This window comes from Roseovarius sp. A-2 (assembly GCF_002072155.1).
Lineage (GTDB): Bacteria > Pseudomonadota > Alphaproteobacteria > Rhodobacterales > Rhodobacteraceae > Roseovarius.
In genome coordinates this window covers 55691-97173 of the sequence record NZ_BDIY01000014.1, presented here as the reverse complement: position 1 = coordinate 97173, position 41483 = coordinate 55691, and the positions used below count along the sequence as shown (strand labels likewise).

The window sequence follows — 41483 nt, the reverse complement described above, 5'->3', positions numbered from 1 at the left end:
AGTAGACTGTATCATGGTGAGGGGACGTACCTTGGAAACTGAGTTTTCTGGCTTCGACAACCAAAAAATACCTGCTTTCAAAAGCTTACGCTACCTTCACCACACCCCCATGAATTATTCGGGTTAAAATTGATGCCCGTCGAACGGTCGCAGCTTTCCGCGCTTTGTTTGCGCACTTGGGACATTCTCTTCAACGAGGGAGGCGACCGGGACAAGTTGGGACGTGGTTGGATTTGGGAGGATCAGGTCGAACCCTGCATCACGCAGAACCATGTTTTTCGGGCGACACCCTTTCGCCATGAGAAGGGGTGGTCGATATTCCTTTCTCAGTGGGGAAACAGCTATGGCCGCGACTATTTCGAAGCGGGCGGCAAGCAGACAACTAATCTGGCTTCGATCAACAAGTCTGTCCTGAAGGCGTTGCCGGTCCCGATTTGCTCTCCCGCCGAACAAGCCGAAATCGTCCGCATACTCGACTCCCGTCTCGAAGCCGCTGACATGCTCGAAGCCGAGATCGACGCCGCCCTCACCCGCGCCGACGCCCTGCGCCAATCCATCCTGAAAAAAGCCTTCTCCGGCCACCTCGTCCCCCAAGACCCCGGTGATGAGCCCGCCACCACCCTGCTGGCCCGCATCAAGGCCGAGCGCGGGAAAACCAATAGACCAACACGAAAGAAAACCCCTGCATGAGCACTTTTGACAGCACCAAACTTCCTTTGCCCCAAGTTCTGTCCGATGTGACCACCGGCGTCATCCAATTGCCGGATTTCCAGCGTGGCTGGGTCTGGGATGATGAACATGTCAAATCCCTACTGGTCAGCATTGCCCGGTCCTTTCCTGTGGGCGCGGTGATGATGCTGGACACAGGGGGCGAAGTCAGGTTTCAGGTCCGCCCAGTTGAAAACGTGACCTTCAAAGATGGGGTGCCTGAGCCCGAACGCCTGATCCTTGACGGTCAGCAGCGACTGACCTCGTTGACGCAGGTTCTGGCGCTCAACAAACCGGTGCAGACGTTCAATGAAAAGGGCAAGGCGATCAGCCGTCACTATTATATCGACATCGCCACCGCCCTTGAAGACGACCGTCTGGAAGAGGCATTCATCTCTGTCCCGGCGGACCGGAAGATAAAGACGAATTTCGACCGTGACGTGGTGCTGGACCTGTCCACGCGGGAGCTCGAGATTGAAAACTTCCACTTTCCCTGCTCTGAAATCCTGAAGTCGAGTCCTTGGGAGTACGCTCTGATCCAGCAGACACCAGAACGAATCCAGGACTTCATGGCCTTCCGGGAAAAGGTTATCGACTCCTTCAAAGACTATCAGCTTCCCGCGATCACGTTGGGCAAGGCGACGTCGAAAGAGGCAGTCTGCTTGGTGTTTGAAAAAGTGAATACTGGCGGCGTGCCGCTGTCAGTCTTCGAACTGGTGACCGCAACTTTCGCCGCCGATGGGTTTAACCTGCGGGATGACTGGTTCGGCAGCAAAGAGCGGGACGTCGAAGGACGTTTTACCCGTTTGAACAAGGAGCCGATCCTGAAGGGAATTGCGGCGGCGGATTTCCTACAGGCAATCTCCATCCTGAAAAGCTCTGCCATGCGAAAGGCGGATATCGCTGCAGGGAAGAAGGGAAAAGCCATTGCTGCCGTCAGTGCAAAACGTGCAACCGTTCTTTCGCTGACGCTGGAGGATTATCAAAAGTGGGCACCAGAGGTCGAAGAGGGCTTCATGCTTGTCGCGAAATTTATGCGCAAACAATGCTTCTTCAGTGGTCGAGAACTCCCCTATCGCACGCAACTTGTACCTCTCGCTGCCGTCATGTCACAGATCCAGGAACGCTGGTTGGAACCGCGTGTTTATGACCGCCTTTCGCGTTGGTTCTGGTGCGGCGTCCTGGGCGAATTGTATGGCGGGGCAGTGGAAACCCGGATCGCCAATGACTTCGAGGAACTGATGCCTTGGATCACGAGCGATGAGCCTGATGACGTTTATGAAAATCTGAATGGTTTTCCCCGCACGATCAGCGAGGCCGCCTTTCAGGAGAGCCGTTTGGATACGCTTAGGTCCAGAAACAGCGCAGCCTACAAGGGGCTCAACGTGCTCGTTCTGCGACAGGGCGCATATGACTTCTTTTGGAAAGCGTCGATACAGGAACTGGATCACGAGGACATTGCGCTCGACATCCATCATATCTTTCCGCGCGCTTGGTGCGAAGATCAGGGGATCAAGGAAAGCGTCTACAACTCGATCGTCAACAAGACACCGATCTCTTACAAGGCCAACAGAATGATTGGGCGCAAGGCGCCGTCGACGTATCTGAACGACCTGCAGAACCACAAGCAAGTTTCCCTGTCTGATGAGCAGATGAATACCATCTTGCTCAGCCACTATATTCCTGTCGACATGCTACGCGCCGATGACTTCGGCGCCTTCTACGAAGGGCGCAAGGGCAAGCTGATCGAGATTGTCGAGAACGTCATGGGGAAATCAGCCCAACGAGATCAATCGGGCGCAAATTACGAGGCTGAGGCATGAACACCGCCCCCATCGTCTCCAAGGTATGGAGTTTCTGCACCACATTGCGCGACGACGGCGTCGGCTATGGCGACTACCTGGAGCAGCTGACCTACCTCATCTTCCTCAAGATGGCGGACGAATACGCCAAGCCCCCCTACAGCCGCGATGTGGGCATTCCTGCGGGGTTCGACTGGGCCAGCCTGACCTCGCGCCGCGGGGCCGAGCTTGAGGCGCATTACGTCACCCTGTTGCGCAAGCTTGGCGAGCAGAAAGGCATGCTCGGCCAGATCTTTACAAAGGCCCAGAACAAGATCACCGACCCGGCCAAACTGTTTCGCCTGATCGACATGGTGGACAGCACGAAATGGGTGATGCTGGGCGCCGACGTCAAAGGCGATATCTATGAGGGGCTGCTGGAGCGGAACGCCGAGGATACAAAATCAGGCGCGGGCCAGTATTTCACCCCCCGCGCCCTGATCCGAGCGATGGTGGAATGTATCCGCCCCGAACCCGGCAAAACTATTGCCGATCCGGCCTGCGGCACGGGCGGTTTTTTCCTTGCCGCGCATGACTTCCTGACAGACCCGGATAATCAGGCGCTCGACAAGGACCAGAAGGCTTTCCTGAAACACTCAACCTTTTTCGGCAACGAGATCGTCGCTGGAACACGGCGCCTCTGCCTGATGAACATGTTCTTGCACGGGATTGGGGAAATGACCGGCGATACGCTGGTTTCACCCGCCGACGCTTTGATATCGCCGCCGCCTGAGACCTTCGACTACGTTCTGGCCAACCCGCCCTTCGGCAAGAAAAGTTCCATGAGCTTCACCAATGCGGAAGGGGAACAGGAATCGGATGACCTGACTTACAATCGGCAGGATTTCTGGGCGACGACATCAAACAAGCAGCTCAATTTCGTCCAGCACATCCGGACCATGCTGAAGACGACAGGACGCGCCGCGGTGGTCGTACCGGATAATGTGTTATTCGAGGGCGGTGCGGGTGAAACGATCCGACGGAAGCTGTTGCAGACCACCGATCTGCATACGATCCTGCGCCTGCCGACCGGCATTTTCTACGCGCAAGGCGTGAAAGCGAACGTAATTTTCTTCGACAACCGGCCGGCCAGCCCGGCCCCACAGACCTCGAAGGTATGGTACTACGACTACCGCACCAACGTGCATCATACGTTGAAGCAAAAGCCGCTGACCTACGCCCACCTTCAGGATTTCATCGACTGCTACAATCCCGCAAACCGGCATGATCGCGAACCGACCTGGAGCGAGGATACCCCGGACGGACGCTGGCGCGCATTTGATCGGGAAGACTTGCTGGCACGTGACAAGGCGAGCCTGGATCTTTTCTGGCTGCGTGATGCGTCCATGACGAACCTCGAAGACCTCCCCGAACCTGAAATTCTGGCAGCCGAGATCATGGAGAACTTACGCTCTGCAATTGGAAATTTTGAATTGGTCGAGGGCCGGTTGACCGATTGAAGCGGTATGCAAGAGCTATTGCCTGCATGGGGCGAATGGCTGGTCCGTTGCTGTTGCCACGCAACGAATTCGCCAACAGACTGCTTGTGAGCATGCGAATGCCAGTCTTTGCAAATCAACAGGTTCTTGGTCGCGATCGGCCCGTAGCGGTCACTCAACGCTATCGAAAAATGCTGCGTTTGCAGCCCGCATTGCCGCCATTCGCTGCAAACGCAGTGCAAGCATTCTGGGGAAACAGTGTAAGAAAGGCTCGAAAAGTCGCACAGAGTTCGGACTATGACTTCCGCAAAATGATGTTAGAACTTCGCTATGCCGAACGTTAATCCGGATATCCTCGTATGGGCACGTGAAACTGCCGGACTGTCTCTCGAAGAGGCAGTGGAGAAGCTTGGGATAAACGCGGCGCGAGGCGTCGAACCCTTTGAGCGACTGGAGCAAATGGAGACGGGAGAGATGGCTCCGACACGCCCAATGCTTGTCAAAATGTCCAAGCAGTACCGGCGACCTCTGCTGTCTTTCTATCTTTCCGCACCACCTCGCCAAGGAGACAGGGGGCAGGATTTCAGGACACTCCCGGCGGCTTTTGCAATGACCGATAACGCTCTGGTAGACGCTGTCGTCCGTGACATCCGCGCCAGACAGTCTCTCGTCCGCGCGACACTTGAGGAGGAGGACGAAGCCGACACGCTACCTTTTATTGGCACTGCACGCACGACCGAACAGCCGAGCGCACTGGCGAAACGGATCTCTGAAACGACACAGTTCGACCTCAGAGCATACAGGAGCCGCCGGACTATGGCTGATGCGGTCGCTTATCTGCGATCCCAGATTGAAGCGGCCGGAATATTCGTTCTCTTTGTGGACAATCTGGGCAGCCACCATACGGAAGTACCGGTTGATGTGTTTCGCGGTTTTGCCCTGGCAGATGATGTCGCGCCATTCGTCGCTGTGAACGCAAACGACTCCAAAGGTGCGCAATCTTTCACGATGATCCATGAACTGGCGCACCTGTGGCTGGGTCTCACAGGTGTGAGCGGTCGCGATAGCGAACGTGATATCGAGAAGTTCTGCAATGATGTCGCTGGGGAGTTTCTCCTGCCGTCCCTCGAACTCCAGCAACTGGATATCGGTGAAAGTACGGGCATCGCTGACGCCGTGCAGATTATCGGTGCATTTGCGCAGGCCCGCAAAGTCAGCGGCACCATGGTCGCGTACAAGCTGCACAGAAGTGGTGCCTTCGGCTTCGCGTTCTACCAGGGCATAGCAGGAACCTTCCGTCAGAACTTTCTCAACCAGCGTGGACGGGATCGTGAGCTGGCGCGGGAGGCCGGGTCTGGTCCAACATATCCGGTTATTCGCCGACATCGGGCAGGTCCGGCACTCGTTCAACTGGTTGATCGGATGCTCGGTGCCGGTGCGCTGACCTCCACCAAGGCCGGAAAAGTTCTGGGCGTAAGTGCCAAGAATGTTCAGAGCGTGTTGCAGGCTGGTGGCCCGAGACTGTCGGCTTAATCCGGGTGGCTATACTTTATCTCCTCGATGCGAACACGCTGATTGATGCCAATCGGGACTACTATGGCATTGGCCAAGTTGACGAATACTGGGAGTGGCTGGTCCACTTTGGAGAGCAGGGCCGCATCAAGATACCGGTGGAAGTCTACGAAGAGCTGAAAGCGGGGTCGGACGCCCTCTCCGCTTGGGCGAAACAGGGTGAAACCGAGACGGCGCTGAAGTTCGTGGAGGAAGTCGATATCGACCTTGTAAGACGGGTGACCGAAGAGGGCTATGCCGCCGATCTGACGGACATCGAGATTGAGGAAATCGGACGTGATCCTTTCCTCATAGCCTATGCTCTCGCCGACCCCGCAAGCCGCGTCATTGTGACAAGCGAACGCTCCAAGCCACGGGCGCAAAGGAAAAACCGAAAGGTGCCAGACGTATGCGTCCAGTTCGGCATTCGTCCATGCAACGCCTTCACTTTTGGTCGCGAGCTGGGTTTCCGCACAGACTGGCGAGACCACCTTTGAACTCCTATCAGGACTTATCTTCCCCAGCGAGCCTCAAGGGACGCCGCTGATATGGCATCAACCCATCTTCCTCATAAGCAGCGATCATGCGCTGTCGGTGCAACTCGTTGCCAGCGATCATCTCTTGGGCCTTTTTCTCAATCTCGGGAGGAAGATCTGTTGCCATGATTTGGCGGTATTGCTCTTCGACCTGTTCCCCAACCCCATCGAAAGAGAAGTCGCTGTGGTAGCCCTTCTTGAAGACATAGTTCAGGAGCCGTGCCGACGCGGGTGGAAGTCGTTTTCCCAAAAGATGCTGACGAAACAACCATAAGATCAAATCGGCGACCTGAATTCCGGCGCTGTCGTCCGAAGCGGAAACTTCGAAAGTAGACCCGGCTACCTTCTGAAACACGATGGTTTCACCGGGCCGGTGGATAGGCTCATCCGAAGCGTTTGAGAACATCTTATGCCACTCTGCGAGCGATCCTTCGAACTGAGACTGCCGGTCATGGACAATCTTTTTAAGGGGCCGTCGCCACCGTTTCGAGAAACCTTCCAGCCCATCGAGAAGATTTCCAAAGGCAACCATGTTGGGCATGTGGCCATTCTTGGCCTGCCGTCCAGCAATGAAGATATCAAGGGCCTCTGGATGATCGCGCGACCAGGTTAGTGTCTCGGTTACGACTTCGCGTGAGCGCGCGTCTGGCAAAGTTGGAACCTCCGCCAAAAGGTCTTCGCAGATTCCAGGGATTTTCTGGCGGGCGGTTTTTTCGTTTCGCGCCATGAGCATCTCCCAGAAATCGCGAGCAATCTGCTCAGTGATCAGGGTCGCAACCTTGAAGCATAGGATCATCTTCAAGGGTTTGATGTTGTACGCGGACCACGATGCCGCCGGGTTCTCCCCGGAATCGAAGAAAACATCGTAGACTTTGGTTGCCAGCAGGTATCGTTTCTCCACACGGGATACGAAGAAGCGGGCATCTATCTTCTTTAGCAGGCGCAAGATGTCGTCCGCAGCATTCTCGATTGGCCCCATCCCGACTACTGATGCATGCAGCGCCGGAACGCCCGCACGCATGGAAATCGACTGGAGTTGCTTACCGTGCAGAACGTCGAAGTTCGTTTTTGTGACCAATGCACCCGTGAAAAAGTCAGGCTGATTGGGGTCAAAGATATTTTTTCCAGTGTTGCCGGTCTCATCTACAAACGCAAACATTCAAAACTGCCTCTTTCCGGTTCAATTGCTTTCTTAACGTAGACGGTTCCTTTAACAAAAACAGATGTGTGACAACGATGGACAGGTCCGCTTATAAAGGCTGTGCTGACGGGTTTACGCTCGCAGCGAATGTCAGCATCCCGCCCATTTTTGCGAGGCTGTGTTCGCAAGGTCCGATAACACAACAGTCCATGGAGGGCGGCACTCGAGGCGTCAGGATGCCAAGTAGAGATCAGATGAGGCAATGACGTATTCAGGCCGGGGCCGCTCTGTAGCGACCCCGGCTCCGTTATCTGACTCAGTTCTCGTGGCAGGCTTGAAAGCCTTCGATCGCAGCCGAGAGCAGGCTCGCGATTGTTTCCAGCGTTGCGCCATCACGCGTTACGCGCCAGCGCAGTCCGTAGGGGTCTATCGGACGCAGGCGCGCATGGGTGGCTTCGCCGTCAAGGCGTTCGACCTCTACGCGGCGGCATACTTGTCGATGCATGCCACGGCAGGCTGCGAGGCGCGCGGCATCAGTGGCGGCTGGGTCCAGCATGTCGTGATACGTGGACATGCTGGGCGAGAAGGTCTCCGCCGCGGCATGTGCGCGAAAGTCGATCAGGTCGAGCCATTGGGCGGCGCGGCGCGTGAGGGCGCGCGCCTGGGCAAGCGTCGCCGTTTGCGTTTTGCACATCATGCCGCCTCCCGTATGCCGACAATACCGGCGAGGTGAAGCGCCTCGAGTGCGCGCACTCCGCGGCCCAGTGCCTCCGCGCAGCGCCGCGCGATATCCGCCCGGGGATCATCCGGGTGGATGGCTGCAAAGCGCCGGGCCTCGACGCTCTTGATGTCGGTGGTGAATTCGAGACGCAGCAGGCGATTGAGCTCATGAAGCTCGCCACGGCGGGCGGCCAGGTCGTTGCCAGCTTTCGCTGCCTCGACGACGGCGCGGGCCCGTGCGGCCCATTTGCGTCCGCCAAGGAGCTCGGCCGAGGCGACCAGGCTGTCACCCTCTTTACGCAGCCAGCGCATGAAATCGCTGGCCTTGTTCATGTGCCGGAGCAGGGCACGGATATCGGGAATGTGTTTCATGGGATCACCTTTCCTGGTGGAATGCGCGGGCCCGCCATGGGCCGCGTCAGAAGATCCCTGCTCCGGTCAAATGATTTCGTTTCCAGCGTCCGCGTCATCACCGGCACGAGGTTGCTCGGCGCGGCCTCATCAAGAGGGCCGCGCCCGACACACCCCTGCCGGTGCTGGCGCGCAAACTCAGTCTGAAGGGCCAGATTTCGGGGTCCGAAATCTACTTCGGAAAAAGTCTATACCTGCCAGTGCCTTACAGACACTGGCAAAACTTTCGCCGACGCGTGGCAGTAAAATTCGCCGATTTGGCATAACTACGCCCGCAACGACAACAAACAAAGCCGATCACCGCGCCCTACGCGCATTTGCTGTGGCCGCAGCTTGCGCAGGTCCTGCAGCCTTCGATCATGCGCATGTCGTAGCTACCGCAGGCGGGGCAGGCGGGGCCTTTGGGAGGGGCGAGGTTCGTCACCTGTGCCGTGGGGTCGGACGTGAGACCGAGGCCCTCGCCCGCGAGAAAGCCGATCTGCACCATGTGCCGTTCCAGCACCCCGCCGATAGCGGCAAGGATCGAGGGGATGTACTTGCCATTCATCCACGCGCCGCCGCGCGGATCGAATACCGCCTTCAGCTCCTCGACCACAAAGCTCACATCGCCGCCGCGCCGGAACACCGCCGAGATCATTCGCGTCAGCGCCACGGTCCAGGCATAATGTTCCATGTTCTTGGAGTTGATGAACACCTCGAAGGGCCGCCGGTGGCCGTTCAGCAGGATATCGTTGACCGTCACGTAGATCGCATGGTTGCTGTCGGGCCACTTGAGCTTGTAGGTCGCGCCTTCGAGCTCGGTGGGCCGGTCGAGCGGGTCGGACATGTAGATCACCTCGCCGCCCTCGCCCGGCATCGCGCCCTCTCCGGGCACCTTGTCGGCGCTCTCTCTCACGCTTAGAACCGAGCCCGTCACGTCATTGGGCCGGTAGGTGGTGCAACCCTTGCAGCCGGTCTCGTAGGCCTGCATGTAGACATTCTTGAACGCCTCGAATGAAATATCCTCAGGGCAGTTGATGGTTTTCGAGATGCTGCTATCGACCCATTTCTGCGCAGCCGCCTGCATCTTGACGTGAGCCTCGGGGGCGAGGGTCTGCGCGTTCACGAAATGATCGGGCAATGGGGCGTCACCCATCCGGTCTCGCCACATCTGCACGGCGTAATCGACCACCTCTTCCTCGCTGCGCGAGCCGTCCTTTTGCAGCACCTTGCGGGTGTAGGAATAGGCAAAGACCGGCTCGATCCCGCTGCTGACATTCCCGGCATAGAGGCTGATCGTGCCGGTGGGGGCGATTGAGGTCAGCAAAGCGTTGCGGATACCGTGCTCGGCCACCGCCGCGCGCACGTCCTCGTCCATCGCTCGCATCGTGCCCGAGGCCAGAAACGCATCGCGGTCAAAGAGCGGGAAAGCGCCCTTCTCTTTCGCCAGATCGGTGCTTGCCAGATAGGCCGCCCGGGCAATCGCGCGTAGCCAGCTTTCGGTCTGTGCAACGGCATCCTCGGCCCCGTAGCGTAGCCCGCACATCAGCAGCGCGTCGGCCAGCCCGGTCACCCCCAGCCCGATGCGCCGCTTGGCCCGCGCCTCGCGCGCCTGCGCCTCGAGCGGAAAGTTCGACGCATCCACGACGTTGTCCATCATCCGCACCGCCAGCCCGACGAGGCGCGCAAGCTCCTCCTCGTCGACCGACGCGTCATCCCCGAACGGATCGCGCACCAGCCGCGCCAGGTTGATCGAGCCCAGAAGGCAGGCGCCATAGGGCGGCAAGGGCTGTTCGCCGCAAGGATTGGTTGCCGCAATCTCCTCGCAATAGGCGAGGTTGTTGGCCTGGTTGATCCGGTCGATGAAGATCACCCCCGGTTCGGCATAATCATAGGTGGCCTGCATGATCCGGTTCCAAAGGTCACGTGCCTGCAAGGTATGATAGACCCGACCGCCGAACTGCAACTCCCACGGCCCATCGGCCTTGACCGCCTCCATGAAGGCGTCAGTCACCAGAACGCTCAGGTTGAACATCCGCAGCCGCGCGGCGTCGGACTTGGCGGCGATGAAATCCTCGATATCGGGGTGGTCGCAGCGCATGGTAGCCATCATCGCCCCGCGCCGCGAGCCCGCCGACATGATCGTGCGGCACATCGCGTCCCAGACATCCATGAAGCTGAGCGGCCCGCTGGCATCCGCCGACACGCCCTTGACCACCGCGCCCTTGGGCCGGATCGTCGAGAAATCATAGCCGATCCCGCCGCCCTGCTGCATGGTCAGCGCGGCCTCGCGCAAGTTCTCGAATATGCCGCCCATGTCGTCGGGGATGGTGCCCATCACGAAACAGTTGAACAGCGTCACCTTGCGCCCCGTGCCCACCCCGGCGGTGATCCGGCCCGCAGGCAGGAATTTGAAATCCTCCAGCGCGTCGTAGAACCGCTCTTCCCATATCTCAGGCTCGGCCTCGACTTCTGCCAGAGAGCGCGCGATGCGCCGCCATGTGTCCTCGACACTGGCATCGCCACCGTCTTCGGTGATGTAGCGGTATTTCATAGTCCAGATCTGTTCCGCGATGGGGGCGGCAAAACGAGTCATGAGCGGCGATTCCCTTGCGTCTGAGACAGACCGACACAATAGCCCCCCGCCTTGAGATTTCCACCATCTCTTGCCTCGCCCGGTGAGACCGCTACGATATATGGAAAACTAGAGGATTCGCGCGTGGCCCTGCATCTCATCAAACTCAGCGTCGGCACCAAATCGGTCGAAGGGCTGATGGAATGGCAACAAACCCCGCGTGCCAAGGCCCCAGACGGACATCCCTGCCATGTCACCCGGATGTGGCCCAAGCGCGAGGCGGAACTGCTAGACGGCGGCTCGATCTACTGGGTAATCCAGGGCCTTGTGCAATGCCGTCAGCGCATTCTGCGGCTGGACGAGGTGACGGGCGGCGACGGTATCCGCCGCTGCGCCATCGTGCTCGATCCGGTGCTGGTCCGCACCACCACGGCGCAACGCCGCCCATTTCAGGGCTGGCGTTATCTGCCGGGGGTGGATGCGCCCGCAGATATCGGCCCGGCGCGCGCGGGCGATGACAGCCTGCCGCCGGAACTCTCGGCGGCTTTGGCCGATATCGGGGTGCTGTAACGGCTGACAGGACGGGCCGCGCCCACACGATCACAGCAGCGACAGGAGCCGCTCCGGCGGGCGTCCGATCACCGCCTGATCGCTTGTCACACCAATGGGCCGCTCGATCAGGATGGGATTTTCGGTCATCGCCGCGATCAGAGTCTCGGGGTCACTGTCACGGGTCAGGCCAAGGTCCTTGAAGCGCGCCTCGCCGGACCGCATCATCTCGATGGGTGCCACCTCAAGCCGCGCCAGAACATCGCGCAATTCGGCCTCGGTCGGTGCATCCTCAAGGTAGCGCCGCACGTTCACCTCGGCCCCGCGCTCTTCGAGCAGCTTCAGCCCGGCGCGCGATTTGGAACAGCGCGGATTGTGCCAATAGGTGATCACAGCCAGTCCTCCCGCTTCGTCCCCACGGCCTCGGCCACGGTGGCAAATCCATCGCGCTCCAGCGCCGCATCCAGGCCCCTGGCGATATCAGAGACGAGCGACAGCCCCTCGTAAACCAGCGCCGAGTAAAGCTGCACGGCATGTGCCCCGGCGCGGATCTTGGCATAGGCGTCCTCGGCAGAGCCCACACCGCCCACGCCGATGAGCGGCATCTCACCGCCGGTAAGATGTGACAGCCGCGCCAGCACACGGGTCGATTTCTCGAACAGCGGCCGGCCGGACAGCCCCCCCGCCTGATCGCGCGCCGCGCTTCGCAGCCCGTCGCGATCCAGCGTGGTGTTGGTGGCGATGATGCCGCTGATACCGCTCGCACGCGCCACATCGGCAATGTCAGACAATTCCGTCTCGCTCAAATCCGGTGCAATCTTGAGGAAAACCGGGATCGGGCGCGGCAGCCAGTCGCGCGCCTCCATGACACCTTTCAAAAGGCTCATGAGCGCCTCGGCCCCTTGCAGGTCGCGCAGCTTTTCGGTGTTGGGACTGCTGACATTGACCGTCGCGAAATCCAGATGCGCGCCGCAATGCGCCAGCACCCGGGCGAAATCCTCGGCCCGGTCGGGGCTGTCCTTGTTGGCCCCCAGATTGAGCCCGATCACCGCATCGCGCGGGCGGTTGGCCAGCCGCGTGGCGGCGGCCTCCATTCCTTCGTTATTGAACCCGAAACGGTTGATCACGCCCCGGTCTTCACTCAGCCGAAACAGGCGCGGGCGCGGGTTGCCGGGCTGCGGGCGCGGTGTGATCGCCCCCACCTCGATGAACCCGAACCCGGCGCGGCTCAGCGGGCCAAGCGCCTCGGCGTTCTTGTCGAACCCGGCGGCAAGGCCCACCGGATTGGGCAGGCGCAACCCCGCCAGATCGGTCCTGAGCCGCGCGCTCGTGACCGGGCCGGGCGTCGGGGTCAGCCCCAGGCGCAGTGCCCGCAGCGCCAGACCATGCGCGGTTTCGGGGTCACAGCGATGCAGCAGTCCGAGGCCGACACGCTCCAGCGGTTTCATTCGAGCCCCGCCGGGAACTGATGCACGCCATTTTCCAGCGGTAGCGGCTGCGCCCAGGCCACATCCGACAGGCGCAATTCGCGGTAGAGATGCGGAAAGAGCGCGCCACCGCGCGACGGCTCCCATCTGAGGGCCTCGCCCAGACGGTCGCTCTCGATGGCCAGCAGCATCAGCCCGTCCTCGCCCGCGAAATGTTTGGCAGCCGTCTCGGCGGCCTGCTCGGCGGTCGAGAAATGCACATAGCCATCGGCGAGGTCGACCGGCGCACCGGCGCTTTCGCCCTTGGCACGCAGATCGGCCCATTCGGGGCCACGCAATATCTTGTAAATCAGCATATCCGGGTGATGCCGCGCCCGACGCTTGCCGTCAAGCGATGCTTGAGGCGCAGGGCCGGATCGGCTAGCAAGATGGTCCAGGCAAGACGAGGGCAGGCATGGCGTTTACCATAGCAATCGACGGACCGGCAGCGGCGGGCAAGGGCACCATCGGGCGGGCGCTCAGCCGCCATTTCGGCTTTGCGCATCTTGATACCGGGCTGCTCTACCGGGCCACCGGGCGTCGGGTGCTCACCGGCCTCGATCCGGTCGAGGCGGCGCAAAACCTGCGCGCCGAGGATCTGCAGGCAGACGACCTGCGCACGCCCGATGTCAGCCAAGCTGCCAGCCGGGTCGCGGCAATCCCCGAGGTGCGCCAGGCGCTCCTGGATTTTCAGCGCGCCTTCGCGCGGCGCGCGGGCGGTGCTGTGCTCGATGGGCGCGATATCGGCACGGTGATCTGCCCCGAGGCGGAGGTAAAGCTTTTCGTCACTGCCTCGGACGCCGAGCGCGCCCGGCGGCGGCACAAGGAACTGAGCGAAAGCGGGCACGCGGCCACGCTCGACGAGGTCATGGACGACCTGCGCCAGCGTGACGCCCGCGACAGTGCCCGCGCGGCGGCCCCGCTGAAACCGGCGCAAGATGCGCTCAGGCTCGACACCTCCGAGATGACCATAGATCAGGCCGTCGCGGCGGCCGTGGCCGAGGTGGAACGGGCAAAAGCCCGCCTTGGAGCGCTTTAGACGCTTGATTTACGCCCCTGCCCCCGCTATACGCGGCGCGTCAACAAGGCGGAAACCGCCACGAAGCATTGAGATCGAGCAGGGTCGGCACCACCGGCCCTCTTTGTTTTGTGACCCGCCTGACCAATGAAACCCCCAAAGACCGGCGGAGACAACCGCGCGGCCGGAAAACCGATCAAAGGAAACCAGAGACCACATGGCTCAAAACGTATCTATGGAGGACTTCGAAGCCCTCCTTGAAGAAAGCTTCGAAATGGACACGCCCGACGAGGGCACGGTTGTCAAAGGCAAGGTCATCGCCATCGAGGCGGGACAAGCCATCATCGACGTCGGCTACAAGATGGAAGGCCGCGTTGATCTGAAAGAATTCGCGAATCCCGGCGAGCAGCCCGACATTTCAGTCGGCGACGAGGTCGAGGTCTTCCTGCGCTCCGCAGAGAACTCCCGCGGCGAAGCCGTGGTCAGCCGCGAGATGGCCCGCCGCGAAGAAGCGTGGGACCGTCTCGAAAAGGCCTATGCCGACGAAGAGCGCGTCGAAGGCGCGATCTTCGGCCGCGTCAAGGGTGGCTTTACCGTCGACTTGGGCGGTGCCGTGGCCTTCCTGCCCGGCTCTCAGGTCGATGTGCGCCCGGTGCGTGACGCGGGCCCGCTCATGGGTCTCAAGCAGCCCTTCCAGATCCTCAAGATGGATCGCCGCCGTGGCAATATCGTCGTGTCGCGCCGCGCCATCCTGGAGGAAAGCCGCGCCGAACAGCGCGCCGAGGTCATCGCCAACCTGACCGAGGGGCAGACCGTGGACGGCGTCGTCAAGAACATCACCGAATACGGGGCCTTCGTGGATCTCGGCGGTGTCGACGGCCTGCTGCACGTCACCGACATGGCCTGGCGCCGCGTCAATCACCCGTCGGAAATCCTGTCGATCGGCGAGACCGTCAAGGTTCAGGTCATCAAGATCAACAAGGAAACCCATCGCATCAGCCTCGGCATGAAGCAGCTGCAGGAAGATCCGTGGGATCTGGTGGCCGCCAAGTACCCGCTCGATTCGGTGCATACCGGCCGCGTGACGAACATCACCGATTACGGTGCCTTCGTGGAGCTGGAACCGGGTGTCGAAGGTCTCGTTCACGTCTCGGAAATGTCCTGGACCAAGAAGAACGTGCATCCCGGCAAGATCGTCTCCACCTCGCAAGAGGTCGAAGTCATGGTGCTGGAAATCGACAGCGCCAAGCGCCGTGTCAGCCTTGGCCTCAAGCAGACCATGCGCAACCCGTGGGAAGTCTTTGCCGAGACCCATCCCGCCGGCACCGAGGTCGAGGGCGAGGTCAAGAACATCACCGAATTCGGTCTGTTCATCGGCCTCGAAGGCGAAATCGACGGCATGGTCCATCTCAGCGATCTGAGCTGGGACGAGCGTGGCGAGGATGCGATCCAGAACTACAAGAAAGGCGATGTGGTTCAGGCGGTGGTGTCCGAGGTCGATATCGAGAAGGAGCGCATCTCGCTCTCCATCAAGGCGCTCGGCGGTGACAAGTTCGCCGATGCCGTGGGTGGCGTGAAGCGCGGCTCGATCATCACCGTCCAAGTGACGGCGATCGAGGATGGCGGCATCGAGGTGGAATACGAGGGCATGAAGTCCTTCATCCGCCGCTCCGATCTCAGCCGCGACCGTGCCGAACAGCGCCCCGAGCGGTTCTCGGTCGGCGATAAGGTCGACGCCCGCGTCACCAACGTGGACAGCAAGACCCGCCGTCTGGGTCTGTCGATCAAGGCCCGCGAGATCGCCGAAGAGAAAGAGGCCGTCCAGCAGTACGGCTCGTCCGACTCCGGTGCATCGCTTGGCGACATCCTCGGCGCGGCGCTCAAGGGCGACAAGTAAGCGCCTTACGCCGTTGATATTATCAATGCGGCCCCGTCTGTTCGACGGGGCCGTTTTGCGTTTGGCGGACACCGGCAGGGGGGCTTCTGGCCTTGAGCCGACCTTGGTTCGACAGACCCGGCGCGGAACAAGGCCGGAGGCCGCCGCGCCATCGCCAAGCCGCCCCCACGGACTGGCGATTTGTCTAAGTCCGCGCGCCAATCAGAGTTATTCGGATTTGGCAGACATAAAGTGCCCTGAAACAGCGTAAGATCACCAGTCCGCGGCCTGGCAATGGCGCGGCTCACAGCAACGGCAGCTTCAGGCCACTCACTCCCGCCTAACCGGGGTCCGTCCTACCGCGCCGCGCGGCAGGATCACCGGATCATGAGGACCGTTGATCGCCGAGGTCGCCTTGAGAAACACCACCGGGGCCTCGGGCGGCTCCACCCCAAGTTCGGCGGCATGATAGGTATAGTTCAGCCCGATGCACACGAGCTTGCCGACCTGCCCGACCGGCATCCAGAACGGCGGGCCGTTCCTGCCCGGTCGCGCCATATCTCGCGAACCGCCTGTCCCGTCTCCTGTCCCGCTGGCTCTGGCGTGCAGCAAAGACCGCATGCGGCGCTTCGCGAGGGGCTGGTCACGCGCCGCGCCGGGCCTATCATCAACATATGGTCCTGCACGTCACCCCAAAGGGGCTCTTTTGCCCTGCCGGCGATTTTCACATCGACCCGTGGCGCCCCGTGGCGCGGGCGCTGATCACGCATGGCCACGCCGATCACGCCCGCGATGGGCACGGTGCCTATCTCGCCACCGATCTCGCCGCCCCGGTGATGCGCCACCGGCTGGGAGAGATCACGCTCGACACCATCCGCTACGGCGAGGCGCGGCAGATCGGCGATGCGCGCGTCTCGTTCCACCCGGCGGGCCACGTCCCAGGCTCGGCGCAGATCCGGGTCGAGGTGGGCGGCGAGGTCTGGGTCGTCTCGGGCGATTACAAGCTTGAGGCCGACCCGCTCTCGACCCCGTTCGAAACGGTGCGCTGCCATCATTTCATCTCCGAATGCACCTTCGGCCTGCCGGTCTTCGACTGGCCCGACGCCGCGGAGGTGGCCCGCGAGATCAACACGTGGTGGTCAAGAAACGCTGCCGAAGGACGGTTTTCGCTGCTCGGGGCCTACGCGCTCGGCAAGGCGCAGCGCGTGCTGATGATGCTCGATCCGACGATTGGCCCGATCCTGACCCATGGCGCGATCGAGGCCACCAACGCGGTGATGCGCGCTCAGGGGCTGCCCCTGCCCGAGACCCACCACGTCACCCCCGAGACCGACCTGTGCGCGCGGCAAGGCGCGCTGGTCCTCGCCCCTCCCGGCGCGCTTGCGGGGCCATGGGCGCGGCGGTTTCGCCCCACCTCCACCGCGCTGGCAAGCGGCTGGATGCGGCTGCGCGGCGTGCGCCGCAGGCGCGCGGCGGATCGCGGTTTCGTGCTGTCGGATCACGCCGACTGGGCCGGTCTCAACCGCGCCATTGCCGAGACCGGGGCCGAGACCATCCACGTCACCCACGGCTATACCGATATTTTCGCCCGCTGGCTGACCGAGCAGGGCTATGATGCCCGCGTGCTGCGCACCGAGTTCACCGGCGAAACCCTGGATGAGGCAGGCGAGACATGAAAGACTTCGCCGCGCTCTTCGCCACGCTCGATCAGACCACGCGCACCAATACCAAGGTGACGGCGCTGGCCGACTATTTCCGCACCGCGCCCGAGGCTGATCGCCTCTGGACCATCGCGCTCTTCTCCGGCCGCCGCCCGAAACGCGCGATCACCACCACCCGGTTGCGCGAATGGGCCGCCGAGCGCGCGGGCATTCCGCTCTGGCTGTTCGAGGAAAGCTACGCAATCGTCGGTGATCTGGCCGAGACCATCGCGCTCGTGCTGCCGCCGCCCTCCACCACCCACAACGCCAGCCTCGCCGCGTGGGTCGACCACCTGCGCGCCTTGAAAGACGCCGAAGACGCCACCCGCAAGGAGCAGGTGTTGGCCGCGTGGGAGGGGCTGACGCCGCTGGGACGACTGGTCTTCAACAAGCTGCTGACCGGCGGCTTCCGCATCGGCATCAGCCGCAAGCTGATGACCCGCGCCCTCGCTCAGGCACTGGACCGCGACGAGGCGGATCTCGCGCATCGGCTGATGGGCGACTGGACCCCCGACAGCACCACATGGGCCGACCTGATCGAGAGCCATGACCCCACCGATACCCTCTCGCGACCCTATCCCTTCTGCCTCGCCCACGGGCTGGAGGACGGGCCCGAGAGCCTCGGGCCACCCGCCGACTGGCTCGCGGAATGGAAATGGGACGGAATCCGCGGACAGGTGATCGTGCGCGGCGGGCAGATCTTCATTTGGTCGCGCGGTGAGGAGTTGATGACCGACCGTTTCCCGGATCTCGCCCCCCTGCGCGATCTGTTGCCCGACGGCACCGTGATCGACGGCGAGTTGCTGGCCCATGACGGCGACGCCCCCTTGCCCTTCGCCGCGCTGCAAAAGCGGATCACCCGCAAGACCGTGCCGAAAAATCTGCTGACCGAGGCCCCGGTGATTCTGATGGCCTATGACCTTTTGGAAGAGGGCGGCCGCGACCTGCGTGCCACCCCCTTTGCCGCGCGCCGCGCGCGGCTGGAAACCCTGTTGAGCGCCCTGCCCCACACCGCCCCCCTGCGCCCCTCACCGCCGATCCCCTTCACCACGTGGGACGACCTGAGCACCACCCGCGCCAGTGCCCGCGCCCACCGCGCCGAGGGGCTGATGCTCAAGCGTCGCAGCGGCCCCTATCACGCGGGCCGCAAAAAGGGCGACTGGTGGAAATGGAAACTCGATCCGCTGACCCTCGACGCGGTGATGATCTACGCCCAGCAAGGCCACGGACGCCGCGCCAATCTCTTCACCGATTTCACCTTCGCGGTCTGGGACGGCGAAACGCTCGTGCCCTTCACCAAGGCCTATTCCGGCCTCACCGATGCCGAGTTCCGCCAGATCACCGCCTGGGTGCGCCGCAACACGACAGAACGGTTTGGCCCGGTCCGGCAGGTCCGCCCCGAACACGTGTTCGAGATCGCCTTCGAGGGCATCCAGGCCAGCCCGCGCCACAAATCCGGCGTGGCGCTACGCTTTCCCCGCATGGCCCGCTGGCGGCAGGACAAACCGACCCATGAGGCCAACACCCTGACTGACCTGCGCGCCATGCTGGCGCAATACGGCTAGCTCAGGAACATCCGCCATCCAGCAGCATCCGATGGCCCCGAATGCCGATCACAACCGGGTTTTTCAAAAATTTCTGACATGTTCAAATCCTCCCCCTGGACGGTTAAGGATAAGGGGATTGGCAGAATCCGGAACAGTTTTTTCGCCTGATCCGGCCTGCGTGCATATACTTCGCCCGCCCTGCGCGCTACCTCTGCGCAGAACCGATATTTAGGAGCGCCTCATGACCGACACCGTCCTCCGCGATGCCAATGCCCCCTCCGGCGACAAGAACCTCGGCAATCTGCCGGAATGGGATCTGAGCGATCTCTACACCGGCGAGGACGCGCCGGAACTCGCACGCGATCTCGACTGGCTGCAAACCGCCTGCGCCGAGTTCGCCGCTGATTACGAGGGCAAGCTCGACACACTCGACGCCGCCGGGTTGCTCGACTGTCTGCACCGCGACGAGGCGATCAGCCGGACGGCGGGGCGGATCATGTCCTTTGCCGGGCTGCGCTATTACCAGCTGACCACCGATGGTGGACGGGCGAAATTCCTCTCCGACTGTCAGGAAAAGGTCACCAGTTTCACCACGCCGCTGGTGTTCTTCTCGCTCGAACTCAACCGTCTGGACGAGGCCGCGCTCAAGGCGCTGTATGCCGAGAACGCCGATCTCACGCGCTACGCCCCCGTGATCCGCCGCATCCGCGCGATGAAACCGCATCAGCTCTCGGATGAGCTTGAGAAATTCCTGCATGATCTGGGCGTCGTCGGCGATGCCTGGGAGCGGCTCTTTGACGAGACCATCGCCGGGCTCACCTTCACCGTGGACGGCGAGGAGATGGGCATCGAAGGCACGCTCAACCTGCTGACCGAGCAGGACCGGGATCAGCGTGAGGCCGCCGCGCGCGAACTGGCGCGGGTGTTCGGCGAGAATATCCGCACCTTCTCCCGCGTCCACAACACCGCCGCCAAGGAAAAAGAGGTCATCGACCGCTGGCGCAAAATGCCGACACCGCAGACCGGGCGTCACCTCAGCAACGATGTCGAGGCCGAGGTGGTCGAGGCACTGCGCGACGCGGTCGTCGCGGCCTATCCCAAGCTCTCGCACCGCTATTACGAGCTCAAACGCAAATGGCTGGGGCTGGAGCGCATGCAGGTCTGGGACCGCAACGCGCCCCTGCCAATGGAGGAGACCCGCATCGTCGATTGGGATGACGCCCGCGCGACGGTGATGAACGCCTATGCCGCGTTCGATCCACGCATGGCCGACCTGGCACAGCCGTTTTTCGAAAAGGGCTGGATCGACGCAGACGTGAAGCAGGGCAAGGCGCCCGGTGCCTTCGCCCATCCCACGGTGACCGATGTGCACCCTTACGTGATGCTCAATTATCTCGGCAAACCGCGCGACGTGATGACGCTGGCGCATGAACTGGGCCACGGCGTGCATCAGGTGCTGGCCGCAGAGCAGGGCGAGCTTTTGTCCTCGACCCCGCTGACGCTGGCGGAAACGGCTTCTGTCTTCGGCGAGATGCTGACCTTCCGCCGGATGCTCGACGGTGCCAAGGACAAGGCCGAACGCAAGGTGCTTCTGGCAGGCAAGGTCGAGGACATGATCAACACGGTCGTCCGCCAGATCGCGTTCTACGATTTCGAATGCAAGCTGCACGCCGCCCGCCGCGAGGGCGAGTTGACGCCCGACGATATCAACGCGCTGTGGATGTCGGTGCAGGCAGAGAGCCTCGGGCCGGCGTTCGATTTCATGGACGGGTACGAGACCTTCTGGGCCTATATCCCGCATTTCGTGCATTCGCCGTTTTACGTCTACGCCTATGCATTCGGTGACGGGCTGGTGAACGCGCTCTACGCGGTCTATGAGGAAAACCCTGAGGGTTTTCAGGAAAAGTATTTCGAGATGCTCAAGGCGGGCGGCTCGAAACACCACAAGGATCTGCTCGCGCCCTTCGGCCTCGACGCCTCCGACCCCGCGTTCTGGGACAAGGGCCTGTCGATGATCTCGGGGCTGATCGACGAACTGGAGGCGATGGAGGACTGAGCGACCTGCCATAGCTCGACCGAGCGTGACGGCGGAATTTTCAAAAAATTCCGGCCCGATTTCTTTTGAAGAAATCGGATCCCCGCGTCTCATCACCGCTGCGGGCTTCGCAGCTCATACCGACGCGATACAGCCGGGCCTCACTTCAACTGGCTGTCCTTCGATCCACGCCGGTTGATGCCACCGCGCGGCTGATTCTGCGCTTGCAGATCAGCTGCGCAGTCGATGCACAGCTTCACCCCGGGGATGGCGTTTCGGCGCGCCTCGGGGATCGGTTCCTCGCAGTCAGCGCAATGGGTCAGGCTCTTGCCCTGCGGCTGCGCCCGGGCCTTGAGCCGCGCCAGTTCATCGGAAATCGAGGCTTCAATCTGTTCGCTCACCGCGCCATCGCGCGCCCATCCACCGGCCATGGTCGTCTCCTGTCTCTCAGTGCTCAGTCTAGGCGCGCCACGCGCCCCGCGTCAAACAGCACTCAGGGTTCCACATGGCGCGCGGCGGGTAGCGCCAGCGCCATGTCGCGCACAAAGGCGGTGCCGACATCCCCCGCCTGCGCCAAGATGCCGTTGAGCATGCGGATCGCGGCGGGCGAGGTGACGGGAACAAAATGGTTATACCCCTCGCCATCGGCCAGACTGGTGAAATCCACAACCTGCACATCGCCGCGCCGCACCTCCCCGGCATCGTCGATCACCCCGAGGCGCGGCTTGCGCCCGGTGATGAAGCCCGACAGCGTGAGCGCACGGTCTGCCTTGGTGATAAAGATAAGGAAAGGCTGCGGTAATGTCCCTATGGCTTCGGCCTGCCGATCAAAGAGATCGGGGTCGATATCGGGTGACATCAGCACCACGCCGCTGATCCTGTCGAGCAGATGGCGGTCGCCGCGCAGGGCGATCTGGCGCAGCGCCTCCATCACCAGTTGCGACCCCATCGAATGCGCGAGGATAAAGACCTTTTCGCCCGGACGCCCCGTCAGATCCCGCAGCAGCGTCTCAAGATCGTCGCGCGCATAAAGCACGCTGTCGCGGTCATATATATAGCCGCGCGGATCGCCCGCCGAGGGCCAGGCGAACAACAGTCCCGGCATCGACACATTGAAATCCGCCCGGATCTGCGCCAACCGATACATCGACTCCGAGAGGGTGTTGTTGTAGCCATGCACGAACACAAGCGTCTCGCGCCCCTTGGTGCGCGCGCGCATGTCGCGGCGTAGTGCCTCCGGCCCGTCATGAACCAGCGTTCCGGTGACCACGAAATCTGTTGCGGCATCGGGCGGGCCCTCGGGCCATTCGATGCGTCCGGTCTCATGGGTCGGCGGGATCGAGATATCAGCACGGAAATAATGCATCGCCTCAGATCGCTTCAGGCCAAAGATCGGTCCGGTCCGGTCGAGTTCGCGGCCCGTCACCACAAAAACCGGCTGAATCTCTGCTTGCGGATGCGGGGCCGCGCGCTCTGCGGTGACGCGCGGCGCGCAGGCGGCTAGCAACAGCAGGACGATCGAGGCACCAAGCCGGGCCCATCGGTCAATCGTGCAGCCCCCGGTCGCGCGCATCGCCATCGTTCCCCACCCCCGCCTGAGCGCAAAAGATAGGCGATGCCGAGCCCGCTGCCAAGGGCGGTCAGACCGAGCTCAGCATGCCCTTTTCCTGCGCCAGATCGCGCATCCGCTTTTGCAGCTTCTCGAAGGCGCGCACCTCGATCTGCCTGATCCGCTCACGGCTGACGTCATATTGCGCGCTCAGATCCTCCAGCGTGATCGTCTCGTCGCTCAAGCGACGCTGCGTGAGGATGTCGCGCTCACGCTCGTTTAGGACATCCATCGCCAGCCTCAGCAATTCGCGCCGAGCCGACAACTCGTCCTGTTCCTCATAGGCGGTGGCTTGGTCGGCGTCCTCGTCCTCGAGCCAGTCCTGCCATTGCATCGTGCCCTCGCCGTCAGAGCCGACGGTGGCGTTGAGCGAGGCATCGGACCCGGCCATGCGCCGGTTCATCGAAATCACCTCGTCCTCGGTCACGCCGAGATCGGTGGCGATCTTCTTGACGGTATCAGGGCGCAGGTCGCCATCCTCAAGCGCGCCGATACGGGCTTTGGCCTTGCGCAGGTTGAAAAACAGCTTTTTCTGCGCCGAGGTGGTGCCAAGCTTCACCAAGCTCCAAGACCGCAGGATATACTCTTGGATCGAGGCCCGGATCCACCACATCGCATAGGTCGCCAAACGAAAGCCACGCTCCGGATCGAACCGCTTGACGGCCTGCATGAGGCCGACATTGGCCTCGGAAATCACCTCGGCCTGCGGCAGCCCGTAGCCGCGATAGCCCATGGCTATCTTGGCCGCGAGGCGCAGGTGGCTGGTGACCATCTTATGCGCGGCCTCGGTGTCTTGTTCCTCGACCCACCGCTTGGCCAGCATGTATTCCTCTTCCGGTTCGAGCAGCGGAAACTTGCGGATCTCCTGCATGTAGCGATTCAATCCGCCTTCCGGTGTCGGCGCTGGCAGATTCGCGTAATTGCCCATGCCGTTGTCCCTCCTGATGTTTAGATCGTTAACATTGACCTAGGACCATCACCGCATCCTTTCAAGATGCCATGGTTCATATATCTTAACGGACAACTATGTGGTTTCCGTCGCGGTTCCGCCAATATGTCAGAATTTCACGTGATCTTGCGCCTTTGTCACGCAGCCCCCCTCAGCGCTGCGATCAACGACGCCATATCCGGCGGCAGGTGCGATTCGAACCGCAAGGCCGCGCCGCTGACCGGATGATCGAAGCCGAGAGTAGCGGCATGCAGCGCCTGACGGGCAAACCCGTTCGCGGCCTCGATGGCGCGCGGAGAGAGCGCCTTTTGCGACAGTTTGCGCCGCCCGCCATAGACCGGATCACCAATGAGTCCGTGTCCGACATGCGCCAGATGCACTCTGATCTGATGGGTGCGTCCGGTCTCCAACCGACATTCCAGCAGCGCGGCCGCCGGGGGGTGGCCGAACCGCTCCAACACCTGCGCGCGTGTGACCGCGTGGCGGCCCCCTTCAAACGTCACCGCCTGCCGCTGCCGGTCGGTCTTGTGCCGAGCAAGCCCGGTGGCGATGCGCAGCACATTTCCCGCCTCGAAGGACGCGCCCCGCACGCCCCGCAGGCGTGGATCGCTGGCCTCGGGCACGCCATTCACCACCGCGAGATAGGCACGCTCGGCGCTATGCGCCTCGAACTGCGCGGCCAGCCCCTGATGGGCGGCGTCGGACTTGGCCACCACCAGCAATCCGCTGGTATCCTTGTCGATCCGGTGCACGATGCCGGGCCGCCGCGCGCCGCCCACCCCCGACAGGCTGTCGCCGCAATGATGCAATAGCGCGTTGACCAGAGTGCCCGCCGGGCTGCCGGGGGCGGGATGCACCACCATGCCGGCGGGCTTGTCGATCACGATCAGGTCGTCATCCTCATGCACCACGGTCAGCGCGATCTCCTCGGCCCCGATATGGCTCTCACGCGGGTCCGGCACATCGATCTCGATCAGGTCACCCGCAGCCACCCGCGCCTTGGCCGCAACGATCACCGCGCCGTTCACGCGCACCGCCCCGTCGCCAAGCAGTCGCGCCAGCCGGGTACGCGACAGCGCCGCCGCCTCTGGCACATCACGCGAAAGCGCCTTATCAAGGCGGGATGGCGGATCGTCCCCGATCCGGAACACGAGCGGGTCTTGCCCCATGGATGATAGCCCCCCGCCGGTCAGCCCGGCGACATTGAAATTTCTCGCGCGACTGGTCACGGTGCTGACCGCCACGATGATTGTCGGCGTTGTAGTCATCGTTGCATTGCTTGTCATCCGCTTCTCGGGCGAGGACCGCAGGCAGCCCCTCACCCTGCCCGACAACATCACCCTGCCCGAAGGCGCAAGCGCCCAGGCGGTCACCTTTGGCGAGGACTGGTTGGCATTGGTCACCCGGGATGACCGCATCCTGATCTATGACCGGACGAGCGGCGAATTACGGCAGAGCATCGCGATTGAGTAGGATGGTGTTCATGACCCGCACGCATTGGCTTGTCCTGGTCTCCGGCATCTGGGCCGCGCTCTATGCGGCATCCTTTCTTCTGGCCGCACACACCGCCCCCGAGGGCGACGGGTTCACGCGCGGAATGAACCGGCTGACGGTGTTTGTGCAGTATCAGGTCGGCGCGGGGCTTTTGGCGATCGTGATCTGGGCGATGGGCCAGCGGCTGCGCCACCGCTGGCAGCGCTGGCTGGCACGGGTGCCGGGATGCCTGGCGCTCGGGCTGGTGCTGCTGGTGATCGGCGTGATCACCTTTGCCACGCTCACACAGCATTAACCCGGCACCCGCCCGCCCCGTCGATTCCGAGATCCGGCCCGTTGGGTATAAGTGTAGCATAACGACTTGTCTGGTCTGAACCTGCCGCCGTCAGTCAGGCGCTTTCGAGCGGCGCGGGCGCGGTCTCGTGCTGACCAAGGCAGGGCGCATCGCGCTCGATCATGCCGAGGCGATCTTTCGCACGGCGGTGGATCTCAGCGCCTCGCTGCGCGACCGCAAGACGGGCCGCCTTGCGCTGCGGGTGGGGCCCCTGGCCACGCTGTCGCGCAACTTCCAGATCCAACTCCTGTGCCCGCTGATCAGGCCGCGCGATGTCGAGGTGGTGCTGCGCCCGGACGCGCGATCCGATCTGTTGCGCGGGATCGACGCGCAGCCGGTCAACCTGATCGGCACCACCGCGCGCCTCAAAGGATCGCCCCGCGACCTGCCCTCCCTGCGCGCCGGATTCGACACGCGCGTCTCGGGATCACCGGGAGTTTCCTCGCGGTGACGCTGGAGCAACGCTTTCCCAATCCGCTGCTGGCCTAACTTTTGCCCTGAGCGGTGCCCGCGCTCAGGCTTTCGCGCGGCCCAGAACCAAACGTTCGGGCACGGGATGCGCCGCATGCGCGGCAAGCATCGCCGCCGCGCGCGTGGCCAGCGCCTCACCGGGGGCCACCACGCGCCGCGTCGCCAGATCGACATGCAGCAGCAGCGTCTCGATTGTGGCCGCCGGGGTATCGTCGCCATCCCACAGCCGGTGCAACAAATGCAGCTTGCGCCCGTCCCCGGCCAGAAGCTGCGTGGTCATGGTGACGCGCCGACCGATCTGGATCTCGGCGAGATAGCGGATATCCGTCTCGACCGTGAAATAACTCAGCCCCCCCGCGATATAGGCGGCATCGGCGCCCAGCATCTCCATCAGCCGGTCCGAGGCGCGGGTGCCGAGATCGAGATAGGCGGCCTCGTTCATGTGACCGTTGTAATCGGCAAAACTGCTCGGCACCTGCACCTCAAGCGTCATCGGCAGGCCATCCGCCCCGGTCTCGGCGCGCGGCAGCGTCGCCTCATGGCCGAGGATGACACCGCCCGCCCCGGTCTGCGTGCGCTTGAGCGCGCGCAGCATGGCGACGAGATTGTCATCGCGCAGCCGCTCCAGTTCGCGGATGCTGAGATGGCCGGATTGCGCGTCCGACTGGCTCGCGATCAGTTCGACCAGTGCCTCGTCATAGTCCGGCACATCCGTCAGTCGGGTCCAGGGCAGGCTAAGGCAGGGGCCGAACTGATCGAGGAAATGGCGCATCCCCGCCTCGCCCCCGGCGATGCGATAGGTCTCGAAAAGCCCCATCTGCGCCCAGCGCAGGCCAAACCCCATGCGGATCGCCTCGTCGATTTCCTCGGTGGTGGCGATACCGTCCTTGACCAGCCAAAGCGCCTCACGCCAGACCGCCTCGAGAAACCGGTCGGCGATATGAGCGTCGATCTCGCGGCGCAGGTGCAACGGGTAGAACCCGACCGAGGTCAGCGTCTGTTTCGCCCGGTCGATCAGATCGGGGGAATTCCTGTCGGTCGTCACCAGCTCGATCAGCGGTAGGAGGTAGACCGGGTTGAACGGATGCGTGACGACGATCTGCCCGGGCCGCGTGGCGCAGCCCTGCAATTCGGACGGCTTGAACCCCGAGGTGGACGAGCCGATGATCGCGTCGGGGTCGCACCACTCCTGCAAGGTCTGGAATACCTTGCGCTTGAGCGGCAGGCGTTCGGGCACGCTCTCCTGAATCCACTGCGCGCCCTCCACCGCTTTGGACATGGAGCCGTGGAAGCTCAACCGCCCCTCCTCGGGCAGTGCCGCATCATACAGTCCGGGCAGCGCGTGGCGCGCGTTGGCCAGCACCTCGCCCACCTTGCGCTCGGCCTCCGGGTCGGGATCGAACACCGCCACGTCCCAGCCATTGAGCAGGAAGCGCGCGGCCCAGCCGCCGCCGATCACGCCACCGCCGATGATCGCGGCGCGGCTCATTTCGGTGCCCGCTTGACCAGACCGAGCGCATCGCGCACCTTCTGCGGGCCCATGACCCGCGCACCCATGCGTTCGACAATACCCACCGCGCGCTCCACGAGTTGCGCGTTGGTGGCCAGCACGCCCTTGTCGAGCCAGAGATTATCCTCCAGCCCGACACGCACATGCCCACCCGCCAGCACTGCCGCCGCCGCATAGGCCATCTGGTTGCGCCCCAGCGAGAAGGCCGAAAAGTTCCAGTCCGAAGGCACATTATTGACCATCGCCATAAAGGTGTTGAGGTCGTTTGGCGCGCCCCAGGGCACGCCCATGCACAGCTGCACCAGCGCCGGAGCCTCCAGCACACCCTCCTTCACAAGTTCCTTGGCGAACCACAGATGCCCCGTGTCGAAGGCCTCGATCTCGGGCTTCACGCCCAGTTCGGTCATCCTCCGGCCCATGGCACGCAGCATGCCGGGCGTGTTGGTCATCACGTAATCGGCCTCTGCGAAATTCATCGTTCCGCAATCCAGCGTGCAGATCTCGGGCAGGCAGTCGGCGACATGCGCCACCCGCTCCTCGGCCCCGATCATGTCGGTCCCCGCCTTGTTCACCGGCAGCGGCGCCTCGGTCGAGCCGAAGGTGATGTCGCCGCCCATCCCGGCCGTGAGGTTCAGCACCACATCCACCTCCGCGTCACGGATGCGCTCGGTCACCTCGCGGTAAAGATCGAGCCTCCGCGATGGTGCGCCGCTCTCGGGGTCGCGGACATGGCAATGCACGATGGCGGCCCCGGCGCGGGCAGCGTCGATGGCGCTCTCGGCGATTTCCTTCGGCGAGCGCGGCACATGCGGGCTGCGATCCTGGCTAGCGCCCGATCCGGTCACGGCGCAGGTGATGAAAACGTCGCGGGTCATGTTCAGCGGCATGGCTTACCTCCCTTTCCAAACCGGGTCGCGCTTCTCGGCAAAGGCGCGCGCCCCTTCCTTCTGGTCCTCCGAGCGGTAGAGCCGTTCCACCGTCTCGAACTGGCTTTGCGTGATGCGGTTGAGTGCATCGTTGAATTTCATATCCTCGGCCTCGCGCACGATTTCCTTGATCGCGGCAAAGACGAGCGGCGGGCCTGCGGCCAGATCATCGGCCATCTGCCGTGCCGCCCCCATCAGATCGGAGGCGGGCAGCACCCGGTTCACAAGGCCCCAATGCGCCGCCTCCTCGGCATCGAACCAGCGCCCGGTGAACAGCAACTCCATGGCGATGTGATAGGGGATGCGCCGGGGCAGCTTGATCGAGGCGGCATCGGCCACCGTGCCTGAGCGGATTTCCGGCAGGGCGAAACTGGCGTGATCGGCGGCCAGGATCATATCGGCACAGAGCGCCAGCTCCAGCCCGCCGCCGCAGGCGATGCCGTTGATGGCGGCGATCACCGGCTTGTTGAGCCCGCGCAACTCCTGCAACCCGCCAAAGCCGCCCTTGCCGTAATCGCCATCCACCGCCTCGCCCCCGGCGGCGGCCTTGAGATCCCAGCCGGGGCAAAAGAATTTCTCACCCGCCCCGGTCAGGATCGCGACCCGCAGGTCCGGGTCATCGCGGAACTCGGTGAACACCTCGCCCATGATGCGGCTGGTGGCAAAATCTATCGCATTGGCCTTGGGCCGGTCGAGCGTCACCTCGAGCACCGCGCCACGGCGTTCGGTTCGGATGGGGCTGTCGGTCATGGGTCTCCTCCCAGTCTGAATAGGGCATCGAGCGCGACGGCGCGCTCCGGGGTGGCGATCAGCGGATTGATCTCAAGCTCATGCAATTGGGCCTGATGCGCAAGCGCGCAGTCCTGCACCGCGCCGATGGCCGCGACCAACGCGTCGAGATCGGCCCCGGGCGCGCCGCGATAGCCATGCAGCAGCGGCGCGATGCGCAGCCGCTCCAGCGCGGCGCGGATGTCGTCGGGCTCAGCGGGCAGCAAGAGCGAAACGGTATCGGCCAGCCGCTCGGTCAGCACGCCGCCCGCGCCGAGCGTGAGCACGAAGCCATGCGCCGGATCGCGGATCACGCCGACCAGCAGTTCCGCTACGCCGCCGGTGACCATCTCCTCCACGAGGAAGGCCGCGCCTCCCATGCGCCCGGCCGCGACCGTGACGGCCTCGGGGCCCGCCAGGCCGAGCGCGACCGCCCCGGCTTCGGTCTTGTGGGCGATGCCCAGGGCCTTGAGCACCACCGGAAAACCAAGCGCGGCGGCGGCCTCTGCGGCCTCCTCGGGGCTATGGGCGGTTTGCGCGCGCGGCACCGCCACGCCATGCGCCGCCAGCCAGCTCTTGGCCTCAGCCTCGCTCAGCAGATGGCTGTCACCGTCGAGCGGCGCGGGAACCGCGAGCGGGCCGGGATGCACCGCCGCCGCACCACAGCGCGCGGCGGCGGCCATCGCCGCCACCCCCTCGGCCATGCCGCACAGGGGCACGATGCCGCGCGCGATCATCGCCTCGGCCACGGCTTCGGGCATGGTCTCGGGCAGGCTCGACAGGATCGCCATGGGCCGCCCTGTGGCCGCGATGGTGTCGGCCACGGCGTCGATCACGATATGCCAGGCCGCCCCGTCGCAGCGATCCGGGCGCGGGAAATCGAGGATCACCACTCCCATCGCCAGATCGCCCGCCATCATCGCCGAAAAGGTGGCGGCAATCGCCGCGCGGTCGCCCCAGATGTATGTGTGATAATCCAACGGATTGGCGAGCGCGACGCGTGGCCCGAGCGCCCTTCGCAGCCCCGCCGTCTGCGCCTCATCGAGCGGCGGGCAGACCAGCCCGGCACGCGCCGCGTGATCCGCGATTAACCCCGCCTCACCCCCCGACGAGGAAAACGACGCAATCCGGGGCGAGGCAAGCGGGCCGGTCACATGCAGGACTTTCAGCGTTTCCAGCATCTCCGAGAGCGTGTCGACCTGCGCCACGCCCAGCCGGTCAAAGAGCGCCCGTGCGCCCGCATCGCTGCCCGCAAGCGCGCCGGTATGCGACAGCGCCGCCGCCTGCGCCTGCGCGGTGCGCCCCGATTTGATCACCACGACCGGGACGCCGCGCGCCCGGGCCACACGTGTCATCGCCTCGAACGCGGCCAGATCGCCCACGCCCTCGACATGCAGCCCGAGTGCTGTGACCCGCTCATCGGCCAGCAGCGTCTCGGCGATCTCGGCCATGCCGGTCTGCGCCTGATTGCCGACGGTGACCACATAGGCCAGCGGCAGGCCGCGGGTCTGCATGGTCAGGTTGATCGCGATATTGGAGGATTGCGTGATCAGCGCCACGCCCCGCCCGACCCGGCGCGCGCCCTGCTGATCGGGCCAGAGCGCCGCGCCATCGAGCAGGTTGAGAAAGCCGTAGCAATTCGGCCCGAGAATGCGCAGCCCCCCTGCAGCATCGACGAGGGCCGCCTCCATTTCCCGGCCATCGCCGGTCTCGGAGGCGGATTCGCGAAAGCCCGAGGCGAAACAGACCGCCCCCCCGGCCCCCATTGCATAGAGCGCGCGCACCGTCTCGATGCTGGCGGCGCGATTGACCCCGATAAAGGCGGCGTCGGGGGCCTCGGGCAGGTCTTTCACATGGGCATGGGCGGGCAGCCCGCCGATCTCATCGCGATGCGGATGCACCGGCCAGACCGGACCGGCGAAACCGATCCGACGGCATTGCGCGATCACGTCGCGGCACCAGGTGCCGCCGCCGATCACCGCGATGGAGCGCGGGCGCAGCAGGCGCGACAGGTCCTGCATCGTGTTCAGGCCCCGAGCGGGCGGAACAGGTCCCGCCCGATGATATGGCGCTGGATCTCGCTGGTGCCGTCCCAGATCCGCTCGACCCGCGCATCGCGCCAAAACCGCTCGATGGGCAGATCGTCCATCAGCCCCATGCCGCCATGGATCTGCAAGGCCGCATCCGTCACTCGCGCCAGCATCTCCGAGGCATAGAGCTTGGCACTGGCGATCTCGCGATTGGCGGGCAGGCCCCGGTCAAGCCGCCAGGCGGCGGCGAGCGTCAGCCAGTCGGCGGCGTCAATCTCGGTGATCATGTCGGCGATCTGAAAGCTGACCCCCTGAAATTTCGCGATCGGCTGGCCGAATTGCCGCCGCTCGGCGGCATGGTGCAGCGCAAGGTCAAAGACCCGGCGCGCGCGTCCGACGCTCATCGTCGCCACGGTGATCCGGGTGGCATAGAGCCAAGTGTTCATCACCTCGAACCCGCCATCGACCTCACCCAGGACCTGGCCCTGCGGCAGGCGGCAATCGTCGAATTCAAGGATGCAGTTCTTGTAGCCGCGATGCGAGACCGAGCGATAGCCGTCGCGCACGGTAAAACCGGGATGCCCGCGATCGACGAGGAAACAGGTGATCCGCTTTTTCGGGCCATGCGCCGTCTCGTCAACACCCGTCGCCACGAAAACGATAAAGAAATCCGCGTGATCCGCGCCCGAGATGAAATGCTTGGTGCCGTTGACGATCCAGTCGGATCCGTCGCGCACCGCCGTGCATTTCATGCCGCGCACATCCGACCCGGCATCGGGCTCGGTCATCGCCAGCGCGTCCATCCGCTCGCCGCGCACCGCCGGAAGCAGGTAACGCTCGCGCTGATCGCCCGCGCAGGCCATCAGGATGTTCTGCGGCCGCCCGAAGAAATGCGTGAGCGCCATGGCGCCGCGCCCCAATTCACGCTCGACCAGCGCGAAATCGAGATGCCCGAGCCCGCCGCCGCCGACCTCCTCGGGGAAATTGCAGGCCCAGAAGCCCATGTCGATGACCTTGCGGCGCAACTCCGCGGCAAGCTCGGGCGGCACCTCGCCCCGGCGCTCCACCTCGGCCTCATGTGGGTAGATCTCGGTCTCGACAAAGCTGCGGACCGTCGAGACGATCATCTCCTGTTCGGCACTCAGATCGAAATCCATCGCTGACTCCCCTTCTGTCCTGAGGATATTGCTAGACATCGGGAGCGAGCCGTATCATGCCGAACATGCTCCAGATCATGCAGGATTCGAAATTTTCCGATGCAACGCCAGGTCGCGATCCTCCTCTTTCCCAGCTTTTCCAACCTGTGCCTTGCCAACGCGGTCGAGCCGCTGCGCGCCGCCAACACGCTGGCGGGCCGCGATCTCTATGATTGGCACTTCATCGGCCTTGATGGGGGCACGGTGCTGTCATCGAGCGGCCTGCCGGTGACACCGATGCTACGGCTCTCGGACATGCCGCACGTCGATTATCTCTTTGTCATGCCAAGCTATGGCCACCGCGCCCTGACCGAGCCTGGCGTCCTGCGCCGGTTGCGTGGTGCTGCGGCGCGCTGCGGCAACCTTGTGGGGCTCGATACCGGCAGCCTCCTGCTGGCGGCGGCGGGGCTGATGGACGGCTACCGCGCGACCTCGCATTGGGACGTTCTGACCGAATTCGAGGAAGCCCATCCCGAGGTAGAGGTGGTCAGCGACCGTTTCGTCATCGACCGCGACCGGCTGAGCTGCGGCGGCGCCTCGACCACGATGGAGTTGATGCTGGAACTGATTGCCCAGCATCACGACGCGATGCTCAGCCTTGATGTGGCGGCGCTCTTCATGCATGGGGAGCGGCCCGCCGACGCGCCCTGCCCGCCGGGCATGTCGGGCGACCGGGTGGTGCGCGCCGCCGCCGCGCTGATGCGCCGCCATATCGAGCAACCGCTGCCGATCCCCGAGATCGCCCGCCGCCTCGCGCTCAGCCAGCGCGGCCTCGAACAACGCTGCGTTACCGCCTCGGGGCGGTCGCCGCAGGGGATCTATGCCCTGATCCGCATGTCCGAGGCTTACCGGCTAGTCAAGGGCACGCCGCTATCGGTGGCCGAAATCGCGGCGCGCGTGGGCTATGACGATGCCTCGGCGATGACGCGCATGTTCCGGCGTGCCTTTGGCCTGTCACCCCGGCAATTGCGCGCCGGTCAGCCGCAATAGCGCGACCGCACATCCCGGCGCGGGCCCGCGAAGGAGCGGTGAAACCGGTCGTGGTTCCGTAGCGGATCAGCCAGCCTCGGCCCGAGGCGCGACACGTCGTGCGAGGACAGGCCGATATGGCCGGGGTTATGGCGGAAATGCCGCGTTCTGGTCTGCTCGGAATGGATCGACATCGGCAAGGACAGCCGGAACCGCTGACAGATCGCCTGCCCCTTCACCGCAGCCTCGAGGATCTCACCGGACGGCCGCTCGATCAGGCGCACGATATGTCCGGCCTTGGTGTCCAGCCCCCGGGTTTCGAAGGTCAGCGGGCGGCGTAGTTCGAAAACCTGCGTGGCCTCGCCCGGGCCAAAGAGGTCGTCCTCGCCACGCCAGCCCGTTCCGGCGGCAAATATCAGGCGAAAGGTGCCCGGCGGCACCAACACGCGGAAGAACGCACCGCCCTCGATATAGGCGGCGAGTGCGGCGTCTCCGGTCTCGACTTCGATCAATCGCAGGAAATAATCGCGGCCCGGCGGGCTCTTGACCTGAAGCGGGAAGACGGCAGGCAGGCCGGTCCGGTTCCACATCAGCCCGGCGCGCGGTGCGCCGTCCTCTGCGGCGCGCGTGCCGGGCCCGATCAGGCCCATCAGCAGGACGAGCATCAGAGCCAGCAGTCCCGGTCTTTTGATCGGATTTTTCACCTCGGCCCCCTTGCCTGTCGCGGCCATCGCCAACGGAACGCAGCGACATCTGCACCGACCACATCCTATCAGATCGGCCCTGCGGTTTGAACATCTGCCATACCGCCAGACGTGCCGGTTTGCCCGGTGCCAGAAAAAGGGTGCGCCGCCCGACGCGCATGCTATCTTGCCCGCGATTCGGGAAGCGCCGTCACATTACTCGCAAACGCTTTTCAGCACCCTGCGTCCCGATCCAAACGTTTGACCCATGCGGGCCACGCGCCCAGTATTGCATCAGGAGCTTGAAATGCCGTCCAAAATCCACGCCCTCGCCGTTGTCGGCCTGACCCTTCCCATGGCCAGCCATGCCGCAGAGCTTGGCCATACCGACACCGCGATCAAGCTGGCGCTCTTGCCCGAGACCGGGGCACGGATCACCGCCCATGTGGCCGGTGAAGTGCTCACCGCCATGGGCTACGCGGTCGAGTATGTCGAGGCCGAGCAGATGCGCGTGTTCAGCGACATGAAACAGGGCCGCATCGACGTCAATCTCGAGGTCTGGGAGGCCAGCGCCCCGGCCAATTACCGCGACATGATCCTTGACGGTGACTTGCAGGACATGGGCGAACTGGGCGTGACCCTGTCCGAGGGCCTTGCCTATCCCGCGCATATGGAGGCGACCTGCCCCGGCCTGCCCGACTGGGAGGCGCTGCGCGATTGCGCCGCCCTCTCGGGTCTGGTGGTGACCGACTATCCCGAGGCATGGGACGGCCCCGCCGCCAGCATCATCGAGGCCATGGGCCTGCCCTTCGAGGTGCGCCCCGCCGCCACCGAGACCGATCTGGCGCAAACCCTGACCGAGGCGAGCACCTCCGGCGAGAACGCTCTGGTTATGTTCTGGCGGCCGCATTGGGCGGTCGCTGCACAGGATCTGCGCTTCGTCACCCTGCCCACGGCAGAGGCCGCCTGTTACGAGACCCCAAGCTGGGGCCCGAACCCGGACCTGCCCGGCGATTGCGGCATACCTTCGCTATCCGCAGTGAAGACGGTGATCAAGGGCACCAAGATCAAATGGCCCGCCGCGTGGTACATGCTGGAAGATTTCCAGCTCGATACAGAAACGCAGGAGGCGCTGCTGCGCGCGGTCGAGCAGGACGGCCGCCCCGTGGCCGAAGTTGCCGGCGAGTGGCGCGCCACCAATGAGGAGACGTGGCAGCCGATCGTGGATGCGGCGCTCGCACAGTAGGGTCGTGTTGGTCTGATGCGGCGGCTTTTGGTCTCGAGTTACCGTCGCCGCATCACGCGCGAAACGCATCGCGGAAGGCCAAACTATCCGCCTTCCTTCGTCACATCCTCGCCCTGTCCCATATCCGTAGTCCTTTCCCTTGCCTTGCGCGCCGTGCGGCGTCCTTTCCCTTGCCTTGCGCGCCGTGCGGCGTCCTTTCCCTTGCCTTGCGCGCCGTGCGGCGTATGGTGCGGACAAAGGAAAGGTGCCGCAGTGCAGCAAGACGACCCGCATATCACGCTCATCACCCCCACCTCTCCGGTGAATGCCAATACCCACGGGGGGCGTGCAAAATGCCTGCAACGGCTGGTGCGGCTCGACCTGCCGGTACCGCGCACCATCGCGCTGTCGTTTCAGGCGGTACATCGCATCGCGGCGGGCGAGTTGCCCGACATGGCGGCGCTGCTGGAACCCTTTGGCGAGGTGCCGCTGCTCTGCGTGCGCCCGTCCTCGGAAGACCCCGATTGGGGCGGACCAGGAGCGGTCCTGAACATCGGCATCAACGACGCGCGTCTCAAGGATCTGGCGGAACGCATCGGCACCCGGGCGGCGGCTGAGATCTACCTGCGCTTCGTGCAATCCTACGCGGTCCATGTGGCGCGGCTCGACCCGGATATCTTCGAGGATGTTCCCGAGGACCCGGTAACCGGGCTGCCCCGGGCGCTGCGCGCCTATGAGGCCGAGACCGACGAGGAATTCCCGCAGGAGCCGGCGGTGCAGCTGTCTGAGGTGCTGCGCTCCATGGCGCGGGCCTGGGGGGGGACGACCGCGCGCCTTCTGCGTCAGGCCAAGGGTGCGCCCGCCGATGCAGGCCTCGGCCTTGTGGTGCAGGAACTGGCGTTGGGTCTTGGCGAGGGGGAATGCGGCTCGGGCGTGATGCAACTCGTGAACAGTCAGACCGGCGCGCGCCAGATCACAGGACGCTACCTGAGCCAGAGTCAGGGCCGCGATGCGCTCGAACGCGGCGCGGATGCGCTCTATCTCGAACGCGACACGCGCGGGCCCTCGCTAGAGGAGCTGGCCCCTGACGCATTCGCCGAGATCAAGGCCTATGCCGCGCTGATGCGTGAAAATCTGCGCGAGGAGATGCAGGCGGAGTTCACCATCGAGAACGGTAAGGTCTGGCTGCTCGACGGGCTGCGCGTGGCGCGCAATGGCCGCGCGGCGGTGAGCATCGCGGTCGCACTAGCCGAGGACGGTATCATCAGTCACGAGGAAGCGCTGATGCGGGTCGAACCGCGCGCGCTCAACGAACTTTTGCACCGGCAGGTCGATCCTGAGGCCGAGCGCGACGTGCTGGCGCGCGGCATCGCGGCAAGCCCCGGGGCGGCGTCGGGCCGGGTGGTGTTTTCCGCCGCCGAGGCGCAGGCAGCCCAGGCGCGCGGCGAGGCCTGCATCCTGGTGCGGCGCGAGACCAGTCCCGAGGATATCCGTGGCATGCATGCCGCGGCGGGCGTGCTGACCGAACGCGGCGGCATGACCAGCCACGCGGCGGTGATCGGGCGCGGCATCGGCCTTCCTTGCGTAGTGGGCGCCTCCGAGATCCATTTCCAGTCGCGGCGCAAGCAGTTGACCATGCCCGGCGGGCGCGTCGTCAAGGCCGGTGAGATGCTCACCATCGACGGCACCAACGGGATCGTCCTGGCTGGCGAGGCCCCGCTGCTCGAGGTGGCGCGCGACGGATCGTTCCAGACCTTCATGAGCTGGGCCGACAATGTCCGCGACATCGCCGTCCGCGCCAATGCCGACACCGCCGCCGATGCCGAGACGGCGCGCAATTTCAACGCGCGCGGTATCGGTCTGTGCCGGACCGAGCACATGTTCTTCGAGACCGACCGGCTGACGGTGATGCGCGAGATGATCTTTGCCGATGCGAGCGAGGACCGGGCCGCCGTGCTGGAACGCCTCTTGCCGATGCAGCGCGAGGATCTGGCCGCGCTCTTTCGGATCATGCACGGATTGCCGGTCTGCATCCGGCTCTTTGACCCGCCGCTGCACGAGTTCCTGCCGACCGATCGCGCAGGCCATCTGCAACTGGCCGAGGCGCTTGATCTGCCGCTCTCGGATGTGACCCGGCGGGTCGAGGCGCTGAGCGAATACAATCCCATGCTGGGCATGCGCGGCGTGCGTCTCGGCATCACCGTGCCCGAGATTTACGACATGCAGGCGCGGGCGATCTTCGAGGCGACACTGGAGGCGAGCAAGGACGGCGCGCCGGTGGTGCCCGAGATCATGATCCCGCTGGTCAGCGCTAAGCGCGAGGTCGAACTGGTCAAGACCCGCGTCGACGCGGTCGCCGCCGCCGTGCGCAACGAGACCGGGCGCGATTTCGCCTATCGTCTGGGGGTCATGGTAGAGACGCCACGCGCCTGCCTGCGCGCGGGCGAATTTGCGCATCTGGTCTCGTTCCTGAGCTTTGGCACCAATGATCTCACGCAGATGACCTATGGCCTGTCGCGCGACGATGCAGGCCGCTTCATGTCGGACTATGTCAAGCAGGGGGTCTATCCCGAGGACCCGTTTCACATGCTCGATATCGACGGGGTGGGCGAGTTGCTCAAGATCGGCGCAGAGCGCGGTCGCGCAGCCAATCCAGACGTGACCCTGTCGATCTGCGGCGAGCATGGCGGCAATCCCGAATCGATTGCCTTCTGCCGGGATGCGGGATTCACCTACGTGTCCTGTTCGCCGTTCCGGGTTCCGGTGGCGCGACTTGCTGCCGCACAGCTGACGGTGCGTGACAAGATCGGGTAGCCGACGCGCCGACACACGCAATATAGATACGGACGCAAGGGCTTTTTGGGCCGAAAAGATCCATGAGCGGTTTCCCGCTTCTCCTCGGGGTGGACGGATAGCTTCTATTTGTCTAAACGCCGCCGGATGACAAAGGGGCTGTCCCCGGTGGCAAGGAGAACACACATGAAACGAGCGCTACTCGTCGCCGCGCTTGCGGTCATGACAGGACCGGTTGTCGCGGACACGCCCGTGACCCGGCTGATGGAGCAGGAAACGCGCGCGCTGCGGTCGATTTCTGGGGACCGGATGGCAAGCTATCTGAGCCGTCCCGAGATTGGCATCGAATACTCGCGCGACTGGCTTGCCGGTCTGGAGGTGGGCGGTGGCAACGTGCAATCTGCCTGTCTCGCCGAGGCTCTTTATTTCGAGGCGCGCGGCGAGAGCGTGCGTGGCCAGTTCGCGGTGGCTGAGGTAATCATGAATCGTGTCGACAGCGCCGCCTTTCCCGACTCCGTTTGCGGCGTGATCCATCAGGGCACAGGTCGCAGGTTCCAGTGCCAGTTCACCTACACGTGCGACGGGTATGAAGAGCATATCGCCAATCCCGTTGCCTTCGATCAGGTGAACAAGGTGGCCCGCCTCATGGTGCAGGGCGCGCCGCGCCGTCTGACCGACGGGGCCACGCATTACCACACCCGCGCCGTGAACCCCCGGTGGGCACGCGTCTATCCCCGGACGACGACCATAGGCGTACATCATTTCTATCGCAAACCCACGCAGCTTTCGCAGAACTGACGGGGCGGTGCGACAAAGACGGGAATTCCTGGCCCTGTGCTGACAATCGCGGTTGACTTGGGCGCGCGCGTCGGTAAAAGGCAGGCTTCATGAGATATTCACAGGCGCGTATTGCGCCTGGCGCAGGAGATAACCAATGGCGAAGCCGACGACCATCAAGATCCGTCTGAACTCGACCGCGGGCACGGGCCATTTCTACGTGACCAAGAAGAATGCGCGCACCATGACTGAGAAAATGACCGTACGTAAATACGATCCCGTGGTGCGCAAGCATGTCGAGTACAAGGAAGGCAAGATCAAGTAAGATCGCCTCCCAGACAAGACAGACAAGGCCGCGCCTCCCGGACGCGGCCTTTTTCTTTGGGGGCGTTCGGGCGGGCGGCGAGATTTCAGAACAAAGCCCGATCCGATGTCAGATTTCACTATCCGCCCCGTCTATCCCGCCGATCACGCGGCCATTTCCGAGTTGCTGCGGCAAAGCTACGCCGTGCAACTCGGCCAATTCTATTCCGAGGGGCTCTTGCGCAAGGCGCTGCCCATTCTCATCCTGACCGTGCCGCAAATCTTGTTCGGCGGGCGCTACTATGTCGTCGAAGACCAGGAGCGCGTCCTGGCCGTCGCAGGCTGGAGTGACATCAGCCCCTTTGGCCGCACCTGCCCGGCGGGGCACGCGCATCTGCGCCACCTTGCATGTGCGCCTGACAGGTTGCGTCAGGGGTTGGGGCGGGCGCTTGTGCGGCGGGTGGCGTCGGCGGCAGGACAAGCGGGGGTCACGCTGCTGCACAGCCTGTGCCCGCTCAACGCCGTCGCGTTCTGTCAGGCGACCGGGTTCGAGACCATGGGCGAGGTGGTCATGGGCCTAACGCCGGAACTGTCATTTCCGGCCGTTCACATGCAAAGAGAGGTTGCCGGATACGAAAAGGGCCGGTCGTTCTGACCGGCCCTGTCGCGTGAGTGATGCGGCTGTCTATTCCTGCTGTCCCATGAACATCAGCAGGAACTGGAACATGTTCAAAAAGCTGATGTAGAGGTTCAGCGCGCCGTCATAGGCGGCCTTGTCGAGCCAGTCCTGATCGCCCTGCGCGGCGTGCGCCACGTAGGTGCTCTTGATCTCCTGCGTGTAGTACGCGGTGAGACCGGCGAAGATCAGAACACCGATCGCCGAGATCGCGAACATCATCGCCGGCGATTGCAGGAAGATGTTGATGATCATCGCGACGATAAGCCCGATCACCCCCATGATGAGGAAGCTGCCCCAGCCAGAGATGTCCTTCTTGGTCGTGTAGCCCCAGAGCGACAGACCGGCGAAGGCGATCCCCGTCACGATGAAGGTCTGCGCGATCGAGAAGCTGGTGAAGACCAGAAAGATCGAGCTGAGCGAGATGCCGATCAGCGCCGCGAAGGCGAAGAAGCCAAGCTGCACGCCCGCTGCCGGTGCCCGGCGCAGCAGTGCGCCCCAGCCGAGGAAGATGAACGCGAGCGGTGCCAGCATGACCACCCAGCGAAGCGGCGACAGGTAGAGCGTAGCGCCCAGACTTGTGAGCATCTTGCCGTTGCCCATCTGTGCCGCGGCGGCCGACGGGTCGGTCGTTACGGCGAGCCCCGCGATTGCCCACGCTGCGAGCGCGGTGATGAGCATGCCCACGGACATCGTGCCGTAGACCTTGTTCATATGCGCGCGCAGGCCCGCGTCAATCTGGGCGGTGCGTGTGCCCGTCGCCGTCCGGATCGTGTTGAACTCAGCCATATATACCTCCGATATGTGAATGGCGGCCTCGGTATTGAGGCTTTGTCAGTAATATCGGAGAGCGGGGACCCGTTTTCAAGTTTTTCCGACAGTTTTTGACATGTTTCGCCCGGCACGCACCCGGTGCCGGGCATTTCACCGTCAGGGAAGGTCCCAGAATGGCCGCGTCGCCTCGCGCAGCGCCTCGCGCCGCGTGAGACCCAGATCGGTCAGCGCGGTGTCATCCAACCGCAACAGCGCGCGCCGTTGACGGAAAACATCAAGCATCAGGCCAAGCGTGTTGCGGCGCGGTCCGTAGGCGCGGGGCAGGTCTTGGGCGTGGACGTTAACGTGGAAGGTCATGGCGCTTCCTTTCCTCTTAGTGATGGTTTCGTGACTATTCATTTTCTCTGTTGATCTTTTGCCGCAACTGCTTCAATTTTGAAAATGAATGTTTGTCAGAAGTTGCATCACGGGGATTGATGAATGCGGAATCTCGATATCACGACGTTGCGGGCCCTTGTTGCCGTCACCGATCATGGCGGCGTGACGCGGGCAGCGGCGATGCTCAACCTCACGCAATCCGCCGTCTCGATGCAGATCAAGCGGCTGGAGGAGATGCTGGGCCTCTCACTCTTTGATCGCGGCAACCGGCGGGTATCGCTCACCGCCTCGGGCGAGCAGCTGGTGCGCTATGCGCGCCGCATCCTGGCGCTGAACGACGAGGCGATCGGGCGTCTGACCGAAGATCTCTACGAGGGCGAGCTGCGCCTCGGCGTGCCGCATGACATCGTCTACCCGGTGGTGCCGCGCGTGCTCAAGCAGTTCAACGCCGCCTATCCGCGGGTCAATGTGAATCTGCGCTCGTCGAGCACGATGAAGCTGCGCGAGGAATTCGCACGCGGCGAGG

Annotated in this window: 39 protein-coding genes and 2 pseudogenes (1 of these 41 cut by a window edge); 21 read left to right on the top strand and 20 right to left on the bottom strand. The window is 63.7% G+C overall.

Annotation, left to right across the window (positions count from 1 at the left end):
* Positions 1-132: 132 nt before the first annotated feature.
* From BHD06_RS15195 to BHD06_RS15175, 5 genes are all read left to right on the top strand, one after another.
* Positions 133-690, top strand: coding sequence for a hypothetical protein (locus BHD06_RS15195; RefSeq protein ID WP_080457823.1), 558 nt, complete (start codon positions 133-135; stop codon positions 688-690).
* Positions 687-2531, top strand: coding sequence for a DUF262 domain-containing protein (locus BHD06_RS15190; protein ID WP_080457822.1), 1845 nt, complete (start codon positions 687-689; stop codon positions 2529-2531). Before BHD06_RS15195 ends, BHD06_RS15190 begins: the two co-directional genes overlap by 4 nt.
* Entirely contained in the window at positions 2528-4009 is a 1482-nt protein-coding gene (locus BHD06_RS15185; RefSeq protein ID WP_080457821.1) for a class I SAM-dependent DNA methyltransferase, read from the top strand. Before BHD06_RS15190 ends, BHD06_RS15185 begins: the two co-directional genes overlap by 4 nt.
* A gap of 588 nt (positions 4010-4597) precedes the next feature.
* Positions 4598-5521: an ImmA/IrrE family metallo-endopeptidase gene (locus BHD06_RS15180; RefSeq protein WP_217805680.1), complete on the top strand. Its 924-nt coding sequence runs from the start codon at positions 4598-4600 to the stop codon at positions 5519-5521.
* Between the two features lie 5 nt (positions 5522-5526).
* On the top strand, positions 5527-6036 hold the full coding sequence (locus tag BHD06_RS15175; protein WP_217805679.1) for a DUF4411 family protein: 510 nt from the start codon (positions 5527-5529) through the stop codon (positions 6034-6036).
* Between the two features lie 7 nt (positions 6037-6043).
* On the opposite strand, the gene BHD06_RS15170 is transcribed toward BHD06_RS15175, so the two are convergent.
* From BHD06_RS15170 to BHD06_RS15155, 4 genes are all read right to left on the bottom strand, one after another.
* A complete protein-coding gene (locus tag BHD06_RS15170) occupies positions 6044-7234 on the bottom strand; it encodes a DUF3800 domain-containing protein (protein ID WP_080457819.1) in 1191 nt (396 codons plus the stop codon).
* 298 nt (positions 7235-7532) lie between these two features.
* Positions 7533-7910, bottom strand: coding sequence for a hypothetical protein (locus tag BHD06_RS15165; protein WP_080457818.1), 378 nt, complete (start codon positions 7908-7910; stop codon positions 7533-7535).
* Positions 7910-8308, bottom strand: coding sequence for a hypothetical protein (locus BHD06_RS15160; protein WP_080457817.1), 399 nt, complete (start codon positions 8306-8308; stop codon positions 7910-7912). Before BHD06_RS15160 ends, BHD06_RS15165 begins: the two co-directional genes overlap by 1 nt.
* Before the next feature lie 346 nt (positions 8309-8654).
* Positions 8655-10922, bottom strand: coding sequence for an adenosylcobalamin-dependent ribonucleoside-diphosphate reductase (locus BHD06_RS15155; protein WP_080457816.1), 2268 nt, complete (start codon positions 10920-10922; stop codon positions 8655-8657).
* A 123-nt stretch (positions 10923-11045) separates the two neighbouring features.
* On the opposite strand from BHD06_RS15155, the gene BHD06_RS15150 reads away from it, so the two are divergent.
* Positions 11046-11471: a DUF1489 family protein gene (locus tag BHD06_RS15150; protein ID WP_080457815.1), complete on the top strand. Its 426-nt coding sequence runs from the start codon at positions 11046-11048 to the stop codon at positions 11469-11471.
* 30 nt (positions 11472-11501) lie between these two features.
* Here BHD06_RS15150 and arsC read toward each other — a convergent pair whose 3' ends face one another.
* Genes arsC through BHD06_RS15135 form a run of 3 tightly spaced genes read right to left on the bottom strand, consistent with a single transcriptional unit; the run spans position 11502 to position 13233 of the window.
* The gene (arsC, locus tag BHD06_RS15145) at positions 11502-11843 is read right to left on the bottom strand and encodes an arsenate reductase (glutaredoxin) (protein ID WP_080457814.1); all 342 of its coding nucleotides are present in this window, start codon (positions 11841-11843) and stop codon (positions 11502-11504) included.
* The gene (locus tag BHD06_RS15140; protein ID WP_080457813.1) at positions 11840-12898 is read right to left on the bottom strand and encodes a quinone-dependent dihydroorotate dehydrogenase; all 1059 of its coding nucleotides are present in this window, start codon (positions 12896-12898) and stop codon (positions 11840-11842) included. Before BHD06_RS15140 ends, arsC begins: the two co-directional genes overlap by 4 nt.
* Positions 12895-13233: a DUF952 domain-containing protein gene (locus BHD06_RS15135; RefSeq protein WP_080457812.1), complete on the bottom strand. Its 339-nt coding sequence runs from the start codon at positions 13231-13233 to the stop codon at positions 12895-12897. Before BHD06_RS15135 ends, BHD06_RS15140 begins: the two co-directional genes overlap by 4 nt.
* 98 nt (positions 13234-13331) lie before the next feature.
* Between BHD06_RS15135 and cmk the strand changes: the two genes are divergently transcribed.
* Together cmk and rpsA are read left to right on the top strand one after the other, a co-directional pair.
* Positions 13332-13955: a (d)CMP kinase gene (gene cmk / locus BHD06_RS15130; protein WP_080457811.1), complete on the top strand. Its 624-nt coding sequence runs from the start codon at positions 13332-13334 to the stop codon at positions 13953-13955.
* Between the two features lie 169 nt (positions 13956-14124).
* A pseudogene (gene rpsA, locus BHD06_RS15125) lies at positions 14125-15831 on the top strand (30S ribosomal protein S1); the annotation flags it as partial.
* 339 nt (positions 15832-16170) lie between these two features.
* Here rpsA and BHD06_RS24390 read toward each other — a convergent pair.
* Positions 16171-16326: pseudogene (locus tag BHD06_RS24390) on the bottom strand (fumarylacetoacetate hydrolase family protein); the annotation flags it as partial.
* A 158-nt stretch (positions 16327-16484) separates the two neighbouring features.
* Between BHD06_RS24390 and BHD06_RS15115 the strand changes: the two are divergent.
* The 3 genes from BHD06_RS15115 (at position 16485) to BHD06_RS15105 (ending at position 21113) form a co-directional block, all read left to right on the top strand.
* Positions 16485-17486 carry a ligase-associated DNA damage response exonuclease gene (locus tag BHD06_RS15115; RefSeq protein ID WP_080457808.1) on the top strand — a complete coding sequence of 334 codons (1002 nt, stop codon included), beginning with the start codon at positions 16485-16487 and terminating at the stop codon, positions 17484-17486.
* Positions 17483-19075: an ATP-dependent DNA ligase gene (locus tag BHD06_RS15110; RefSeq protein WP_080457807.1), complete on the top strand. Its 1593-nt coding sequence runs from the start codon at positions 17483-17485 to the stop codon at positions 19073-19075. Before BHD06_RS15115 ends, BHD06_RS15110 begins: the two co-directional genes overlap by 4 nt.
* Positions 19076-19298: 223 nt before the next feature.
* Positions 19299-21113 (top strand): M3 family oligoendopeptidase, encoded by a 1815-nt coding sequence (locus BHD06_RS15105; protein ID WP_080457806.1) that lies wholly within the window; start codon positions 19299-19301, stop codon positions 21111-21113.
* A gap of 140 nt (positions 21114-21253) precedes the next feature.
* Here the strand turns inward: BHD06_RS15105 and BHD06_RS15100 are convergent, their stop codons facing one another.
* The 4 genes from BHD06_RS15100 to BHD06_RS15085 all read right to left on the bottom strand — a co-directional run bounded on the left by BHD06_RS15100 (position 21254) and on the right by BHD06_RS15085 (position 24819).
* Entirely contained in the window at positions 21254-21523 is a 270-nt protein-coding gene (locus BHD06_RS15100) for a DksA/TraR family C4-type zinc finger protein (RefSeq protein ID WP_080457805.1), read from the bottom strand.
* Between the two features lie 62 nt (positions 21524-21585).
* Complete coding sequence (locus BHD06_RS15095) at positions 21586-22671, bottom strand: alpha/beta hydrolase (protein WP_254892439.1); 1086 nt, start codon at positions 22669-22671, stop codon at positions 21586-21588.
* A gap of 61 nt (positions 22672-22732) precedes the next feature.
* Entirely contained in the window at positions 22733-23629 is an 897-nt protein-coding gene (gene rpoH / locus BHD06_RS15090; RefSeq protein WP_080457804.1) for an RNA polymerase sigma factor RpoH, read from the bottom strand.
* 158 nt (positions 23630-23787) lie between these two features.
* Positions 23788-24819, bottom strand: coding sequence for an RluA family pseudouridine synthase (locus BHD06_RS15085; protein WP_080457803.1), 1032 nt, complete (start codon positions 24817-24819; stop codon positions 23788-23790).
* Between BHD06_RS15085 and BHD06_RS15080 the strand changes: the two genes are divergently transcribed.
* From BHD06_RS15080 to BHD06_RS15070, 3 genes are all read left to right on the top strand, one after another.
* Positions 24818-25123: a DUF6476 family protein gene (locus tag BHD06_RS15080; RefSeq protein ID WP_080457802.1), complete on the top strand. Its 306-nt coding sequence runs from the start codon at positions 24818-24820 to the stop codon at positions 25121-25123. The genes BHD06_RS15085 and BHD06_RS15080 overlap by 2 nt on opposite strands.
* 10 nt (positions 25124-25133) lie before the next feature.
* Positions 25134-25439 (top strand): hypothetical protein, encoded by a 306-nt coding sequence (locus BHD06_RS15075; RefSeq protein ID WP_139784755.1) that lies wholly within the window; start codon positions 25134-25136, stop codon positions 25437-25439.
* 127 nt (positions 25440-25566) lie between these two features.
* The gene (locus BHD06_RS15070; RefSeq protein ID WP_080457800.1) at positions 25567-25929 is read left to right on the top strand and encodes a hypothetical protein; all 363 of its coding nucleotides are present in this window, start codon (positions 25567-25569) and stop codon (positions 25927-25929) included.
* A 63-nt stretch (positions 25930-25992) separates the two neighbouring features.
* On the opposite strand, the gene BHD06_RS15065 is transcribed toward BHD06_RS15070, so the two are convergent.
* Genes BHD06_RS15065 through BHD06_RS15045 form a run of 5 tightly spaced genes read right to left on the bottom strand, consistent with a single transcriptional unit; the run spans position 25993 to position 32340 of the window.
* A complete protein-coding gene (locus BHD06_RS15065) occupies positions 25993-27438 on the bottom strand; it encodes a carnitine 3-dehydrogenase (protein WP_080457799.1) in 1446 nt (481 codons plus the stop codon).
* Positions 27435-28346, bottom strand: coding sequence for a 3-keto-5-aminohexanoate cleavage protein (locus tag BHD06_RS15060; protein WP_080457798.1), 912 nt, complete (start codon positions 28344-28346; stop codon positions 27435-27437). Before BHD06_RS15060 ends, BHD06_RS15065 begins: the two co-directional genes overlap by 4 nt.
* 3 nt (positions 28347-28349) lie before the next feature.
* Entirely contained in the window at positions 28350-29135 is a 786-nt protein-coding gene (locus BHD06_RS15055; protein ID WP_080457797.1) for a carnitinyl-CoA dehydratase, read from the bottom strand.
* On the bottom strand, positions 29132-31174 hold the full coding sequence (locus BHD06_RS15050; RefSeq protein WP_080457796.1) for an acetate--CoA ligase family protein: 2043 nt from the start codon (positions 31172-31174) through the stop codon (positions 29132-29134). Before BHD06_RS15050 ends, BHD06_RS15055 begins: the two co-directional genes overlap by 4 nt.
* A gap of 5 nt (positions 31175-31179) precedes the next feature.
* Positions 31180-32340 carry an acyl-CoA dehydrogenase family protein gene (locus BHD06_RS15045; RefSeq protein ID WP_080457795.1) on the bottom strand — a complete coding sequence of 387 codons (1161 nt, stop codon included), beginning with the start codon at positions 32338-32340 and terminating at the stop codon, positions 31180-31182.
* Between the two features lie 99 nt (positions 32341-32439).
* On the opposite strand from BHD06_RS15045, the gene BHD06_RS15040 reads away from it, so the two are divergent.
* Positions 32440-33369, top strand: coding sequence for a GlxA family transcriptional regulator (locus BHD06_RS15040; RefSeq protein ID WP_080457794.1), 930 nt, complete (start codon positions 32440-32442; stop codon positions 33367-33369).
* Here BHD06_RS15040 and BHD06_RS15035 read toward each other — a convergent pair.
* Positions 33357-34052 carry a hypothetical protein gene (locus BHD06_RS15035; RefSeq protein WP_139784754.1) on the bottom strand — a complete coding sequence of 232 codons (696 nt, stop codon included), beginning with the start codon at positions 34050-34052 and terminating at the stop codon, positions 33357-33359. The two genes, BHD06_RS15040 and BHD06_RS15035, sit on opposite strands and share 13 nt — an antisense overlap.
* Before the next feature lie 286 nt (positions 34053-34338).
* Between BHD06_RS15035 and BHD06_RS15030 the strand changes: the two genes are divergently transcribed.
* From BHD06_RS15030 to BHD06_RS15010, 5 genes are all read left to right on the top strand, one after another.
* Positions 34339-35277 carry a glycine betaine ABC transporter substrate-binding protein gene (locus BHD06_RS15030; protein ID WP_176214370.1) on the top strand — a complete coding sequence of 313 codons (939 nt, stop codon included), beginning with the start codon at positions 34339-34341 and terminating at the stop codon, positions 35275-35277.
* A 252-nt stretch (positions 35278-35529) separates the two neighbouring features.
* Positions 35530-38070: a putative PEP-binding protein gene (locus BHD06_RS15025; protein ID WP_080457791.1), complete on the top strand. Its 2541-nt coding sequence runs from the start codon at positions 35530-35532 to the stop codon at positions 38068-38070.
* A 165-nt stretch (positions 38071-38235) separates the two neighbouring features.
* Positions 38236-38847 (top strand): cell wall hydrolase, encoded by a 612-nt coding sequence (locus BHD06_RS15020; protein WP_080457790.1) that lies wholly within the window; start codon positions 38236-38238, stop codon positions 38845-38847.
* Positions 38848-38983: 136 nt separating this feature from the next.
* On the top strand, positions 38984-39151 hold the full coding sequence (gene rpmG, locus BHD06_RS15015; RefSeq protein WP_007799108.1) for a 50S ribosomal protein L33: 168 nt from the start codon (positions 38984-38986) through the stop codon (positions 39149-39151).
* A 105-nt stretch (positions 39152-39256) separates the two neighbouring features.
* Positions 39257-39784, top strand: coding sequence for a GNAT family N-acetyltransferase (locus BHD06_RS15010; protein WP_080457789.1), 528 nt, complete (start codon positions 39257-39259; stop codon positions 39782-39784).
* 30 nt (positions 39785-39814) lie between these two features.
* Here the strand turns inward: BHD06_RS15010 and BHD06_RS15005 are convergent, their stop codons facing one another.
* On the bottom strand, positions 39815-40594 hold the full coding sequence (locus tag BHD06_RS15005; RefSeq protein WP_080457788.1) for a Bax inhibitor-1/YccA family protein: 780 nt from the start codon (positions 40592-40594) through the stop codon (positions 39815-39817).
* A 141-nt stretch (positions 40595-40735) separates the two neighbouring features.
* Positions 40736-40936, bottom strand: a complete 201-nt coding sequence (locus BHD06_RS15000) for a DUF1127 domain-containing protein (protein ID WP_254892438.1) — start codon at positions 40934-40936, stop codon at positions 40736-40738.
* A 123-nt stretch (positions 40937-41059) separates the two neighbouring features.
* On the opposite strand from BHD06_RS15000, the gene BHD06_RS14995 reads away from it, so the two are divergent.
* On the top strand, positions 41060-41483 hold the start of the coding sequence (locus tag BHD06_RS14995) for a LysR family transcriptional regulator (RefSeq protein ID WP_080457786.1). 452 nt of this gene lie beyond the right edge of the window; only the first 424 of its 876 coding nucleotides appear in the window; it begins with the start codon at positions 41060-41062; the stop codon falls past the right edge of the window.

Coding starts and splice junctions, on each gene's coding strand:
- BHD06_RS15195 (WP_080457823.1), top strand. CDS start 133: ATGCCCGTCGAACGGTCGCAGCTTTCCGCGCTTTGTTTGCGCACTTGG.
- BHD06_RS15190 (WP_080457822.1), top strand. CDS start 687: ATGAGCACTTTTGACAGCACCAAACTTCCTTTGCCCCAAGTTCTGTCC.
- BHD06_RS15185 (WP_080457821.1), top strand. CDS start 2,528: ATGAACACCGCCCCCATCGTCTCCAAGGTATGGAGTTTCTGCACCACA.
- BHD06_RS15180 (WP_217805680.1), top strand. CDS start 4,598: ATGACCGATAACGCTCTGGTAGACGCTGTCGTCCGTGACATCCGCGCC.
- BHD06_RS15170 (WP_080457819.1), bottom strand. CDS start 7,234: ATGTTTGCGTTTGTAGATGAGACCGGCAACACTGGAAAAAATATCTTT.
- BHD06_RS15165 (WP_080457818.1), bottom strand. CDS start 7,910: ATGTGCAAAACGCAAACGGCGACGCTTGCCCAGGCGCGCGCCCTCACG.
- BHD06_RS15160 (WP_080457817.1), bottom strand. CDS start 8,308: ATGAAACACATTCCCGATATCCGTGCCCTGCTCCGGCACATGAACAAG.
- BHD06_RS15155 (WP_080457816.1), bottom strand. CDS start 10,922: ATGACTCGTTTTGCCGCCCCCATCGCGGAACAGATCTGGACTATGAAA.
- BHD06_RS15140 (WP_080457813.1), bottom strand. CDS start 12,898: ATGAAACCGCTGGAGCGTGTCGGCCTCGGACTGCTGCATCGCTGTGAC.
- BHD06_RS15135 (WP_080457812.1), bottom strand. CDS start 13,233: ATGCTGATTTACAAGATATTGCGTGGCCCCGAATGGGCCGATCTGCGT.
- cmk (WP_080457811.1), top strand. CDS start 13,332: ATGGCGTTTACCATAGCAATCGACGGACCGGCAGCGGCGGGCAAGGGC.
- BHD06_RS15115 (WP_080457808.1), top strand. CDS start 16,485: ATGGTCCTGCACGTCACCCCAAAGGGGCTCTTTTGCCCTGCCGGCGAT.
- BHD06_RS15110 (WP_080457807.1), top strand. CDS start 17,483: ATGAAAGACTTCGCCGCGCTCTTCGCCACGCTCGATCAGACCACGCGC.
- BHD06_RS15105 (WP_080457806.1), top strand. CDS start 19,299: ATGACCGACACCGTCCTCCGCGATGCCAATGCCCCCTCCGGCGACAAG.
- BHD06_RS15100 (WP_080457805.1), bottom strand. CDS start 21,523: ATGGCCGGTGGATGGGCGCGCGATGGCGCGGTGAGCGAACAGATTGAA.
- BHD06_RS15095 (WP_254892439.1), bottom strand. CDS start 22,671: ATGGCGATGCGCGCGACCGGGGGCTGCACGATTGACCGATGGGCCCGG.
- rpoH (WP_080457804.1), bottom strand. CDS start 23,629: ATGGGCAATTACGCGAATCTGCCAGCGCCGACACCGGAAGGCGGATTG.
- BHD06_RS15080 (WP_080457802.1), top strand. CDS start 24,818: ATGGATGATAGCCCCCCGCCGGTCAGCCCGGCGACATTGAAATTTCTC.
- BHD06_RS15085 (WP_080457803.1), bottom strand. CDS start 24,819: ATGGGGCAAGACCCGCTCGTGTTCCGGATCGGGGACGATCCGCCATCC.
- BHD06_RS15075 (WP_139784755.1), top strand. CDS start 25,134: ATGACCCGCACGCATTGGCTTGTCCTGGTCTCCGGCATCTGGGCCGCG.
- BHD06_RS15065 (WP_080457799.1), bottom strand. CDS start 27,438: ATGAGCCGCGCCGCGATCATCGGCGGTGGCGTGATCGGCGGCGGCTGG.
- BHD06_RS15060 (WP_080457798.1), bottom strand. CDS start 28,346: ATGCCGCTGAACATGACCCGCGACGTTTTCATCACCTGCGCCGTGACC.
- BHD06_RS15055 (WP_080457797.1), bottom strand. CDS start 29,135: ATGACCGACAGCCCCATCCGAACCGAACGCCGTGGCGCGGTGCTCGAG.
- BHD06_RS15050 (WP_080457796.1), bottom strand. CDS start 31,174: ATGCAGGACCTGTCGCGCCTGCTGCGCCCGCGCTCCATCGCGGTGATC.
- BHD06_RS15045 (WP_080457795.1), bottom strand. CDS start 32,340: ATGGATTTCGATCTGAGTGCCGAACAGGAGATGATCGTCTCGACGGTC.
- BHD06_RS15040 (WP_080457794.1), top strand. CDS start 32,440: ATGCAACGCCAGGTCGCGATCCTCCTCTTTCCCAGCTTTTCCAACCTG.
- BHD06_RS15030 (WP_176214370.1), top strand. CDS start 34,339: ATGCCGTCCAAAATCCACGCCCTCGCCGTTGTCGGCCTGACCCTTCCC.
- BHD06_RS15020 (WP_080457790.1), top strand. CDS start 38,236: ATGAAACGAGCGCTACTCGTCGCCGCGCTTGCGGTCATGACAGGACCG.
- rpmG (WP_007799108.1), top strand. CDS start 38,984: ATGGCGAAGCCGACGACCATCAAGATCCGTCTGAACTCGACCGCGGGC.
- BHD06_RS15010 (WP_080457789.1), top strand. CDS start 39,257: ATGTCAGATTTCACTATCCGCCCCGTCTATCCCGCCGATCACGCGGCC.
- BHD06_RS15005 (WP_080457788.1), bottom strand. CDS start 40,594: ATGGCTGAGTTCAACACGATCCGGACGGCGACGGGCACACGCACCGCC.
- BHD06_RS15000 (WP_254892438.1), bottom strand. CDS start 40,936: ATGACCTTCCACGTTAACGTCCACGCCCAAGACCTGCCCCGCGCCTAC.